55 protein-coding genes (1 of these 55 only partly in view) are annotated in these 56361 nt (G+C 71.8%); 30 read left to right on the top strand and 25 right to left on the bottom strand.

Annotated elements, in window-relative coordinates; genetic code table 11:
* The 8 genes from BMY19_RS11700 to BMY19_RS11735 all read left to right on the top strand — a co-directional run.
* Positions 1 to 853, top strand: an 853-nt coding sequence (locus BMY19_RS11700) for a transketolase C-terminal domain-containing protein (RefSeq protein WP_280141622.1), incomplete at its 5' end; no start/stop codon positions are given.
* Between the two features lie 158 nt (positions 854 to 1011).
* On the top strand, positions 1012 to 1761 hold the full coding sequence (locus tag BMY19_RS11705) for a pyridoxine 5'-phosphate synthase (RefSeq protein WP_100251936.1): 750 nt from the start codon (positions 1012 to 1014) through the stop codon (positions 1759 to 1761).
* Positions 1758 to 2168, top strand: a complete 411-nt coding sequence (acpS, locus tag BMY19_RS11710; RefSeq protein WP_020092967.1) for a holo-ACP synthase — start codon at positions 1758 to 1760, stop codon at positions 2166 to 2168. Before BMY19_RS11705 ends, acpS begins: the two co-directional genes overlap by 4 nt.
* 188 nt (positions 2169 to 2356) lie before the next feature.
* A complete protein-coding gene (gene lepB / locus BMY19_RS11715; RefSeq protein WP_020092968.1) occupies positions 2357 to 3142 on the top strand; it encodes a signal peptidase I in 786 nt (261 codons plus the stop codon).
* Positions 3143 to 3153: 11 nt separating this feature from the next.
* Positions 3154 to 3918 (top strand): ribonuclease III, encoded by a 765-nt coding sequence (rnc, locus tag BMY19_RS11720; protein ID WP_020092969.1) that lies wholly within the window; start codon positions 3154 to 3156, stop codon positions 3916 to 3918.
* The gene (gene era, locus BMY19_RS11725) at positions 3915 to 4913 is read left to right on the top strand and encodes a GTPase Era (protein WP_100251819.1); all 999 of its coding nucleotides are present in this window, start codon (positions 3915 to 3917) and stop codon (positions 4911 to 4913) included. Before rnc ends, era begins: the two co-directional genes overlap by 4 nt.
* A gap of 148 nt (positions 4914 to 5061) precedes the next feature.
* Positions 5062 to 5967: a class I SAM-dependent methyltransferase gene (locus BMY19_RS11730; RefSeq protein WP_100251820.1), complete on the top strand. Its 906-nt coding sequence runs from the start codon at positions 5062 to 5064 to the stop codon at positions 5965 to 5967.
* Between the two features lie 13 nt (positions 5968 to 5980).
* Positions 5981 to 6721, top strand: coding sequence for a pseudouridine synthase (locus BMY19_RS11735; RefSeq protein ID WP_100251821.1), 741 nt, complete (start codon positions 5981 to 5983; stop codon positions 6719 to 6721).
* Between the two features lie 17 nt (positions 6722 to 6738).
* On the opposite strand, the gene BMY19_RS11740 is transcribed toward BMY19_RS11735, so the two are convergent.
* Positions 6739 to 6996: a hypothetical protein gene (locus BMY19_RS11740; RefSeq protein WP_056533031.1), complete on the bottom strand. Its 258-nt coding sequence runs from the start codon at positions 6994 to 6996 to the stop codon at positions 6739 to 6741.
* A gap of 239 nt (positions 6997 to 7235) precedes the next feature.
* Between BMY19_RS11740 and BMY19_RS11745 the strand changes: the two genes are divergently transcribed.
* From BMY19_RS11745 to dxr, 6 genes are all read left to right on the top strand, one after another.
* Positions 7236 to 8303, top strand: a complete 1068-nt coding sequence (locus BMY19_RS11745; RefSeq protein WP_020092974.1) for a 30S ribosomal protein S2 — start codon at positions 7236 to 7238, stop codon at positions 8301 to 8303.
* 118 nt (positions 8304 to 8421) lie between these two features.
* Positions 8422 to 9348, top strand: coding sequence for a translation elongation factor Ts (gene tsf / locus BMY19_RS11750; RefSeq protein ID WP_042676079.1), 927 nt, complete (start codon positions 8422 to 8424; stop codon positions 9346 to 9348).
* Between the two features lie 467 nt (positions 9349 to 9815).
* Positions 9816 to 10538, top strand: coding sequence for a UMP kinase (pyrH, locus tag BMY19_RS11755; RefSeq protein WP_026604897.1), 723 nt, complete (start codon positions 9816 to 9818; stop codon positions 10536 to 10538).
* A gap of 113 nt (positions 10539 to 10651) precedes the next feature.
* Positions 10652 to 11215 (top strand): ribosome recycling factor, encoded by a 564-nt coding sequence (gene frr, locus BMY19_RS11760; protein ID WP_020092978.1) that lies wholly within the window; start codon positions 10652 to 10654, stop codon positions 11213 to 11215.
* 19 nt (positions 11216 to 11234) lie between these two features.
* Complete coding sequence (locus BMY19_RS11765) at positions 11235 to 12092, top strand: phosphatidate cytidylyltransferase (protein WP_020092979.1); 858 nt, start codon at positions 11235 to 11237, stop codon at positions 12090 to 12092.
* Between the two features lie 19 nt (positions 12093 to 12111).
* The gene (dxr, locus tag BMY19_RS11770) at positions 12112 to 13290 is read left to right on the top strand and encodes a 1-deoxy-D-xylulose-5-phosphate reductoisomerase (RefSeq protein WP_100251822.1); all 1179 of its coding nucleotides are present in this window, start codon (positions 12112 to 12114) and stop codon (positions 13288 to 13290) included.
* Positions 13291 to 13403: 113 nt separating this feature from the next.
* Here the strand turns inward: dxr and BMY19_RS11775 are convergent, their stop codons facing one another.
* Positions 13404 to 14042 (bottom strand): TetR/AcrR family transcriptional regulator, encoded by a 639-nt coding sequence (locus BMY19_RS11775; protein WP_026604898.1) that lies wholly within the window; start codon positions 14040 to 14042, stop codon positions 13404 to 13406.
* A 137-nt stretch (positions 14043 to 14179) separates the two neighbouring features.
* Between BMY19_RS11775 and BMY19_RS11780 the strand changes: the two genes are divergently transcribed.
* The 9 genes from BMY19_RS11780 to lpxB all read left to right on the top strand — a co-directional run bounded on the left by BMY19_RS11780 (position 14180) and on the right by lpxB (position 25956).
* Positions 14180 to 15442, top strand: a complete 1263-nt coding sequence (locus BMY19_RS11780; protein ID WP_091927207.1) for an HlyD family secretion protein — start codon at positions 14180 to 14182, stop codon at positions 15440 to 15442.
* 8 nt (positions 15443 to 15450) lie between these two features.
* Entirely contained in the window at positions 15451 to 17037 is a 1587-nt protein-coding gene (locus tag BMY19_RS11785) for a DHA2 family efflux MFS transporter permease subunit (RefSeq protein ID WP_100251823.1), read from the top strand.
* A 180-nt stretch (positions 17038 to 17217) separates the two neighbouring features.
* Positions 17218 to 18372, top strand: a complete 1155-nt coding sequence (locus tag BMY19_RS11790) for a M50 family metallopeptidase (protein ID WP_020092984.1) — start codon at positions 17218 to 17220, stop codon at positions 18370 to 18372.
* Positions 18373 to 18816: 444 nt separating this feature from the next.
* A complete protein-coding gene (gene bamA / locus BMY19_RS11795; protein WP_100251824.1) occupies positions 18817 to 21387 on the top strand; it encodes an outer membrane protein assembly factor BamA in 2571 nt (856 codons plus the stop codon).
* Between the two features lie 50 nt (positions 21388 to 21437).
* Entirely contained in the window at positions 21438 to 22496 is a 1059-nt protein-coding gene (gene lpxD / locus BMY19_RS11800; protein ID WP_100251825.1) for a UDP-3-O-(3-hydroxymyristoyl)glucosamine N-acyltransferase, read from the top strand.
* A 109-nt stretch (positions 22497 to 22605) separates the two neighbouring features.
* Positions 22606 to 23082 (top strand): 3-hydroxyacyl-ACP dehydratase FabZ, encoded by a 477-nt coding sequence (fabZ, locus tag BMY19_RS11805; RefSeq protein ID WP_020092987.1) that lies wholly within the window; start codon positions 22606 to 22608, stop codon positions 23080 to 23082.
* Positions 23079 to 23897, top strand: coding sequence for an acyl-ACP--UDP-N-acetylglucosamine O-acyltransferase (lpxA, locus tag BMY19_RS11810; protein ID WP_056533043.1), 819 nt, complete (start codon positions 23079 to 23081; stop codon positions 23895 to 23897). The genes fabZ and lpxA overlap by 4 nt, the downstream gene beginning before the upstream one ends.
* Positions 23898 to 23908: 11 nt before the next feature.
* On the top strand, positions 23909 to 24781 hold the full coding sequence (gene lpxI / locus BMY19_RS11815) for an LpxI family protein (protein ID WP_100251826.1): 873 nt from the start codon (positions 23909 to 23911) through the stop codon (positions 24779 to 24781).
* Positions 24778 to 25956, top strand: coding sequence for a lipid-A-disaccharide synthase (gene lpxB, locus BMY19_RS11820; protein ID WP_100251827.1), 1179 nt, complete (start codon positions 24778 to 24780; stop codon positions 25954 to 25956). The genes lpxI and lpxB overlap by 4 nt, the downstream gene beginning before the upstream one ends.
* A 9-nt stretch (positions 25957 to 25965) precedes the next feature.
* Here the strand turns inward: lpxB and BMY19_RS11825 are convergent, their stop codons facing one another.
* Complete coding sequence (locus tag BMY19_RS11825) at positions 25966 to 26643, bottom strand: peptidase inhibitor family I36 protein (RefSeq protein ID WP_100251828.1); 678 nt, start codon at positions 26641 to 26643, stop codon at positions 25966 to 25968.
* 22 nt (positions 26644 to 26665) lie between these two features.
* Positions 26666 to 27298 carry a 2OG-Fe(II) oxygenase gene (locus tag BMY19_RS11830; RefSeq protein WP_056533055.1) on the bottom strand — a complete coding sequence of 211 codons (633 nt, stop codon included), beginning with the start codon at positions 27296 to 27298 and terminating at the stop codon, positions 26666 to 26668.
* 291 nt (positions 27299 to 27589) lie between these two features.
* Here BMY19_RS11830 and BMY19_RS11835 point away from each other — a divergent pair, with 291 nt between their 5' ends.
* Both BMY19_RS11835 and BMY19_RS11840 read left to right on the top strand, forming a co-directional pair.
* Entirely contained in the window at positions 27590 to 27907 is a 318-nt protein-coding gene (locus BMY19_RS11835) for a hypothetical protein (protein WP_026604902.1), read from the top strand.
* Positions 27908 to 28055: 148 nt separating this feature from the next.
* Positions 28056 to 30167: an ABC transporter ATP-binding protein/permease gene (locus BMY19_RS11840; protein ID WP_100251829.1), complete on the top strand. Its 2112-nt coding sequence runs from the start codon at positions 28056 to 28058 to the stop codon at positions 30165 to 30167.
* Between the two features lie 155 nt (positions 30168 to 30322).
* On the opposite strand, the gene eda is transcribed toward BMY19_RS11840, so the two are convergent.
* The 3 genes from eda to BMY19_RS11855 all read right to left on the bottom strand — a co-directional run bounded on the left by eda (position 30323) and on the right by BMY19_RS11855 (position 34317).
* Positions 30323 to 30949 carry a bifunctional 4-hydroxy-2-oxoglutarate aldolase/2-dehydro-3-deoxy-phosphogluconate aldolase gene (gene eda / locus BMY19_RS11845; protein ID WP_170862955.1) on the bottom strand — a complete coding sequence of 209 codons (627 nt, stop codon included), beginning with the start codon at positions 30947 to 30949 and terminating at the stop codon, positions 30323 to 30325.
* A gap of 22 nt (positions 30950 to 30971) precedes the next feature.
* Positions 30972 to 32798, bottom strand: a complete 1827-nt coding sequence (edd, locus tag BMY19_RS11850; protein ID WP_100251830.1) for a phosphogluconate dehydratase — start codon at positions 32796 to 32798, stop codon at positions 30972 to 30974.
* 397 nt (positions 32799 to 33195) lie between these two features.
* A complete protein-coding gene (locus tag BMY19_RS11855; RefSeq protein ID WP_100251831.1) occupies positions 33196 to 34317 on the bottom strand; it encodes an asparaginase in 1122 nt (373 codons plus the stop codon).
* A gap of 170 nt (positions 34318 to 34487) precedes the next feature.
* Between BMY19_RS11855 and BMY19_RS11860 the strand changes: the two genes are divergently transcribed.
* A complete protein-coding gene (locus BMY19_RS11860; protein ID WP_100251832.1) occupies positions 34488 to 34730 on the top strand; it encodes a hypothetical protein in 243 nt (80 codons plus the stop codon).
* 28 nt (positions 34731 to 34758) lie between these two features.
* On the opposite strand, the gene BMY19_RS11865 is transcribed toward BMY19_RS11860, so the two are convergent.
* From BMY19_RS11865 to BMY19_RS11900, 8 genes are all read right to left on the bottom strand, one after another.
* Entirely contained in the window at positions 34759 to 36078 is a 1320-nt protein-coding gene (locus tag BMY19_RS11865; RefSeq protein WP_100251833.1) for an MFS transporter, read from the bottom strand.
* Positions 36079 to 36225: 147 nt separating this feature from the next.
* Positions 36226 to 37626, bottom strand: coding sequence for a sigma-54-dependent transcriptional regulator (locus BMY19_RS11870; RefSeq protein WP_100251834.1), 1401 nt, complete (start codon positions 37624 to 37626; stop codon positions 36226 to 36228).
* Positions 37611 to 39074 (bottom strand): sensor histidine kinase, encoded by a 1464-nt coding sequence (locus BMY19_RS11875; RefSeq protein ID WP_100251835.1) that lies wholly within the window; start codon positions 39072 to 39074, stop codon positions 37611 to 37613. The genes BMY19_RS11870 and BMY19_RS11875 overlap by 16 nt, the downstream gene beginning before the upstream one ends.
* Before the next feature lie 228 nt (positions 39075 to 39302).
* The gene (locus tag BMY19_RS11880; protein ID WP_020093001.1) at positions 39303 to 39506 is read right to left on the bottom strand and encodes a hypothetical protein; all 204 of its coding nucleotides are present in this window, start codon (positions 39504 to 39506) and stop codon (positions 39303 to 39305) included.
* A gap of 104 nt (positions 39507 to 39610) precedes the next feature.
* Positions 39611 to 39964: a hypothetical protein gene (locus BMY19_RS11885; protein ID WP_100251836.1), complete on the bottom strand. Its 354-nt coding sequence runs from the start codon at positions 39962 to 39964 to the stop codon at positions 39611 to 39613.
* Between the two features lie 72 nt (positions 39965 to 40036).
* Entirely contained in the window at positions 40037 to 40834 is a 798-nt protein-coding gene (locus BMY19_RS11890; RefSeq protein ID WP_100251837.1) for a YfdX family protein, read from the bottom strand.
* Between the two features lie 145 nt (positions 40835 to 40979).
* Positions 40980 to 41303 (bottom strand): low molecular weight protein tyrosine phosphatase family protein, encoded by a 324-nt coding sequence (locus BMY19_RS11895; protein ID WP_020093004.1) that lies wholly within the window; start codon positions 41301 to 41303, stop codon positions 40980 to 40982.
* Positions 41300 to 43087 (bottom strand): ABC transporter ATP-binding protein, encoded by a 1788-nt coding sequence (locus BMY19_RS11900; RefSeq protein WP_100251838.1) that lies wholly within the window; start codon positions 43085 to 43087, stop codon positions 41300 to 41302. Before BMY19_RS11900 ends, BMY19_RS11895 begins: the two co-directional genes overlap by 4 nt.
* A 467-nt stretch (positions 43088 to 43554) precedes the next feature.
* Between BMY19_RS11900 and BMY19_RS11905 the strand changes: the two genes are divergently transcribed.
* Positions 43555 to 43896 (top strand): Hpt domain-containing protein, encoded by a 342-nt coding sequence (locus tag BMY19_RS11905; RefSeq protein ID WP_100251839.1) that lies wholly within the window; start codon positions 43555 to 43557, stop codon positions 43894 to 43896.
* 21 nt (positions 43897 to 43917) lie between these two features.
* Here BMY19_RS11905 and BMY19_RS11910 read toward each other — a convergent pair whose 3' ends face one another.
* The 9 genes from BMY19_RS11910 to BMY19_RS11950 all read right to left on the bottom strand — a co-directional run bounded on the left by BMY19_RS11910 (position 43918) and on the right by BMY19_RS11950 (position 53477).
* Complete coding sequence (locus BMY19_RS11910; protein ID WP_091680470.1) at positions 43918 to 45159, bottom strand: sensor histidine kinase; 1242 nt, start codon at positions 45157 to 45159, stop codon at positions 43918 to 43920.
* Between the two features lie 260 nt (positions 45160 to 45419).
* Positions 45420 to 47051, bottom strand: a complete 1632-nt coding sequence (locus BMY19_RS11915; RefSeq protein ID WP_020093008.1) for an ABC1 kinase family protein — start codon at positions 47049 to 47051, stop codon at positions 45420 to 45422.
* Between the two features lie 151 nt (positions 47052 to 47202).
* Positions 47203 to 47493, bottom strand: a complete 291-nt coding sequence (locus tag BMY19_RS11920) for a type II toxin-antitoxin system RelE/ParE family toxin (RefSeq protein ID WP_100251840.1) — start codon at positions 47491 to 47493, stop codon at positions 47203 to 47205.
* Positions 47490 to 47741 (bottom strand): type II toxin-antitoxin system ParD family antitoxin, encoded by a 252-nt coding sequence (locus BMY19_RS11925; protein ID WP_210186920.1) that lies wholly within the window; start codon positions 47739 to 47741, stop codon positions 47490 to 47492. Before BMY19_RS11925 ends, BMY19_RS11920 begins: the two co-directional genes overlap by 4 nt.
* A gap of 98 nt (positions 47742 to 47839) precedes the next feature.
* Positions 47840 to 48541: a molybdate ABC transporter substrate-binding protein gene (locus BMY19_RS11930; protein ID WP_100251842.1), complete on the bottom strand. Its 702-nt coding sequence runs from the start codon at positions 48539 to 48541 to the stop codon at positions 47840 to 47842.
* 62 nt (positions 48542 to 48603) lie between these two features.
* Complete coding sequence (locus tag BMY19_RS11935; RefSeq protein WP_100251843.1) at positions 48604 to 49434, bottom strand: NAD-dependent epimerase/dehydratase family protein; 831 nt, start codon at positions 49432 to 49434, stop codon at positions 48604 to 48606.
* A gap of 45 nt (positions 49435 to 49479) precedes the next feature.
* A complete protein-coding gene (locus BMY19_RS11940; protein ID WP_091680479.1) occupies positions 49480 to 50775 on the bottom strand; it encodes an MFS transporter in 1296 nt (431 codons plus the stop codon).
* A gap of 161 nt (positions 50776 to 50936) precedes the next feature.
* A complete protein-coding gene (locus BMY19_RS11945) occupies positions 50937 to 51992 on the bottom strand; it encodes a lactonase family protein (protein ID WP_244534898.1) in 1056 nt (351 codons plus the stop codon).
* Positions 51993 to 52169: 177 nt separating this feature from the next.
* A complete protein-coding gene (locus BMY19_RS11950) occupies positions 52170 to 53477 on the bottom strand; it encodes an alpha-hydroxy acid oxidase (RefSeq protein WP_100251845.1) in 1308 nt (435 codons plus the stop codon).
* A 184-nt stretch (positions 53478 to 53661) separates the two neighbouring features.
* Here BMY19_RS11950 and BMY19_RS11955 point away from each other — a divergent pair, with 184 nt between their 5' ends.
* From BMY19_RS11955 to BMY19_RS11965, 3 genes are all read left to right on the top strand, one after another.
* Complete coding sequence (locus BMY19_RS11955) at positions 53662 to 54711, top strand: LacI family DNA-binding transcriptional regulator (protein WP_100251846.1); 1050 nt, start codon at positions 53662 to 53664, stop codon at positions 54709 to 54711.
* A gap of 85 nt (positions 54712 to 54796) precedes the next feature.
* Entirely contained in the window at positions 54797 to 55468 is a 672-nt protein-coding gene (locus BMY19_RS11960) for an aspartate/glutamate racemase family protein (RefSeq protein ID WP_100251847.1), read from the top strand.
* Positions 55469 to 55471: 3 nt separating this feature from the next.
* Positions 55472 to 56269 carry a hydroxypyruvate isomerase family protein gene (locus tag BMY19_RS11965; RefSeq protein WP_100251848.1) on the top strand — a complete coding sequence of 266 codons (798 nt, stop codon included), beginning with the start codon at positions 55472 to 55474 and terminating at the stop codon, positions 56267 to 56269.
* A 10-nt stretch (positions 56270 to 56279) separates the two neighbouring features.
* Here the strand turns inward: BMY19_RS11965 and BMY19_RS11970 are convergent, their stop codons facing one another.
* Positions 56280 to 56361: the final stretch of a TonB-dependent siderophore receptor gene (locus tag BMY19_RS11970; RefSeq protein ID WP_100251849.1), read on the bottom strand. 1922 nt of this gene lie beyond the right edge of the window; only the last 82 of its 2004 coding nucleotides appear in the window; its start codon lies beyond the right edge, outside the window; the stop codon is at positions 56280 to 56282.

Here is a 56361-nt window from a genome sequence, read left to right on the forward strand (position 1 = left end):
GGACAAGACCTTCGACGTCGGCATCGCCGAGCAGCACGCGGTGACGTTCGCGGGCGGTCTGGCGACCGAGGGCTACCGGCCGTTCGTGGCGATCTACTCGACGTTCCTGCAGCGGGCCTACGACCAGGTGGTGCACGACGTGGCGCTGCAGAACCTGCCCGTGCGGTTCTGCCTGGACCGGGCGGGGCTGGTCGGCGCCGACGGGGCGACGCACGCGGGCGCGTTCGACCTCGCCTACCTGTGCTGCCTGCCGAACATGACCGTGATGGCGGCCGCCGACGAGGCCGAGCTGGTGCACATGGTGGCGACCGCCCACGCGCACGACACGGGCCCGATCGCGCTGCGCTACCCGCGCGGCGAGGGTGTGGGCGTCGAGCTTCCGGAGCGGGGCGAGGCGCTGGCGATCGGCAAGGGCCGGGTGGTGCGGCGCGACGCGGAGGCGCGTGTGGCGCTGCTGTCGCTCGGCACGCGCCTGTCGGAGGCGCTGAAGGCGGCCGACACGCTGGCCGAGCAGGGCGTGGCGGTGACGGTGGCGGACGCGCGGTTCGCCAAGCCGCTGGACGAGGCGCTGATCCTGGATCTGGCGCGCGACCACGAGGTGCTGATCACGATCGAGGAGGGCTCGCGGGGCGGGTTCGGCGCGATGGTGCTGCACCTTCTGGCGGAGCGGGGCGCGCTGGACGCGGGCGGGGTGCGGGTGCGGACGATGACGCTGCCGGACGCCTACCAGGACCACGACAGCCCGGAGAAGATGTACGCCGAGGCGGGCCTGGACGCCACGACCATCGTCAAGACCGCCCTCGACACACTGCCCGAGCGGAAGGACAGCCGGTCGCGCCTGCGGCTCGCCTGACCGGGCGGGCGGGCCGCCGGAGCCCGCCCCCGAACCCCGACCGTCTTGCCGGCGCGCGCGATCCTCCGCATATCGCCGGCACGGGGTGAGGGCGCGCGGCGCCTTCCGACCCCCCGGTGAGCCTGTCGCACCGCGCCGACACGGGGACGAACGAGCGGATGACCTCCGAGAAACTGCGCCTGGGCGTCAACATCGATCACGTCGCGACCGTCCGCAACGCCCGCGGCGGCGACTATCCGGACCCGGTGCGGGCGGCCCTGCTCGCCGTCGAGGCGGGCGCCGACGGCATCACCGCGCATCTCCGCGAGGACCGGCGCCACATCCGCGACACCGACATCGCGGCGCTCAAGCGCGGCCTGTCCGTGCCGCTCAACTTCGAGATGGCCGCCACCGACGAGATGGTGGCGATCGCGCTCGACACCCGCCCGCACGCCGCCTGCCTCGTCCCGGAGAAGCGCGAGGAGCGCACCACCGAGGGCGGCCTCGACATCGTCGGCGGCCGCGCGAACCTCGCGCCGCGCATCCGCGCCCTCGCGGAGGCCGGCATCCGCGTCTCGCTGTTCGTCGAGCCCGAGCCCGCCGTCATGGACGCCGCCCGCGCCCTCGGGGCGCCCGTCGTCGAGCTGCACACCGGCAGCTACTGCGAGGCGGCGCTGGAGGACGACGACGCCCGGACCGCGCGCGAGCTCGCCCGCATCCGGCGCGCGGCGGAGCACGGGGCCGGCCTCGGCCTCGAGATCCACGCCGGCCACGGGCTGACCCTCGGCAGCGTCGGCCCGGTGGCGGCCCTGCCGCAGATCCGGGAGCTGAATATCGGCCATTCCCTGATCGCCGACGCGATCTTCGTGGGGCTCGACCGGGCGGTCCGCGACATGCGGGCCGCCATGGACCGGGCGCGGCGCCCATGATCGTCGGGATCGGCTCGGATCTCTGCGACATCCGCCGGATCGCCCGGACGCTGGAGCGGCACGGCGAGCGCTTCACCCACCGCGTCTTCACCGACGGGGAGCGGGCCCGCTGCGACCGGCGGGCCGCCCGCGCCGAGGGCTACGCGCGCCGCTTCGCCGCCAAGGAGGCCTGCGCCAAGGCGCTCGGCACCGGCCTCAGCGCCGGCGTGTTCTGGCGCGACATGGAGGTGGTGAACCTGCCCTCCGGGCAGCCGACCCTGCGGCTCGCGGGCGGCGCGGCCGAGCGGCTCGCGGAACTCCTGCCGGCGGGGCACGCGGCGCGGCTCCACGTGAGCCTCACGGACGATCCGCCGATGGCGCAAGCCTTCGTGATCATCGAGGCCTTGCCGGTCCCTGTCGCCGGTTGAGGCCGCCGTCGCGGATTAGCCTGCGGCGGTCGCGCGTTGCGGGGGGCTCGCGCATGGTCTAGACCGCCGGACACGGCGGACACGATTGCGGCGCATTCCTCGGGACAACCGCACATCAGGCCGCGCGCGGCGGGGCCGCGCCCCGCGGATCGCGGGCGTCGCACCTCAATCGAAGACGGAACGCGCGCGTGGATTACGACGGCAAGCCGCTCAGGAAACCTGCCGACACCGGCACCTGGGCCAGCATCCGCGAGACGCTGAAGGTCGGCATCCAGGCGCTGCTGATCGCCCTCGTGGTGCGGACCCTGCTGTTCCAGCCGTTCAACATCCCGTCCGGCTCGCTGGTGCCGACCCTGCTGATCGGCGACTACCTGTTCGTGTCAAAATATTCTTACGGCTATTCCAAGTACTCGCTGCCGCTTTCGGAGTACATCCCGATCCAGGCCGACGGCCGGATCTGGGGCGCGGACCCGAAGCGCGGCGATATCGCGGTGTTCAAGCTGCCCAAGGACAATTCGACCGACTACATCAAGCGCGTGATCGGCCTGCCGGGCGACAAGATCCAGATGATCGACGGCGTGCTCAACATCAACGGCAAGGCGGTCAAGCGCGAGCGGATCGCCGACTACGAGACCACCGATCCCTACGGCCAGCCGACCAAGGTGCCCCAGTACCTGGAGACCCTGCCCAACGGCGTGGTCCACCGGGTGATCGAGCGCGACGGCGACAACGGCTTCTGGGACAAGACCGAGCTGTACACGGTCCCGCCCGGTCACTTTTTCATGATGGGCGACAACCGCGACAACTCCACCGATTCGCGCGATCTCGCCAATGTCGGCTACGTGCCGTTCGCCAACCTGGTCGGGCGCGCCGAGATGATCTTCTTCTCGATCGACGAGGGTACGCCGGCCTGGCAGGTCTGGAACTGGCCGGCCCACGTGCGCTGGTCGCGCCTGTTCACGACGATCCATTGACCGGCCCGGACTTGGACGACGCCGCGCAGCCCCGGGCCAACGCCCGATCCCGGCGGGCCCACAAGCCGCGCCCGCCCCTGACCGCGCTCGAGGAGCGGATCGGGCACAGCTTCGGCGATCAGGACCTGCTCACCCGCGCGCTGACCCACACCAGCAAGGCGAGCGGCCGGGGCGGCAGCTACCAGCGCCTGGAATTCCTCGGCGACCGCGTGCTCGGGCTCGCGGTCGCCGACCGTCTCTACGGCGCCTTCCCGGAGGCCGACGAGGGCGACCTCTCCCGGCGCCTGGCCGCCCTGGTCCGGCGCGAGACCTGCGCGGCCGTGGCCGCCTCGTGGGAGGTCGGCCCGCACCTGATCCTCGGCCAGGGCGAGGTCATGGGCGGCGGCCGGCGCAACCAGACGATCCTGGCCGACGTCTGCGAGGCGATCCTGGGTGCGATCTACCTCGATGCCGGGTTCGACGCCGCCCGGGCGGTGGTCGAGGCGCATTTCCATCCCGGCGAGCCGACCGCGGCGGCGCGGGGCCGCGACGCCAAATCCGCCCTGCAGGAATGGGCCATGGGCCGCAGCCTGCCGATCCCCACCTATGAGGTGGTGGAGCGCACCGGTCCCGACCACGCGCCCCGGTTCCGCATCGCCGTGCAGGTCGAGGGCCTGGAGCCCGGTCTCGGCGACGGCACGTCGAAGCGGATCGCCGAGCAGGCCGCCGCGCGGGCGCTGATGGAGCGGGAGGGAATCGGGGCCTCCGCGGACGCGGAACCGACGGAGACAGCATGAGCGCGCACGAGCAGGACGATCACGACGCGCAGGACGGGCCCGGCATCGCGCCGGCCCGGGACCCCGCGCGCGACCCGTCCACCCTTCCCGGCACGCCCGCCGACGCCCGGGCCGGCTTCGTCGCGCTGATCGGCGTGCCGAATGCCGGCAAGTCGACCCTGCTCAACAACCTCGTCGGCACCAAGGTCTCGATCGTCTCCCGCAAGGTGCAGACGACCCGGGCCCTGGTGCGGGGCATCCTCATCGAGGGCTCGGCCCAGGTCGTGCTGGTCGACACCCCCGGCATCTTCGCGCCCAAGCGCCGCCTCGACCGCGCGATGGTCCACTCGGCCTGGAGCGGCGCGGCCGACGCCGACGCCGTCTGCCTGCTGGTCGACGCGCGCAAGGGTGTCGACGCGGAAGTCGAGGCGGTGCTCGGCCGGCTCGGCGAGGTGAGGCGCGAGAAGCTGCTGATCCTCAACAAGATCGACCTGATCCCGCGCGAGCGGCTGCTCGATCTCGCCGCCAAGCTCAACGCCGCCGCGCCCTTCGCCGAGACCTTCATGATCTCGGCGCTCAACGGCGACGGCGTCGCCGACCTGCGCCGGGCACTGGCCGCCCGCATGCCGGCGGGCCCGTGGCTGTATCCGGAGGATCAGGTCTCGGACGCGCCCCTGCGCATGCTCGCCGCCGAGATCACCCGGGAGAAGATCTACGACCGGCTGCACGAGGAGCTGCCCTACCGCTCCACGGTGGAGACCGACCAGTGGCAGATCCGGCCCGACGGCTCGGTGCGGATCGAGCAGACGATCTTCGTCGAGCGGGAGAGCCAGCGCTCGATCGTGCTCGGCAAGGGCGGCCAGACCATCCGGTCGATCGGGCAGGCGGCCCGCGTCGAGATCGCCGAGGCGGCCGACGCCAAGGTCCACCTGTTCCTGCACGTGAAGGTGCGGGAGAACTGGGCCGACGACCCGGCCCGCTACCGCGAGATGGGCCTGGAATTTCCGCGGGGCTGACGCGCCGGGCCGCGCGGGAGGCTGGGCTTCGCGGCCGGTTCCGGTATAAACGCGGTGTTCCCCCGGATGAATCGAGTCGGGCGCGGGTTTACCCCGCTCCGCCGCGGATTCGCGTTCCGGTTTCGGCACTCCAAATCCCGAATCGTCTATGCGCCACGCCGTCTACGGCCTGCCGCCGGTGGACCTCGCCGAGGTCCCGGGCGACGCCGTCCAGCTCTCCCCGTTGATCCCCGGCGCCGCGCGGCTCGAGGATCTGTCCGAGAACAGCCTCGACTCGGCCACCGTGCTGGCGCCGCCCGGAACGGTCGAGCGGCGCTACGTGCTGGCCCAGGTGCTGCGCGCCCTCGGGCCGGGCGGCCGCATGGTCGCCCTGGCGCCCAAGGATCGCGGCGGCACACGCCTCGCCAAGGAGCTGACGACCTTCGGCTGCGCGGCCGCGGACCAGCCGCGCCGGCACCATCGGATCTGCACGGCGGAGCGGCCGACGGCGCCGGCCGGCCTCGCCGAGGCGATCGACGAGGGCGGCCCGCGCCACGTCGACAACCTCGCCCTGTGCACGCAGCCCGGCATCTTCTCGTGGGACCGGCTCGATCCGGGCACGGCGCTGCTGCTCGCGAACCTTCCGCCCCTCAAGGGCCGCGGCGCCGATTTCGGCTGCGGGCTCGGGGTCCTCTCGCGGGCCGTCCTGGGCTCCGAGGCCGTGACCGCCCTGACCCTGCTGGAGATCGACCGGCGCGCCGTCGAGATGGCCCGCCGCAACGTCGCCGACCCGCGGGCGACGATTCTCTGGGCGGATATTCGGGCGTCCGGCGCCGTGCCGGATCACCTCGATTTCGTCGTCACGAACCCGCCGTTCCACGAGGGCGGGAGCGAGGATCAGGCGCTCGGCCGGGCGTTCATCGCGCGGGCCGCCGAGGCCCTGCGCCCCGGGGGGGCGCTGTGGCTCGTGGCCAACGCGCACCTGCCCTACGAGGCGAGCCTGCTCGAGGCGTTCCGGCACGTCGCGGTGGCCGTCCAGGCGAACGGCTACCGGGTCTACGAGGCCCGCCGGTGAGCGCGCCGCTTCCATGAGCGCGGCGAGATCCGTCCGCCTGGACAAGCTCCTCGCCAATCTCGGCTACGGCTCGCGCCGCGAGATCCAGGCGCTCGCCCGCGCCGGCGCGATCCGCCTCGACGGCGCGGAGCTCGCGGAGGCCGGCGACCGGATCGCCCTCGCGCCGGACCTGCCGGAGCGCCTCACGATCGACGGCGAGGCCCTGGACCCGCTCCCCGGCCTGTGCCTGATGCTGCACAAGCCGCTGGGCGTCACCTGCTCGCACAAGGAGGCGGGCCCGCTGGTCTACGGGCTACTCCCCGAGCGCTGGCGCCGCCGCGACCCGCCGCTCTCCACGGTCGGGCGCCTCGACAAGGAGACCTCGGGCCTGCTGCTGCTGACCGACGACGGGGCGCTCCTGCACCGGATCATCAGCCCGAAGGCTCAGGTGGCGAAGCGCTACCGCGTGACCCTCGACCGGCCGCTGACCGGCCGCGAGGCGGAGGTGTTCGCCGCGGGGACGCTCGTGCTGGAGGGCGAGGAGCGCCCGCTCCTGCCGGTGCGGCTCGACGTCGAGGATGCCACGCGCTGCGCGGTGACGCTGACGGAGGGCCGCTACCACCAGGTCCGCCGGATGTTCGCCGCCGTCGGCAACCACGTCGCGGCGCTGCACCGGGACCGGGTCGGCGGTCTCGCTCTGCCGGCGGACCTGCCGGCGGGGGCGTACCGGGTGATGACGGCCGACGACGTGGCGGCGGTGTTCGCGGCCGGGTGATCCGGGCTGCGCGCCTGTCAGTGCGGCGCCCGGGCGAGGGCGACGACCGCGCCGATCACAGCGAGTGTCTGGAAGCCGATCAGGCCCGCCACCCAGCGCACGATTTCGGACCGCGTATCCGCCAGCTCGGCGCGCAGATCCGCCTTCGTGACGAGATCGCCCTGCAACGCTTCCGCCATGGCATCGGCCAAGCCCTCCGCCTGTTCCGGGGAGAGCTTGGCCTTCTCCCGGAGGGTCCGGGCGAATTTCAGGGTGTCGAAGGCGACCGCCGCCATGGTTCGAACTCTCGCGAGGCGAGCCCGCGTGTTGCAAGCGGTCTGAACAAAGGCTGTGATTGAGGGCTGGCCCGCGCCGCCCCGCCGCTTCTTGCCTTCGGACCCGCCCTCTGCTAAGCGCCCGCCCATCCCACACGCGGAGCCGGCCTCATGCCTGAATGAGGCGTTTCCGGTGGTCGTCCGAACTCTCGGCCGACCGCATCCCTCCGCGGCGGATATAACCGGAGAGCACAAGAGCCATGGCCGTCGATTTCTCTATGCGTCAGCTCCTCGAGGCGGGCGCCCATTTCGGTCACCAGTCCCACCGCTGGAACCCGAAGATGCAGCCGTACATCTTCGGCACCCGCAACAACATCCACATCATCGACCTCGCCCAGACCGTGCCGGCGCTGCACCAGGCGCTGCAGGCGGTGAGCGACACCGTCGCCAAGGGCGGCCGCGTGCTGTTCGTCGGCACCAAGCGCCAGGCGGCCGACACGATCGCCGAGGCGGCCAAGCGCTCGGCCCAGTACTACGTCAACTCCCGCTGGCTGGGCGGCATGCTCACCAACTGGAAGACCATCTCGGGCTCGATCTCGCGCCTGCGCAAGGTCACCGAGACGCTGGAGACCGGCGGCCCGGGCCTGACCAAGAAGGAGCGCCTGATGCTCTCCCGTGAGAAGGAGAAGCTCGAGAAGGCGCTCGGCGGCATCAAGGACATGGGCGGCGTGCCGGACCTGCTGTTCGTGATCGACACCAACAAGGAGCAGCTGGCGATCAAGGAGGCGAACCGCCTCGGCATCCCGGTGGCCGCCATCGTCGACACCAACTGCAACCCGGACGGCATCAGCTACATCGTCCCGGCCAACGACGACGCCGGCCGCGCGATCGCGCTGTACTGTGACCTGATCGCCAAGGCCGCCATCGACGGCATCTCGCGGGCCCAGGGCTCGTCGGGCATGGATATCGGCGCCTCCGAGGAGCCGATGGCCGAGGAGCTGCCGGCGAACGACGACGCGGCCGTCACGGTCGAGTCCGACGCCCTCGACCCGGCCGACGTGGCGATGCTCGCCGAGTCGACCGAGCACTTCGAGCTGCTCGCCGCCCCGCGCGGCGCGCCGGACGACCTGACCAAGCTCAACGGCGCCGGCCCGCAGATCGTGCAGAAGCTCAACGACGCCGGCATCTACCACTACTGGCAGCTCGCCGCGATGACCCCCGAGGACGTCGCCAAGGTCGATGCCGACCTGAAGCTCAACGGCCGCATCGACCGCGACTCGTGGGTCTCGCAGGCCCGCGGCTTCGTCGAGGCCGCCGCCGCGGCCTGATCCATCGGGGCTTCGCGGCGGCACCGTCATCGGGCCGTCGCGGATCCAGGCATACCGGGCCCGGCCGCTCACCCGCGCGCCGGGCCTCTCGCATCCAGACCACACGAAAGGGACCGCCATGGCCAACATCACCGCCGCGATGGTGAAGGAGCTCCGGGAGAAGACCGGCGCCGGCATGATGGACTGCAAGGGCGCGCTCAACGAGACGCAGGGCGACATCGAGGCCGCCGTCGACTGGCTGCGCAAGAAGGGTCTCGCCAAGGCCGCCAAGAAGGCCGGCCGCGTCGCCGCCGAGGGCCTCGTCGCCGTCGAGTCCGCCGGCCGCCACGCCGCCGTGGTCGAGGTGAACTCCGAGACCGACTTCGTCGCCCGCAACGACGCCTTCCAGGCCTTCGCCCGCGAGGCCGCCAAGATCGCGCTCAACACCGACGGCACGCTCGAGGGCCTCCAGGCCGCCCATTTCCCGGGCGCCACCGAGACCGTCTCGGAGAAGCTGCAGGCCCTGATCGCCACCATCGGCGAGAACATGAACCTGCGCCGGGTCACCAAGCTCGAGGTCAAGAAGGGCGTCATCGCCTCCTACGTGCACAACCAGATCTCCGAGGGCCTCGGCAAGATCGGCGTGCTCGTGGCGCTCGAGTCCGAGGGCGACGTCGACGCGCTCTCGGCACTGGGTCGCCAGATCGCCATGCACATCGCGGCGACCAACCCGGTGGCGCTGGACGCCTCGGGCGTCGACGCCGCCACGGTGGAGCGCGAGTCGAACATCCTGCGCGAGAAGAACGCCGGCAAGCCGGACCACGTGATGGCCAAGATCGTCGAGAGCGGCCTGAAGAGCTACTACAAGGAGGTCACCCTCTTGGAGCAGCCCTTCGTGCACGACGGTTCCAAGACCGTGAGCCAGGTCCTCAAGGAGGCCGGCTCCAAGGTCGGCGGCCCCGTGACCCTGACGGGCTTCGTCCGCTACGCGCTGGGCGACGGCATCGAGAAGGAAGAGGGTCCGGACTTCGCCACCGAGGTCGCCCAGCAGGCCGGCCGCGCCTGAGACAGACCGCGAGCGCCCGGTTTGCCGGGCCTCCATCGTGAGATCAGCCCCGTCCGGCACGCGCCGGGCGGGGCTTCGCGTTTCCGGAGCCGCCCGATCGACCCGCGCCGGGTCGTGTTGCGCCGCACACCCCGCCGTGCGGCGCCGCGCTAGGGTCCGGTCATGCCTCTGAAGCCCTTCTCCTACCTCATGATCGGCGTGTTCGCCTCCGGCCTCGCCATGACCGTCTTCGGCGCCGTCGGCGTCCTCGCCGGCAGCTGAGAACGGGCGCCGGCGCTCCGGACCCGGACCGCGGCGGCGGCGCGGACGTCCTCCCCGGGCGCACGTCTCTCGCACGTCGCTCGCGCGCCGGTAGCATTTCGGCCCACGATCCCCGCCGGATCCGGGCCGGGCCCCTCGACGGCGCTCGGGCGGTTGACGTAGAAGCCTCCCCGCTCACGCGATGCGGGATGGAGCCGGGGGCCCAGATGCCGGAGACGACGCCGTTTCGCCGTATCCTCGTGAAGCTGTCGGGGGAGGCGCTCGCCGCTCCCGACGGCTACTGGTTGCATCCGCCGACGCTGGCGGCGCTCGCCGAGGACATCGCCCGCACGATCGAGTCGGGCGCGGAGATCGCCATCGTGGTGGGCGGCGGCAACATGATCCGCGGGGCGCGGATCTCCGCGGCCGGCTGGATCGACCGGGCGACCGGGGATTCGCTCGGCATGATGGCCACGGTGATGAACTCGCTGGCCATCGAGACGGCGCTCAACGCCGCGGGCGTCCAGGCGCGGACCATGTCGGCGGTGTCGATGCCGACCATCTGCGAGACCTATGCCCGCCAGCCGGCCCTGCACCACCTGGACAAGGGCCAGGTCGTCGTCCTCGCCGGCGGCACCGGCAACCCGTTCTTCACCACCGACACCGCCGCGGTGCTGCGGGCCGCCGAGCTGCGCTGCGACGCGGTCCTCAAGGCGACGCAGGTGGACGGCGTCTACTCGGCGGATCCGAAGAAGGATCCGAGCGCCACGCGCTACGACCGCATCACCCACGACGAGGCGATCGCCCGCGACCTGAAGGTGATGGACACCGCCGCCTTCGCGCTGGCCCGGGAGAGCCGCCTGTCGATCGTGGTCGGCTCGCTCCACCCGCCGAGCTCGATCGCCGCGATCCTGTCGGGCGACGCGCCCTCGACCCTCGTGGCGCCCTGACGCGCGGCACGACCGGGCCGCGACCGTTTGCGGCCCTGAAAAAATTCGTCCATTGAGGCCGCGACTGCCCGCGCCGGGCTCAAGACCACGTCAGACGTCTCGGGACGACCCTCATGGCCACACCGGAATTCGATCTCAACGACATCAAGCGCCGCATGCAGGGCGCTGTGTCCTCGCTCTCGAAGGATCTCGGCTCGCTGCGCACCGGGCGCGCCACGCCGTCGCTCCTCGACCCGATCCAGGTCGACGCCTACGGCTCGATGATGCCGATGGCCCAGGTCGCCACCGTCAGCGTGCCGGAGCCGCGGCTCCTGTCGATCTCGGTCTGGGACCGCAGCATGGTCACGGCCGTCGAGAAGGCGATCCGCGAATCCGACCTCGGCCTCAACCCGCAGACCGAGGGGCAGACCATCCGGCTCCGTATCCCCGAGATGAACGAGCAGCGCCGCAAGGAGATGGTCAAGGTCGCCCACAAGTACACCGAGGAGGCCCGCGTCGCCGTGCGCCACGTGCGCCGGGACGGCCTCGACCATCTCAAGAAGCTCCTGAAGGACAGCGCCATCTCGGAGGATGACGAGAAGCGTCAGGCCACCGACGTGCAGAAGGCGACCGACCAGTACATCGCCGAGATCGACGGCGTGCTGGCGTCCAAGGAGAAGGAGATCATGCAGGTCTGAGGCGAAGGGCAGGACGCGCGTGACTTCCGCCGCCGCACCGGCCGCGCGTCCCTCGGGACGGCGCGAGCTGTGGCTGCGCGTTGCCTCGGGCCTCGTGCTCGGCGCCGGCGTGCTGGCCGCTCTGGTCTATGGCGGCTGGCCCTTCGCGGGGATCTGGCTCGCCGCCGGCATCGTCGGCTTCGCCGAGTGGATGGTGATGAGCCGCACCGAGCCCCGCGAGGTGCTGATCGCGCTGGGCGCGGCGACGCTCGGCGCCCTGCTGCTCTGCCAGCGCGGCGGCGCCCCGACGCCGGCCTGCCTCGCGGTCCTGCTGCTCGGCGCCGCGGCCTGCGCCACGGTGGCGCGGACCGGACGGGGCCGGCTCCGCGCCTTCCTCGGCGTGCTCGGCGCGGCGGCGATCGCGGCGGTGCCGGTGGCCCTGCGCGACGACCCCGCCATCGGCCTCGTCGGGCCGGCCTGGATGTTCGCGGTGGTCTGGTCCACCGACATCGCGGCCTACTTCGCCGGCCGGAAGATCGGCGGCCCCAAGTTGATGCCCCGGGTCTCGCCCAACAAGACGTGGTCGGGCGCCCTCGGCGGCCTCGTCGGCGCGGTCGCCGCCGGGACGCTGGTCCCGGTGGTCGCCGACCTCGCCGGGATGACCCTGCCCAGCGCCGCCTCTCTCCCGGTCGTGGCGGGCGTGAGCGCGCTCGCCTCGGTGCTGAGTCAGGCCGGCGACCTGATCGAATCCGGCCTGAAGCGCCATTACGGCGTCAAGGATTCGGGCAAGATCATCCCCGGCCATGGCGGCGTCATGGACCGGCTCGACGGATTCTTCGCGGTCGCCGTGCTGGCGGCCGTCTATCTCGCCCTGCGCGGCGGCGGTCTGATCACGTGACGATGAGGGAGTTGAACCCGTGACCCAGGTCGTCACCGTCTTCGGCGCCACCGGCTCGATCGGCCGCTCCACCGCCGACCTCCTGGCGCAGCACGCCGACCGGTTCCGCGTCGGCGCCCTGGTCGGCGGCAAGGATCCCGTCGCCCTGGCCAAGGTCGCCCGCGAGCTCAACGCCTCCTTCGCGGCGCTCGCCGACGAGGCCGCCGGCCCGGCGCTGGCCGAGGCCCTGTCGGGCTCCGGCATCCCGAGCGGGGCGGGGGAGGCGGCCGTCATGGAGGCCGCCGCCCGCGACGCCGACATCGTCGTCGCCGCCGTGAGCGGGGCGGCCGGGCTGAAATCGACCCACGCCGCCCTCCGGCTCGGCCGCAAGGTCGCGCTCGCCAACAAGGAGAGCCTGGTCTGCGCCGGCGACGCCTTCATGCACGACGCCGCCCGCTACGGCGCCACGATCCTGCCGATGGATTCCGAGCACGACGCGCTGAGCCAGGCGCTGGCCGGCCGGCCGCTCGCCGACGTCCGCACCATGATGATCACGGCCTCGGGCGGCCCGTTCCGGACCTGGACCCGCGAGCGGATCGCCGCCGCCTCCGCGGCCGAGGCCGCCGCCCATCCGACCTGGTCGATGGGCATGAAGATCAACATCGATTCGGCGAGCCTGATGAACAAGGGGCTCGAGCTGATCGAGGCGCACCACCTGTTCGGCATCGAGCCCGAGCGCCTCGACGTGGTCGTGCACCCGCAATCGGTGATCCACGGCCTGGTCTACTGGCTCGACGGGGCGGTGACCGCCGAGCTGGCGCTGCCCGACATGCGCGTGCCGATCTCGCACTGCCTCGGCCTCGGCGACCGGCTGACGATCGAGCGGGGCCGGCCCCTCGACCTCGTGAAGCTCGGCTCGCTGACCTTCGAGGCCGCGGACGAGGCGCGTTTCCCGTGCCTGCGGATCGCCCGCGCGGCCCTGGCCGCCGGCGGCGCGGCGCCCACCGTGATGAACGCCGCCAACGAGATCGCGGTGGCGGCGTTCATCGCCGGCCGGATCGGCTTCTACGGGATCAGCGATCTGGTCGAGCGCGCCTGCACCCACTTCGCCGGCCAGTACCGGGCCGCGCCCGCCGACGTCGACGAGGCGCTCGCCATCGACGCCCACGTGCGGATCTGGAGCGCCGAGGCCCTGCCGGAGCTGCGCGCCGCCGGCTGAGCCGTCATTGCGAGCGCAGCGAAGCAACCCAGGGCGGCGCAACATTCTGCGAGCGTGGCGTCGCTGGACTGCTTCGCTGCGCTCGCAGAGACGTTTCCCGCCTGAGCCGCGCCTCAGCGCGCGGGGCCGTACCCGGCCAGGAACACCCGCACCGCCTCGTCGACCTGATGGCGCATCTCGGCCTCGCCGGCGATGCCGCCCGCCGCGAACAGCAGGCGGGTCAGCAGACCCGCCTGGCAGAGATGCAGGAAGTGCCGGGCCGCGAGCTCGGTGTCGGCGATCGTCAGGCGTCCCGCCTGGACCTGCGCGTCGAGGTAGCGCGAGAGGCGCTCGACGCCGCAGGCCGGACCGGCCTGGTAGTAGACCTGCCCGAAGCGCGGAAACTTCTCGCTCGCGCCGATGACCATGCGGACCAGCGAGACGTGCGCCGGCCGGCACATCTCGGTCAGGAAGCTGCTTCCGAGCCGGGTCAGGACGCCCGGCACGTCGGGATCGTCCGCGTCCAGGGTGAACAGTGCCTCGGCGAGGCTGGCCTTCTCCTGAATGGTCAGCGCCTCGAACAGGTCCTCCTTGTTCTCGAAGTAGACGTAGAGCGTGCCCTTCGAGACCCCGGCCGCCCGCGCGATCTCGCCCATGCTGGCGCCGTCGAACCCCGCCGCCAGGAACACCGTCCGCGCGCCCTCGAGGATCTGCTGCCGCTTGTCGCCCTCGTGCTGGGCCTGACCCCGCTCCAACGCCGCACCCTGAGCCATGATCCCGCTCCGCACCGTGACACCGTCACGCTTGACCGAACCGTTCGGTCAAAATAACCTGCGGCTTCGTCGGGGGCGCGTCAAGCCGTCCCTCGTTATTGACCGAACGGTTCGGTCATTGATGTCGAGGCGCTGATATGTCCCTTCGCGAGGACGCCGATCGGCCTAATTCCGGTCTCGATGCCGCTATTGAGTCCCGAATCGAGGCCGGGGACGAGGCGCGCGCCGAGCGCACGGCGCCGGCCGCGCCGGCCCCCGCCGCGGCGTCCCTGCCGACGCCCGTGCCGGTCGAGGCGCCGCCCGCCCGCAAGCGCTCCGTGAAGCGGCTCGTCCTGCTCGGACTGCTGGCGGCCGCCCTGGGCGGCGGCGCGTATCAGGGATGGCAGTGGTGGACCGTCGGGCGGTTCTTCGTCTCGACCGACGACGCCTACGTCCAGGCCGACATCTCGGTCCTGGCGGCCAAGATCCCGGGCTATCTCCAGTCGGTCCCGGTCGTGAACGGCCTCGCGGTGAAGAAGGGCGACGTCATCGCCAAGCTCGACGACGGCGACTACCGCCTCGCGCTGCAGGCGGCGCAGGACAAGCTCGCCACCCAGGAGAGCACGATCGCGCGGATCGGCCGGCAGGCCGAGGCGGCGCAAGCCCAGGTCGCCCAGGCCGCCGCGCAGCTCGACGCGACCCGCGCCGACGCCGTCCGCGCCCAGGCCGACTTCGCCCGGTCGACGCAGATGCAGGCGGATTACGTCGCCAAGTCGCGCATCGACCAGACCCGCGCCGACCGCGACCGCACCGAGGCCTCCGTGAAGGCCATGGAGGCCGGCCTCCTCGCGGCCCGCGCCAACGTGGACGTGCTCCAGGCGCAGAAGCGCGAGGCGGAGAGCCTCGCGGCGGAGCTCCGCACCGCCGTCGACCGGGCCCGGCGCGACCTCGACTTCACGGCGATCCGCGCGCCCTTCGACGGGGTGGTCGGCAATAAGGCCGTCGAGGCCGGCGCCTATGTCGGGCCCGGCACGCGGATCGCCGCGCTGGTCCCGCTCCAGAGCGTCCGGATCGACGCGAACTTCAAGGAGACCCAGGTCGAGCGCATGCGTCCCGGCCAGCCGGTGACCGTGACGGTCGACGCCTATCCGGACCGCGAGATCCACGCCGTGGTGGAATCGTTCTCGCCGGCCTCCGGCTCGGTGTTCAGCCTGCTGCCGCCCGACAACGCCACCGGCAACTTCACCAAGATCGTCCAGCGCCTGCCCGTGCGGGTGCGCGTGCCCGAGGAGGTCGCCCGCGAGGGCCTGCTGCGGCCGGGCCTGTCGGCGGTGGTCCGGGTCGATACCCGCACCGGCGCGGACCGCTCCGTCCTCGACCGCGCCTCCGCGCCGCGGCCGGTCAGCACCGCCAGCCGCTGAGACCGGCGATGGCCGCCAGTGCCGCCCTCGCGCCCGGCGCGCCGATCCGCGCCGCCGAGCCGCCCCTCGACCGCCGCCGCATGGTGGCGTTCGTCTGCATGGTCTTCGGCATGTTCATGGCGATCCTGGACATCCAGATCGTCTCGGCCTCCCTGAACGAGATCCAGGCCGGCCTCTCGGCCTCCGGCGACGAGATCCCCTGGGTCCAGACCAGCTACCTGATCGCCGAGGTCATCTCGATCCCGCTCTCCGGCACCCTGTCGCGGGTGCTCTCGACGCGCTGGATGTTCGCCATCTCGGCGGGCGGCTTCACCCTGATGAGCCTGATGTGCGCCACCTCCTCGTCGATCGGCGAGATGATCGTCTGGCGGGCGCTCCAGGGCTTCATCGGCGGCGGCATGATCCCGACCGTCTTCGCCGCGGCCTTCACGATCTTCCCGCCCTCGAAGCGGACCATCGTCTCGCCGATGATCGGCCTCGTGGCGACGCTGGCGCCGACGATCGGGCCGACGGTGGGCGGCTACCTGACCGACCTGATGTCCTGGCACTGGCTGTTCCTGATCAACGTCGTGCCGGGCATCTTCGTGACGGTCTCGACCTGGATCCTGGTCGATTTCGACGAGCCCAATTACGGCCTGATCCGGTCGTTCGACTGGGCCGGCCTCGCCTTCATGGCCGGCTTCCTCGGCTGCCTCGAATACGTGCTGGAGGAGGGGCCCAACCACGACTGGCTGCAGGACGAGGCGGTCTTCGCCTGCGCGGTCGTCTGCGGGACGTCGGCGCTGCTGTTCTTCTGGCGGGTCTTCACGGCGAAGCAGCCGATCGTCGATCTCAGGGCCTTCTCGGACCGGAACTTCGCCAGCGGCTGCGTGGCGAGCTTCGTGCTGGGCATCGGCCTCTACGGGCTGACCTACATCTATCCGGTCTACCTCGCCCGGGTGCGCGGCTACTCGGCGCTGATGATCGGCGAGACGATGTTCGTCTCCGGCCTGTGCATGTTCGCCACCGCGCCGATCGCCGGCCGGCTCTCGGGCAAGGTCGATCCCCGGATCATGATGGGGATCGGCTTCGTCGGCTTCGCATGCGGCACGTGGATCGTCACGGGCCTCACCAAGGACTGGGACTTCTACGAGCTGCTCGTGCCGCAGATCCTGCGCGGCTGCTCGCTGATGCTGTGCATGATCCCGATCAACAACATCGCGCTGGGCACGCTGCCGCCGGCGCGGATGAAGAACGCCTCAGGGCTGTTCAACCTGACCCGCAACCTCGGCGGCGCGGTCGGGCTCGCGCTGATCAACACGATCCTCAACGACCGCTGGGACCTGCACCTCGCCCGGCTCCACGAGCGCTTCACCTGGGCGAACACGGCCGCGCTGGAGCGGCTCGACGCGATGCAGCGCGGCTTCGACGCCTACGGCAGCGCCGCCTCCGACATGGCGCTGAAGGCGATGACCAACACGGTGCGGATCCAGGGCCTCGTCATGGCCTTCGAGGACGTGTTCCTGTCCCTCACCGTCCTGTTCCTCGCGATGGCCTGCGCGGTCCCCATGATCCGGCGGCCGAAGGCCGGCGCGGGCGGGGGCGGCGGCCACTGACGGGCGGTCCCCGACGGGCGGGACCGCCCCCGCGCGATCGGCCGGTGCGGAATCGGACGGCGCGTGCGACCTTCCGCGGCCGGGCCGCAGGATTGCGTTGGCGGTCGGCACCGCCGATCTGCTAGACAGGGCGGATGGCCGGCCCGAGAAGCCGGCGCCGAGACGGCCAGGATACGGCTTATGGACTTCCTCAACGCGATGGGCGGAACCGCCGGCGGTTTCTTCGGCGCCGTGATCCCGTTCCTGTTCGTGCTCACGGTCGTGGTGTTCGTGCACGAGATGGGCCACTTCCTGGTCGGGCGCTGGTGCGGGGTCGGCGTGCACGCCTTCTCGCTCGGCTTCGGTCCAGAGCTGTTCGGGTTCAACGACCGGCGCGGCACCCGCTGGAAGGTCTGCGCGATCCCGCTCGGCGGCTACGTGAAGTTCCACGGCGACGTGAACGGCGCCAGCATGCCCGATCCCGAGGCGGTCGCCCGGATGAGCCCGCACGAGCGGGCGATCAGCTTCCCGACCCAGCCCGTGTCCAAGCGCGCCGCGATCGTCGCCGCGGGCCCGGTGGCCAACTTCATCCTGGCGATCTTGCTCTTCGCGGGCGCCATCTGGCTCGGCGGCCGCTACGAGCTGCCCGCTCGGGTCTCGTCGGTGGAGCCGAACAGCGTCGCCGCCCAGGCCGGTTTCCAACCCGGCGACGTGATCACCGCGATCGACGGCGAGAAGATCGGCGACTTCAACGCCATGTACCGCACGGTGACCGGCAGCGCCGGGACGCCGCTGACCTTCACGGTCGAGCGCAACGACCAGCCCATCACCATCCAGGCGACGCCGGCCACCTTCGAGGAGAAGACGCCGTTCGGCCGCCACCGGATCGGCCGGCTCGGCATCCGCTCGCCCGCGGGCTCGGAGGCGCGGCTCGTGCAGTACGGGGCGCTCGACTCGCTCAATCTCGGCGTGAAGGAGACCTACTTCGTCGTCGAGCGCACCTTCTCGTATCTCGGCAAGCTCGTGACCGGGCGGGAATCCGCCGACCAGCTCTCGGGTCCGATCGGCATCGCCCGCGTCTCCGGCGAGGTCGCCAAGACCGGCGGCGTCGGCGGCCTGGTCGGGCTGATCGCCCTGCTCTCCGTCTCGATCGGCCTGCTCAACCTGTTCCCGGTGCCGCTGCTCGATGGCGGCCACCTGCTGTTCTACGCCTTCGAGGTGGTGCGCGGCCGCCCGCTGAGCGAGCGGGCCCAGGAGATCGGCTTCCGCATCGGCCTCGCCCTCGTGCTGATGCTGATGCTGTTCGCCGCCTGGAACGACATCCTCAACCTCGGCGCCTCCTGGCGGAACACCTGATCCGGGGCCGGCGGGGATCCCTGGATCCCCGCCGGATCGCCGCCGGATCGCCGCCGGATCTCCACCGGAAACGCTGCCCCAATCCCGCCGCGATCTCGCCCGGACACCGCCCGGATGGCGCCCCGCCGGCGCGTCGAAACGGGGTTAACGGAGCCTTCACGGGACCGTGAGCTTCGCGGAAAAGGGGCGGTCGCTCAGGCGTTTACGGCGCGTTCACCATGATCCGCGGTTTGCCCGTAAGCTGACCGCACCGTTAAGTGGCGCGAAGGCCACGACCCCCCAAAATCCCCTGACGATGGCCTCCCGCGCGTTTGCTTGGCAGGGGAATCCCGCTAAGAGCTACGCTTGGACCGAAGCCACGCTTGGACCAGGTGACGGGACGGCCGATCAACGGTCGCCCGTGACGGGCTAACCCCCGCGACCAGAACAGAAACGGGCGATTGCATGATGTCGTTGACGGGGAAGCCCCGACGTAAGTCGGTGCGGAAAACCATCGTCCTAGTCACTGCCGGTCTGGGTGTCGTCCTGAGCGGGGCTGCCCAAGCGCAGCAGATCGTCGTCCAGGGCAACCAGCGCGTCGATGCCGACACGATCCGGTCCTACGTGACCGGGACGGCGTCCGGCTCCGCCGAGGAGGCCCGCCGCAACCTGCTCGCTAGCGGGATGTTCTCCGACGTGAAGGTCGCCCAGTCGGGTGGCCGCACGGTGGTGACCGTCCGCGAGAACAACCTGATCAACCGCGTGGTCTTCGAGGGCAACAAGAAGATCGAGAAGGCCACCCTGGAAGGGGTGGTCGGGGCCAAGTCCCGCGGGCCCTACAGCGAGGCGATCATCAACGCCGACCTCGCGCGCATCCGCGACGTCTACAAGCGCTTCGGCCGCGGCACCGCCAAGGTGACCTACCGGACCGTCGACCTGCCCAACGGCCGCGTCGACGTGATCTACCAGATCGACGAGGGCGACAAGACCGGCATCCTCTCGATCAACTTCGTCGGCAACAACGCCTACTCGGAGCGGACGCTGAAGGGGCTGATGAGCTCCTCGGAGATGAACTTCCTGTCGTTCATCAAGACCTCCGACGTCTACGATCCCGACCGCATCACCAACGACCTCGACCAGGTCCGCCGCTACTACCTGAAGAACGGCTACGCCGACTTCCAGGTGGTCAGCGCCGACGCGCGCTACGTCGAGGGCGACAAGTCCGGCTACGTCATCACCATCACGGTGAGCGAGGGCGAGCAGTACCGGGTCGGCGCCGTCCAGGTGGATTCGCGCCTGCCGGGCCTCGACACCGCGAAGCTCGACAGCGACATCGCCACCTCCGTGGGCGACGTCTACAACGCCGACGACGTCGAGAAGACGCTCAACAACGTCACCCGCCAGGTCAACCGCGCCGGCTACCCGTTCGCGCAGGTCCGCCCGACCGGCCAGCGCGACCCGGCGAGCCACCAGGTCTCCCTCGGCTTCGTGGTCGAGGATGGCCCGCACGTCTACGTCGAGCGCATCAACATCCGCGGCAACACCCGCACCCGCGACTACGTCATCCGCCGCGAGCTCGATATCGCGGAGGGCGATGCCTACAACCGCGTGCTGACCGACCGCGCCGAGCGGCGCCTGAACGGCCTGGGCTTCTTCAAGAAGGTCCGCTTCTCGAACGAGCCGGGCTCGGCCCCGGACCGCGTGGTCATCAACATCGACGTCGAGGATCAGCCCACGGGTTCGTTCTCGGTGGCGGGCGGCTACTCCACCCAGGACGGCATCATCGGCGAGGTCTCGGTCTCCGAGTCGAACTTCCTCGGTCGCGGCCAGTACGTCCGCCTCGCCGGTACGGGCGGCCAGTACTCGCGCGGCGTCGACTTCTCGTTCACCGAGCCGTACTTCCTCGGCTACCGCCTCGCGGCGGGCTTCGATGCCTTCTACAAGTACTCCGACCTGACCCGGTACTCGCGCTACGAGACCACGGTGTACGGCGGTCAGCTGCGCCTCGGCCTGCCGATCACCGAGGAGTTCGGCATCACGCTGCGCTACTCGCTGTACAACACCGAGCTGAAGGTGCCGAACACCCTCAAGCGGCCGTACAACGACTGCTCGATCCCGATCCCCGGCTACACCGCCACCTACGCGGCGGGCACGATCGACCCGAACACCGGCCGCAACATCGGCGGCCAGTCGATCTACCCGAACTGCGCGTATGACGGCGAGGCCTCGATCGCCATCAAGGGCTCGCAAGGCAACACGCTGACCTCGCTGGCCGGCCTGACGCTCGCCTACTCGACCCTCGACGTGATCGGCGCGCCCCGCAACGGTCTCTACGCCGAGCTGAAGCCCGACGTCGCGGGCCTGGGCGGCGACTCCAAGTTCTTCCGCGTGACCGCCGACGCGCGGTACTACAAGGAGATCTTCGAGGACGTGGTCGGCTTCATCCGCTTCCAGGGCGGCCACATCTCGTCGCTCAACAACGACCCGCTGCGGGTGACCGACCAGTTCTTCCTCGGCCCGTCGCTGGTCCGCGGCTTCGCGCCGAACGGCATCGGTCCGCGCGACGTCGGCATCGCCGACGCCCGCTCGAACGCCATCGGCGGCTCGACCTACGTCGGCGGCACCCTCGAAGTGCAGTTCCCGCTGCCCCTCGTTCCGCGGGATCTGGGCCTGAAGGGCGCGCTCTTCGCCGATGCCGGCACGCTGTTCGGCTATCACGGCCAGCGGAACTTCAACGTGAACGGCGACGCCTTCATCAACGGCATCTCGCCGACGACCGGGAAGTGCAACTTCAACGCCTTCACGATCGGCGTGGAGCCGGAATGCGTGAACGTCCGCGACACGGCGGCGATCCGCTCCTCGATCGGCGCGTCCATCCTGTGGAACTCGCCGCTCGGCCCGATCCGGTTCGACTACGCCTACGCTCTGTCCAAGGACGAGGGTCAGAAGGTGTTCGTCCCGATCCTCGGCAAGTTCGGCCATATCGGCGCGGATCAGGTCCAGGCCTTCCGCTTCTCCGGCGGCTCGCGCTTCTGATAAAAAACACGCGCGCCGGCCGGATTCTCCCGGCCGGCGCGTTGTCGGACATGACAGATCCCGTCTTCTTCACCGCCGCCACCGGCCTCACCCTGGCCGAGATCGCGGCCGCCGCCGGCCTCGGCCTCCCCGAGGGAGCGGATCCGGATCGCCGGTTCAGCGGCGCGGCCTCCCTGGAGAGTGCCGGTCCGGACCACCTCGCCTACATGGACAATGCCCGCTACGGCGACGCCCTCGCGGCGACGCGTGCGGGCGTGTGCCTCATCTCGCCCCGCTTCGCGGCGCGCTGCCCCGCCGGAACCGTCGCCCTCGTCAGCCGCGATCCCTACCGCGCCTACGCGGCCCTGCTCGGCCGCCTGCACCCGGACGCGCTGCGTCCCGGTTCCCAGTTCGCGGTCCGCGGCGTCGCCTCCGGCGCCCACGTCCATCCCGAGGCCCGGCTCGAGGACGGGGTCACGGTCGATCCCGGCGCGGTGATCGGGCCGGGAGCCGAGATCGGCGCCGGCACGGTGATCGGGCCGAACGCCGTCATCGGGCCGGGCGTCCGGATCGGGCGCGACTGCGCGATCGGCGCGGGCACGACCCTCAGCCACGCCCTCCTCGGCAACCGGGTGATCCTGCATCCGGGGACCCGGCTCGGACAGGACGGGTTCGGCTTCGCCATGGGCGCCACCCACCTCAAGGTGCCGCAAGTCGGGCGGGTCATCGTGCAGGACGACGTCGAGATCGGTGCCAACACCACGGTCGACCGGGGCGCCTCGCGCGACACGGTGATCGGGGAGGGCACCAAGATCGACAACCTCGTGCAGATCGCCCACAACGTCGTGATCGGGCGCCACTGCGTCATCGTGTCGGGGGTCGGCATCTCGGGCTCGACCACGCTGGAGGATTACGTCGTCCTCGGCGGGCAGGTCGGCGTCGTCGGCCACCTGCGCATCGGTCGCGGCGCGCAGATCGCCGGCTCGTCCAACGTCAACCGCGACGTGCCGCCGGGCAGCCGCTGGGGCGGGACGCCCGCCAAGCCGGTGCGGGCTTGGTTCCGCGAGCTGACGACGCTCGCGCGGCTCGCGGAACGCTCGGGCAAGGAGCCCGCCGGAGACGACGCCTGACCGGGAAGGCCTTGCGCTTCCGGCGATTTCTTCCGAATAGGGCGGTCGGCGCCCCGGTGGCGGCCGGATTGCGGGCCGCCGATGGCGGCAAGTCGAGGTGCGGATTTCGATGAGTGAGGCGGCGCGCGAGACCGGCAGCGAGCTGGGCATAGCCGATATCCAGACGCTGCTGGAGCTGCTGCCGCACCGCTACCCGTTCCTGATGGTCGACCGCATCGTCGAGATCGACCGGGACGAATCCTGCGTCGGCATCAAGAACGTCACGGCCAACGAGCCGCAGTTCATGGGCCACTTCCCCGACATGCCGGTCTTCCCGGGCGTGCTCCTGATCGAGGGTATGGCGCAGACGGCGGGGGCGATCTGCTGCCGCCACATCCGGGCGGACGGGCGGAACACCAAGCAGGTGTTCTTCATGACCATCGACAAGTGCAAGTTCCGCAAGCCCGTCACCCCCGGCGACCAGGTGCGCTTCCACATGACGAAGCTGAACCAGCGCCGGACCATGTGGTGGTTCCGCGGCGAGGCCCGGGTCGACGGCACGCTGGTCGCGGAGGCCGAGATCAGCGCCATGCTGGTGACGGAGTGACCGCCCCCGTCATCCACCCGAGCGCGGTGATCGAGTCCGGCGCCCGCATCGGCGACGGGGCGCGGATCGGCCCCTTCTGCCATGTCGGGCCCGAGGTCGTGCTCGGCGCGGACTGCGAACTCATCAGCCACGTGGTCCTGGCGGGCCGCACCGCGATCGGCCCCCGCACCCGGATCTTCCCCTTCGCGTCCATCGGCCACCAGCCGCAGGACCTGAAATACCGGGGCGAGGCCTCGACCCTGACGATCGGCGCCGACTGCCTGATCCGCGAGGGCGTCACCATGAACCCGGGCACCAGCGGCGGCGGCCTGGAGACCGTGGTCGGCGACCACTGCACCTTCCTGGCCAACTCGCATGTCGGCCACGATTGCCGGGTCGGCGCCCACGTGATCTTCTCCAACAACGTCATGCTGGCGGGCCATTGCAGCGTCGGCGACTACGCGATCCTGGGCGGCGGCGCCGCCGTGATCCAGTTCGCGCGGGTCGGCGCGCACGCCTTCGTGGGCGGCCTGTCGGGCCTGGAGAACGACTGCATCCCCTACGGCATGGTGCTCGGCAACCGGGCCTACCTGTCGGGGCTCAACATCATCGGGCTGCAGCGCCGCGGCTTCGCCCGCGAGGACATCCACGCGCTGCGGCGCGCCTACCGCCTGCTCTTCGCCCCCGAGGGCACGCTGATGGAGCGGGTGGAGGACGTGGCCGCGACCTTCGAGTCCCACGCGGCGGTCGCCGAGATCCTCGACTTCATCCGCCTCGGCGGCAAGCGCTCGATCTGCACGCCGCGCGAGGTTCCGACCCCGATCAGCGCCGCCTGAGCGGCCGGGCCGTGACCGAGGCCGATCCCGCCGCCCCCGCCCCAGAGGGGGCCCTGGTCCTGATCGCGGGGGCGGGGCGCCTGCCGGAGCTCGTCGCCGAGTCGCTCCGCCGGGCGCGCCGGCCCTTCCGGGTGATCGCGCTGCGCGGCTTCACCGGACCGGCCCTGCGCGCGGGCGCCGACGCCACGGTCGACCTCCTCGATCTCGCGGCCACCCTGAAGCTGCTGCGGCTCTGGGGGCCGGCGACCGTGGTGCCGGCGGGCGGCGTCTCCCGCCCGAGCCCGGCCGCGATCCTCAACGCGGGCGCCGCCCTGCGCAACCGCGAGGCCCTGCGGGCGATCGCCGGCGGCGGGGACGACCGCCTGCTGCGGGCGGCGGTCACGCTGGTCGAGGAGGCGGGCCACCGGGTCGTCGGCGTCCACGAGGCCGCGCCGGACCTGCTCTGCCCGGACGGCCCCCTCGGGCGCCGGGCCCCGGACGCGGAGGCGGCCGCCTCGATCCGCACCGGGCGCGGCGTCCTCGACGCCCTCTCGCCCTACGACCTGGGGCAGGCGGTCGTCCTGGCCGGCGACCGGATCCTCGCCGTGGAGGGGCCGGAGGGCACGGACCGCATGCTGGCCCGGGCCCGGGCCCTGGGGCGGCGCCCCTTCGGGTTCGGCCGGGCGATGCCCGCGACCGTGCTGGTGAAGGCCCCGAAGGTCGGCCAGGACCGCCGCATCGATCTCCCGGCCGTCGGCGCCCGCACCGTGCGCAACGCGGCCCGGGCGGGCTGCGCCGGGCTCGCCCTGGAGGCCGGCGGGACCCTGGTCATCGACCGGGCGGCGACGGCCGCGGAGGCCGACCGCCTCGGCCTGTTCGTGGTCGGGTACGGGCTCGCGCCGTGACCGGCCGGCCCCGCACGATCTGGCTCGTGGCCGGCGAGGATTCCGGCGACCAGCTCGGCGCCAAGCTGATGCGCGCCCTGCGCGAGGCCGCGCCCGACACCGTCTTCGGCGGCGTCGGCGGCGAGGCCATGGCGGAGGCGGGGTTCGCGTCCCTGTTCCCCCTCGATGACGTGGCGGTGATGGGCTACCTGCCGGTCCTCGCCCGGGCCCGGACCCTGCTCCGCCGCATCCGCGAGACCGTCGAGGCGACGATCCGCGCGCGGCCCGACGTGCTGGTGATCATCGACAGCCCGGGCTTCACCCACGCGGTGGCGCGACGCGTGCGCAGGGCGGCCCCCGGCATCCCGATCATCGACTACGTGTCCCCGAGCGTCTGGGCGTGGCGGCCGTGGCGGGCGAAGGGCATGCGGCCGTTCATCGACCACGTGCTGGCCCTGCTCCCGTTCGAGCCCGACGCGCATCTGCGGCTCGGCGGCCCGCCCTGCACCTATGTCGGGCACCCGCTGATCGAGCGCCTCCCGGAACTGCGGCCCGGTGCGGCCGAGCGGGGGCGGCGCGAGGCCGTGCCCTACAGCCTCGCGGTCCTGCCGGGCTCCCGGCGGTCCGAGATCGAGCGGCTGATGCCGGTCTTCGGCGCGGCGCTGGCCCGCGTCGCCGAGGGCCTGGCGGTCGAGGCGGTCCTGCCCGCCGTGACCCGGCACAGGGCCCTGATCGAGCGGCTGTCGGCCGGGTGGCCGGTGCCGGTCCGCATCGTCACCGGCGAGGCGCCGAAATACGCGGCCTTCCGGGAGGCCCGGGCGGCGCTCGCCGCCTCCGGCACGGTCACGCTGGAGCTGGCGCTCGCGGGCGTCCCGATGGTCGTGGCCTACAAGGTCTCGCGGGCGGAGGAGTTCATCGCCCGCCGGCTGATCCAGGTCCCGAGCATCGTGCTGCCGAACCTGATCCTCGCCGAGAACGCGATGCCGGAATTCGTCCAGGCCGACTGCACCCCGGAGCGCCTCGCGGGCGCCCTGCGGCCGCTCCTGGCCGGCGGTCACGACCGCGACGTCCAGCTCGCCGCCCTCGGCCGCATCGACGGGCGGATGCGGCTCGCCGCGGCGGACACGCCGAGCCGGGCCGCGGCGCGGATCGTCCTGCGCGCGGCCGGGGGGCAGGGAGCGGATCCGGCGGCGTGACGGCGCCGCTCAGCCGGCGCGGCGGCCGCAGCGGATATAGGTCGAGGTCCCGCGGCTGCTCGACCAGGTCAGGTGCTCGCCGTCCACCTGCAGGCGGACCTGCGACGACCAGTGGCGGCCGCGATCGCTGCACTCGGCGGCCGTGACCCAGGCGCCGCCGCTCCGCCGCACGTCGTGGAACAGGCACAGCGTGCGGCCCGCGCGGGCGCGGTCCTGCGTGATCGTGGCCGGGATGTAGCCGCGGCGGCGCGAGCGCGCTCCGCAGGCCTCGGGCGTCGGGCCCCAGACACCGACATACTCGGCGGCGGGCACGGCGGCGGCCGGAGCGGTGCCCGGGGCCGGGCGGGCATTCGCCGTGGTCGCGGGCGGCGCGGCGGCACTCTGCGGGGCCGCCGGCGCCGGCGAGGCCGCCATGGCGGTCTGGCCGGGCGGCTCGGCCGGGGCGGTGAGCGGGTCGGGCTCGTCGAGCATCACGACGCGGCGCGCGGGGCGCGGCGCGGCGGACCCCGCCGCGGACGGGCTCGCTTCCGGCGGGGACGGGCGGAACGGCAGGTCCTCGGTGAGGTAGGCGGCGCTGTAGGCGAACAGGCCCACCCAGCCGAGGATGAGGAGGGTCGGCAAGGCGAAGCGACGCCAGGAGCCGGAACGCGCCCCGTCGCCCGGATCCGCCAGAACGACCGCCCCCATGGTCCGCCCCCCTCTCGTCCGCTCAGCGGCCGAAGATGCCCTTCAGGAACTGCGCCGTGCGGTTGCGCTTGCGCTTGCGCTCCAGCTCCGACGCGTCCCTGAGCCACGCCACCTGGACCACGCGCCGCTCGCCCTCGAAGGGCTCGTGGCCGTGCCAGGAATTGTCCGCCCGCAGGAACGCGAACATCGTGCCCATGGTCGGCGGGACCTCCACCGCGAAGGGCTCGTAGTTGCGGCCGTCGTAGAGCACCCGCAGGCGGCCGGCCGCCGGGGCGTCCCAGGCGTCGTTCATGTAGACGAGCAGGGTGAGCACCTTCGACGGGCCGTCGGTGTGGATCGAGCCGTATTTCAGCTGGCTGCGGCGCATGATGGTCGTCAGGCGCGGGCAGGAGACGAGGTCGATGCCGAACTTCTCGCCGAGGATCTTCGAGAAGGCGTCGCTCTCCAGCTCGTCGATCAGCGCCTTGAACCGGCCCTTCAGGGTGACCTCGTCGACCGTGAGGTAGCCGGGCTTGGCGATGTCCGGGAAGTCGCGCCGGATGTCGTCGATCGCGTCGGGATTCAGGACGTTGCTGCCGAGCGTGTAGGCGTAGGGCTCGCGGGAGACGGGCGCGGCGCGCACGGCGGAGATGTCGAGGATCGAGAGAGCGGACATCGCTGGGTCCCTTGGCTCCGGCGCCGGTCGGCCGGCACGCGGGGCGCCGGAGACGCGTGCCGGGGGGCCGGTCCAGCCGTCGTGCCGGGGTCGCCCGCGCAGGCGTCCACGACCACAAATCTACAGCTGCTTCCGGCGATCCCGGAATCTCCTAATCCGCCGATTGCGGCGGTCCGACGGCGAAAGCGGCCCGGTGGCGCATTCCGGTGACAGTCTCGGGCGGCCCGCTTGTGCAGGATGGCGCCAGACCCGCGGGCTTTCTTCCCGGGTGCGTACCGGAACCCGTGCCCGATGAGGCCGTTGGCCCTCGCTCTGCTGTTCGCCCACCTCGCCGCCGTCGCGGCCGGGGTCGAGGCCCGTGCGCAGTCGCGGCCGCCGCGCGGCTCGATGACGGCCCGCATGACCTGCTCCGAGGCGATGGCCCTGGTGAAGAACGAGGGCGACGTGATCATCGCCGCCGGAGCGGCGCCGGAGCGGTTCGTCAGCAATCCCGGCCAGTGCAGCGGCGCGGAGATCGCCGAGCTGCGCTTCGCCCCGACGCGCGACAACCCGCAATGCCCGATCGGCTACCATTGCCGCGAGCCCGGCTTCGAGGAGTGGAACTGGTAGCCGCGGTGCCCGCGTAAATCGCCGCACCGCCGGAACGTGACCAAAGTTTCACGCGACAGCGCGGGCCGAGTGCCACTATCTGGCCATCTGCCGGGGCCAAGGCCGCCGGCGGCGCCCCGGGCGGGCGCGCACGGATGGGGGATCGACGGTGGCAGCACTCAGGACCGGACTGGGCATCCAGGCCGTGCTCACGGCCCTGGCCGCGCTGATCCTGCTGGCGTTTCCCGGAATCCCGAGCCCGCCGCTCTACGTCTCCCTCGCCGGCTTCGCCATGGCGGGCATCCTGATCGCCGCGAACGGCATCTCGGCCTACCTGAAGGTCTTCGTCTCGGTCTACGGCGTCGGCTACCTGCTGCTCGCCGGATCGAAGACGATCGCCGCCATGGGGCTGCTGCCGCCGGTGATCGCCGCGCTGCTCCCGCCGGCCTTCGCCGCGACCGGCGCGGTGGTCTTCGCCGCCATCGTGCTCGGCATCTCGCATCTCGAGCCGATCCGCGCGATCACCAACATCGCCGACCCGTACTTCGCCAATCGCGACAAGCCGACCAAGGAGATCGGCCTGTTCCGCTGGTTCGGCACCACCGAGGGCCGGATCGGCCGCAACCTCGTGGCGCTGTCGATCTTCGTGAACTTCGCCGACGTGGCGCTGACGCTGCGGTTCAACTTCTTCTACCGCGACATCTACAACTCGCTCCAGGAGTACGACGCGAACGCGTTCTGGTACCAGCTGCTCTGGGTGTTCGTGCCGCTGGCCACGCTGAACATCGCCATCGGCATGTTCGACCTGTTCGTCGATTCCTCGCTGCTCATCCGCTGGCGCACGTGGCTGACCCACAGCCTGTACGAGCGCTGGCTCGGCAACGGCACGCATTACCGGATCCCGTTCACCGACGAGGAAGCGGACAACCCGGACCAGCGCATCCAGGCCGACGTCAACAGCTTCATCGTGCAGACCACGACGCTGTCGATCCGGCTCCTCAGCCAGGCCGCGCAGCTCGTCTCGTTCATCGTGATCCTCTGGACCCTGTCGCGCGACTTCGTCGTGCCGTTCACCGACACGGTGATCCCGGGCTTCCTGGTCTGGCTGGTGATCGCCTACGCGGTGGTCGGCACGTGGCTCACCCACCTGATCGGCCGGCCGCTCATCGGCCTGGACTTCCGGCAGGAGCAGGTCGAGGCGAATTTCCGCTTCGCGCTGGCCCGGAACCGTATCTACTCCGAGCAGATCGCCCTGCTGCGCGGCGAGCGGGCGGAGGCCTCGCGGCTCTCGAGCCTGTTCCACAGCGTGATCGACAACTACGTCGGGATCATCTTCCGCCGCATCAAGCTGATCGCCTTCACGTTCAGCTACCGGCAGGCGAGCGTGATCTTCCCGATGGTGCTGGCGGCCCCGTCCTTCTTCGCCAAGAAGATCACGCTGGGCGCGCTCCAGCAGACCTCCCAGGCCTTCAGCCAGGTGCAGAGCTCGCTGTCGTTCTTCGTGGACTCGTACACGACGCTGGCCGCCTACAAGGCCAATACCATCCGTCTCGGCTCGTTCCGAAGGGCCATGACGAAGGCCGAGGCGCTGGAGGCGGCGGGCTACGGCCTCGTCCAGGGGAACGAGACCACCGGCGACGTCACCGCGCGCGGCCTCGTCCTCGCCCTGCCGAACGGGAAGCCGATCGTCACCGCCGACGCGCTGACCCTGCCGCGCGGCGGCGCGACCCTGGTCACGGGTCCCTCCGGCTCCGGCAAGTCGACCCTGTTCCGGGCAATCGCGGGGATCTGGCCGTTCGGCAAGGGCCGGGTCGACGTGCCTGCCGGGCAGTCGGCCCTGCTGCTGCCGCAGCGGCCCTACATCCCGCAGGGGACCCTGCGCGGCGCCGTGGTCTACCCGAACACCACCGACCAGTTCTCGGACGCGGCGATCCGGGACGCCCTGACGGCCGCCCAGCTCCCCCACCTCGTCGACCATCTCGACGAGAGCGACACCTGGGAGCGGCGCCTGTCGGGCGGCGAGCAGCAGCGGCTGGCCATCGCCCGCGCGCTGCTGGCCAAGCCCGAATGGCTGTTCCTCGACGAGGCGACGGCCTCCCTCGACGAGCCCTCCGAGGCCGCCCTCTACCGGATGCTGCGCGAGCAGCTCCCCGCCACGACGATCGTGTCGATCGGCCATCGCTCGACGCTGGACGCCTTCCACGACCGGCGCATCGCGCTCGAGCCGGAGAGCGGTGTCTTCGTCCCGCGGGTGCAGAGGCAGCCGCTGCCGGCGGAGTGAGGGGCTGCAACAGCTCCCACCGCTCTGCGGGGCGGGACAGCGCCCTCTCCGTCATCACGAGCGCAGCGAAGTGACCCAGGGCAGCGCGACATCCTGGAGATGTGGCGCGACCCTGGATTGCTTCGCTCCGCTCGCAAGGACGTCGGTTGCGGGGCTTACGCCTTGCGCAACTCCGCGGCGGCCCGGGCCGCCCGCTCGATCGCCGCCGGATCCGGCGTGCCGGGCTTCACCACCCAGCTGCCGCCGACGCAGAGCACGGACGGGATCGACAGCCAGTCCGGGGCGCTCAGCTCGGTGATCCCGCCCGTCGGGCAGAACCGCACCGCGCCGAACACCGCCGCGTGCGCCTTCAGCGCCTTGATCCCGCCCGCGGCCTCCGCCGGGAAGAACTTGAACCGGTCGAGCCCGTGGTCGAGGCCGCGCATGATGTCGGCCGCCGTCGCGACGCCGGGCAGGTAGGGCACGCCGTTGGCCTTGGCGGCGTCGGTCAGCGGCTCGGTGAGGCCCGGCGAGACGATGAACTCGGCCCCCGCCGCCAGGGCCTTCTCGAGATCGCGCGGGTTGAGCACCGTCCCGGCGCCCACCACCGCGCCCTCGACCCGGGTCATCTCCCGGATGACGTCGAGGGCGGCCGGGGTCCGCAGGGTGACCTCCAGGGCGGTCAGGCCGCCCTTCACCAGGGCCTCGGCGATGGGCCGCGCCTGCGCCGCGTCGTCGATCACCAGGACCGGAATGACGGGCACGGAGCGCATCAGCGCGTCGATGCTGGTCAGATCGTTCATGGTCGGCAACTCCCTCTCGGTTTCAGAGGCCGGCGGCGGCGAGCATCGCCGAGGCGCCCCGCTCCGCCGTGTCGGCCCCCTGGCGCATGAACGCGAACAGCTCCCGCCCGGTGCCCTGCGCCGGCTCCGGCGCCTCGGCCTCGGAGCGGCCCGCGAGTTCCGCCTCGTCGACCAGCACCTCCAGCAGCCCGTCGGCCGCGCTGAGGCGGACGACGTCGCCGTCGCGGATCCGCCCGATCGGGCCGCCGCCGAGCGCCTCGGGACTCAGGTGGATGGCGGCCGGCACCTTGCCGGACGCGCCCGACATCCGCCCGTCCGTCACCAGGGCGACCTTGTGGCCGCGGTCCTGCAGCACGCCCAGCGGCGGCGTGAGCTTGTGGAGCTCCGGCATGCCGTTGGCCCTCGGGCCCTGGAACCGGACCACGACCACGACGTCGCGCTCCAGCTCACCGGCCTTGAACGCCTTCAGCACCTCGTCCTGGTCGGAGAAGACCCGGGCCGGGGCCTCGATGGTGCGGCGATGCTCCTCGACGGCGCTGGTCTTGAACGTCGCCCGGCCGAGATTGCCCTTCACGAGCCGCATGCCGCCGTCGGGCTGGAACGGGTTGCCGGGCCGGCGCAGCATCGTGTCGTCGAGGCTCTCCGGCACGGCGTCCTCGAAGACCAGCTCCTCGCCGTCGAGCTTCGGGTCGCGGGCGTGGTCGCGCAGCGTCTGGCCCGACACGGTCAGGATGTCGTCGTGCAGGAGGCCCGCGTCGAGCAGGGCCGCCATCACGAAGCTCATGCCGCCCGCGGCGTGGAAGTGGTTCACGTCGCCGGCGCCGTTCGGGTAGACGCGGGCGATCAGCGGCACGGCGCTGGACAGGCGGTCGATATCCTCCCAGTCGATGACGATGCCGGCCGCGCGCGCGATGGCCGGCAGGTGGATCGCGTGGTTGGTGGATCCGCCCGTTGCGAGCAGGCCGACCGCGGCGTTGACGATCGCCTTCTCGTCGACGCAGAGGCCCAGCGGCCGGTAGTCGTTGCCGGCGCCGCCGATCTCGGTGAGCCGGTGGATCGCCGCTCGGGTCACGGCCTGGCGCAGCTTGGTGCCGGGATTGATGAAGGACGCGCCCGGCATGTGCAGGCCCATCATGTCCATCATCATCTGGTTGGAGTTGGCCGTGCCGTAGAACGTGCAGGTCCCGGCCGCGTGGTAGGAGGCGGACTCGGATTCGAGCAGCTCCGCCCGGCCGACCTTGCCCTCTGCGTAGAGCTGGCGGATCCGCTGCTTCTCCTTGTTGGCGAGACCCGACGGCATAGGCCCGGCCGGGATCAGGATCGTCGGCAGGTGGCCGAAGCGGAGCGCCCCGATCAGCAGGCCCGGCACGATCTTGTCGCAGATGCCGAGCAGCGCCGCGCCGTCGAACATGCCGTGGCTCAGCGCGACCGCGGTCGAGAGCGCGATCGTGTCCCGGGAGAACAGCGACAGCTCCATGCCGCTCTGCCCCTGCGTGACGCCGTCGCACATAGCCGGCGTGCCGCCCGCGACCTGCGCGGTGGCGCCGCGCTCCCGGGCGAACAGCTTGATCTGCTCCGGGTAGCGCCCGTACGGCTGATGGGCCGAGAGCATGTCGTTGTAGGCGGTGACGATGCCGATGTTCATCACCGTCCGCTCGTCGCGGATCGCCGCCTTGTCCTCGCCGGAGGCCGCGAAGCCGTGGGCGAGGTTGCCGCAGGCGAGCTTCCCGCGCCGGACCCCCGCCTCGCGCTCGCGGGCGATCAGGTCGAGATAGGCGCGCCGGGTCTCGCGGGAGCGCGCCACGACGCGCTCGGTGACCGCCGCGACCTCGGGATGAAGCTCGGTCATGCTCGTTCCTCCAGGCTCGGTGCCGACGGGCGCGCGGCCGGTGCCGCGAGTCGGGATCGGCCGCGCGCCCGCGTCGGTGGCCGGTATCTAAGGGGTGCGCCGCGGGATGTAACCCGGGGCGGGCGCCGGCGCTGACATGAGGTCTGCCCGCCGGCTCAGGAAACCCCAAGTCCGAGGCCGCGGTCGCTGTCGCGTTCGACCGATGCCGCCCGCATCGTCATCACGAGCGGAGCGAAGTGACCCAGGGCAGCGCGACCCTGGAGTGCTTCGCCGCGCCCGCAAAGACGGTGACCGCCCGCCTTTGCCCGGACGCCCGACGTCGCCACGCCTCGAAGCGCTCGTTCGAGGCATGCTGCAGGACGGGGGCGAACCTCGGAGACCCGGCGCGCTCCCGGACTCAGTACTCCCAGAAGATGCGCTGCAGCTCCTTGGTGTCGCTGGTCTTGGTGAGCGCCACGGCGGCGAGGATCTTGGCCTTGGCGGGATTGAGGTCGTGGGCGACCACCCAGTCGTACTTGTCGTCGGGCTGCTCGGCGTTGCGCAGGACGAAGCCGTCCGGCACCCGCGACGAGCGGATCACGATGGCGCCCTTGGAGCGGATGTCCTTGAGCTTGTCGACGAGGTAGCCGGGGACCGAGCCGTTGCCGGTGCCGGCGTTGACGATCGCCTTGGCGCCGGCCTGGAGCTCGGCGTCGTAGACGCCCGGGATCATGTTGCCCGAGCCGTAGACGATGCCGACCAGCGGCAGGCTGTCGATCTGGTCGATGTCGAACTCGGAGCTCATGTTGTGCCGCTTCGTCAGCGAGCGGAAGAAGTAGGTCTTGCCCTCGACCACCATGCCGAGCGGTCCCCACTGGCTGTAGAAGGCGCTGGGCACGATGTTGGTCCGCTTGTTCACGTCGCGGCCGCACTGGATGTAGTCGTTCATCGTCACGGTGACGCCCTGGCCGATCGCCTCCTTGCTGGCGGCGACCGTGACGGCGTCGAGCAGGTTGAGGGCGCCGTCGGCCGAGATCGCCGTGCCCGGCCGCATCGAGCCGACCACCACGATCGGCTTGTCGCTCTTCACCACGAGGTCGAGGAAGAACGCGGTCTCCTCCAGCGTGTCGGTCCCGTGCGTGACCACGACGCCGTCGACGTCGTCCTGCTTCAGGAGCTGGGACACGCGCTTGCCGAGCTGGACCAGCTGGGCGTCGGTGAAGCTCTCGGAGGCGATCTGGAAGACCTGCTCGCCGCGGACATTGGCGATGGTGTTCACCTGCGGCACGGCGGCGATCAGCTTGTCGACCGGCACCTTGGCGGCCGTGTAGGTGGCGCTGTTGGCGGCGTCGGCGCCGGCGCCCGCGATCGTCCCGCCGGTGGCGAGGATCACGACGTTCGGCTTCTTCGCCGCGGCGGCCGTGCCGGCCTCGGGCATCTCGCGCGCGACGAGGGGCGCCGCCCCGAATCCGCTGGCCAGGGCCAGGGCGAAGACCGCTCCGCGCAGGGGAAGAGCCGCGCCGCTTCGGCAGGAGAACATCGGAGATCCTCGATGGTTGACGGGAGAGCGAGTCGGACTCGACGCGGGGATGGTAGCCGCGCCCCGGCCCGAGGCAAGGATCATGCAGGGCGCCGACGTGCAGGGCGCGACGGATCGTTACGCAAGCTCGGGCGTTGATGGGGGTTGCTGTCCGCTCGGAGATAGATCCCATGCTGCATCTCGCCGGCCTGCTCGAGGAACTCGAGCGGAGCGAGCCCGCGCGGGCCGCGATGTCGATCCTCGAGACCTCCCTCGCGCGCCGCTCGACGGAGGAGCAGGGCGCGTTCTGGCGCGCCGTCGACATCTACTACGTCTCGCGGAAGGCCCCGCCGGAGGCGACCCTGCCGGGCCAACTCGGGCCGGGCGAATCCGTGGCGAGCCAGGCCGCGCCGGAGCTGGCCGCGGCGTCCTGAGCCCGGCCTCCGGATCCGATCGCGGCGCTCAGGCGCTCGCCGGCACGGCCGGCGGCATGCCGGCGCCGCTCTCGGGCTCGCTGCCCGCGCGCACCGCCTCGCGGGTCTCGGGCATCAGCGCGAAGTAGAGGACGAAGCCGAGCGCCGCGATGGCCGCCAGCGCCAGGAAGGCGGTGGAGTAACCCGCCGACACGATGATCACGCCCGCCAGCGTCGCGCTCAGGGAGGCGCCGATGCCCTGGGCCGTCGCAACGGCGCCCTGGGCCGCGTTGAACCGGCCGCCGCCGCGGGTCAGGTCGGCGACCACGATCGGGAACAGCGCGCCGTAGACGCCGGCCCCGATGCCGTCGAGGAGCTGGACGCCCACCAGCCAGAACGGGTTGTCCGACAGCGTGTACAGGACGCCGCGCAGCGCCAGGATGCCGAAGGCGGTGAGGAAGATCGGCTTGCGGCCGATCACGTCGGCCTTCGCGCCCACGAAGATCGCCACCGGCACCATCACGCACTGCGCCGCCACGATGCAGACCGCGATCAGCGAGGTCGCGTGGTCCTTGCCCGAGATGTGCGTCAGGAGCTGGCCCACCGAGGTCAGCATCGCCGCGTTGGCGAGGTGGAAGATCGCGCAGAGCACCGCGAAGATCAGCAGCGCCCGGGTCTGCAGCAGGGTGGCGAGGCCGGAGGGCTTCTCCTGAGCCTGCTCCTCCGCCTCGGTCATGCCGCGGGCGAGGTCGTTGTCGATGGCGTCGGCCGGCACCATCAGCATGGCGCCGATCGACAGCGCCGCCAGGATGCCCATCAGCCAGAACACGACCACCGGCCCGAAGAAGTAGGCGAGCCCGCCCGCCAGGGCGGCCGAGACCGCGTTGCCGGCGTGGTTGAAGCCCTCGTTCCGGCCGATCCGCTTGGCGAACATCTTCGGCCCGACGAGGCCGAGCGTGATCGCGGCCAGCGCCGGCGGGAAGATCGTCCCGGCGACGTGAGCGATCGATTGGGTGGCGGTGACGAGGTAGAAGTTCGTGATGAACGGCAGGACGAGGCAACTGGCCGTCACCGCGATGGCGCCGCCGATCACCACCGCGCGCTTGTGGTTGGTGGCGTCGATCAGCGCGCCGGCGGGCGTCTGCGCCACGAGGCCGAGGATGCCCGCGATGGTCATCACGAGACCGGTCGTGGCCTCGTTCCAGCCCTGGTCGGGGCCGCGCACGGCGATCAGGTAGATGGCGAGGTAGGGGCCGAGGCCGTCGCGCACGTCGGCGAGGAAGAAGTTGAGCGCGTCGAGGCCGCGCAGGGCCTTGGCCGAGGGTGTCCGGCCGCCGGCGCCGCGGGCGCCCGTCTCGATGCTGTTCATCCTGCCCGATCCCCCGACCGACGGACGGCGCGGCCCCGATCCGGGCCGTGCCGTCGCACGCGGGGCTCGACGCCCGCGCGCGCCATCGGTTCCCGCGCGGCGCGGGCCTCACGCGGGATGTGAACGGTTCTCCGGCCCGCACGGGCCTCAGGCCGTGTCGGTGCCGGCCGAAGCGTCGGGATTCCCGACAGCGTCTGTCGTCTCTTCCGACAGATCGGTGCCCGGCGCGCCGAGGCCGTAGCGCTCGATCTTGGCGTAGAGGAGCTGCCGCTGGATGCCGAGCCGGCGGGCGGCCCGGGCACGGTTGCCGTCGGCCTCGCGGAGCGCGGCCGCGATCATGGTCCGCTCCAGGCGAGCCACGGCCCCGGGCAGGTCGCCGGCGAGCCAGTCGGCCGCGCCGTCCTCGCCGCGGCGGTCGAGTCGCGCGGCCGGCAGATCGATGGCCTCGGCCGCGATCACGCCGCCGCGCACCAGCATGGCGGCGCGCTCCACGACGTTGCGCAGCTCGCGGACATTGCCGGGCCACTCGTAGGCGAGCAGGCGCGAGGCGGCCCCGCCGCTCAGGCGCTTGCCCGAAGGGACCAGGAAGTGCTCGGCGAGCGGCACGATGTCGGCCAGGCGCTCGCGCAGGGGCGGCAGGGTGATCGGAACGACGTTCAGCCGGTAGTACAGGTCGGCGCGGAACCCGCCCGCGGCGACGAGCGCCGGCAGGTCGCGATGCGTCGCCGCCACGAGGCGGACATCGACCCGGGCAGGGCGGCCCCCCAGCGGGGTCACGACGCCGTCCTGGATCACCCGCAGGATCTTCGCCTGCATCGCCGCCGGCATGTCGCCGATCTCGTCCAGGAACAGGGTGCCGCCCTGGGCCTCGTGGAAGGCGCCCGCGCGGTCGGCGGTCGCGGCCGCGAAGGCGCCCCGGACATGGCCGAACAGCTCGCTCTCCAGAGCCTCGGCCGGGATCGCCGCGCAGTTGACCGGGACGAACGGCCGCGCGCGCCGCCGCGAGAAGGCGTGCAGGGCCCGGGCGACCTCTTCCTTGCCGGTGCCGGTCTCGCCGTGGACCAGGATCGTGGACGCGTTGTCGGCGACGAGACCGATGGTCTTCTGGACCTTCCGCATGCCCGCGCTCGACCCGATCAGGACCGGGTGGTCCGGCGGCGGGGCGGCGCCGACGGGATCGGAGCGGGCGTCGCGCAGCATCGCGTCGAGGACGGCGGCGAGGTCGGCCCGGCCGATCGGCTTGGTCAGGTGGTCGTGCGCCCCGAGGCGCATCGCCTCGATCGTGTTGGCCGGGCTCGCGAAGGCCGTCAGGACCGTCACGGGCGGCGGCTCCGGCAGGGCCCGGATCCGTTCCAGCGTGGCCATGCCGTCGAGGTCTCCGGGCATGCGCAGGTCGAGGAGCACCGCCGCCACCGGACCCTCGCCCAGCCGCGCCAGCGCCTCCGACCCGGAGGCGACCGGGAGCGCGGTGTGCCCGAGATCGGTCACCGTCTCGGCGAGCCCGTCGCGCAGGGCTCTGTCGTCGTCGACGATCAGGATGGTTGCCATGGCAGATCCAGGACAAAGGTGGTCTCCGGCGCGCCCTCGACCAGCCTCGCCTCGCCGCGATGCGCCAGGGCGATCTCGCGCACGATCGCGAGCCCCAGACCGGTCCCGTCGGGCCGGCCGGTGACGAAGGGATCGAACAGGCTGGCGCGGATCGCCGGGTCGACCCCGGCGCCGGTGTCGGCGACGCAGAGGCGCAGCCGCAGCGCGCCGTCGACCGTCACCCGCTCGGCGCCGAGGCGGACCCGCCCGCCCGGCGGCGCGTGCTGCAGGGCGTTCAGCAGCAGGTTGTCGACGGCGCGGGCGACCTGTGCCCGGTCGAGATGCGGGTGGTCCGCGGCGGGCAGCCCGTCGGCCTCGACCGCGATCCGGACAGAGCGCGCGCGCGCCAGATCCTCGTGCAGGCCCGCGCACTCGGCCAGGAGCGGTGCCACGGGTGTGGGCATCCGGTTGAGCGGCCGCGCCTGCGTCAGGTTGAGGAGGTCGCGCAGCAGCGTGTCGACCCGGGCGATCTGGCCGAGAACGGTCTCGAGGGCGACGGCGGCGCGGTGCGGATCGCCGCTGACCAGGGCGTTCTCGGCCTTCAGCCGCATCGCCGCGATGGGGTTGCGGATCTCGTGGGCGATGCTCGCCGCCAGACGGCCGACGGCGGCGAGGCGCTCGGTCGCCACGATCCGGGCCTGGGCCTCCCGCAGCCGCCCGCCGGCGGCGTTGAGGGCGTCGACCAGCCGGTCGAGCTCGCGCTCGCCGGTGCGGTCGAGATGGGGCAGGTCCTGGCCGTCCGGACGCGGCGCGGCAAGCGCGGCCTCGAGCCGGGCGATCCGCCCCGAGAACCCGTACAGGAACCAGCTCAGGAACGCGGCCGATCCGAGTACCGTGGCGGCGAGGAAGCCCAGGCCCGCGAGGAAGCGCGTGTAGGTGGGGCCGTCATTCACGTGCGCGCGCGTCATCGACCACGCGGTCAGGCCGGCCTCCGGCCCGTGCAGCGGGCAGGCCTGGAGCATGAGAACCTGGGTCCGGCTCGGCCGCCGCTCCGAGGCCGCGTGGTCGACCCGCAGGGCCTGCGCGTTCAGCGCCGCGATGGCGTCGCGCTCGGCTGCCGGAAAGTCGGTCTTCGGCCCGGATCCCTCGTAGGTCGGATAGGCGTAAGCCACCGACCCGCGCGCGGCGCTCCAGATTCCGCCCTCGAGGCCCGGGAAGCGCGCCAGAGCGGCCGAGACGGTGCCGACGAGGTCGGCCTCCCCGACGCCCCTCCCGCGCGCACGCACGAGGGCGGCGTACCGGTCGATGATGTCGCGGCAGGCCCGCCCGACCGCGAGATCGGCTTGCGCCACCTGGACGCCCGTCGACTGGTCGTAGACGCCGAGCATCAGGTAGGCGGTGGCGGCCGCGGAGGCGACCAGCAGGACCCAGAGCGCGAGCAGCCGGGCGCGCAGGCTGTAGGCCGTCACGGCGGTGTTCGACCCGGCATGGCGGTGGCTCCTGCGGCGGCGTCGCGCGCCCGGACCCCGTTCCTAAGCCATTGTCCGGTCCCCGACCACGCGGAGACTGCGCGGGTCCCACGGTGACGGGGCGACGCGCGCGAACGGTCCCGGGTCGGGCCCGGGACCGCCGGGAGCGGGGCGCCGCGTCCGGCACCCCGCTCGGACGTACGATCGATCAGTCGTCGGCGCGCGCGCTCACTTGCGGTTCGTGATGAGGCTGTCGACGTTCTTGTTGGCTTCCTTATTCTCCTTCCGCTGCATCACCACTTCGTGCTTGGTGTCCTTCATCGACATCTCGTCACGCTTGCCCTGGGGCATCTCCTTCGGGGCCGCCAGGGCCGGCGTGACCGACCAGAGACAGGCCAGGCAAAGAGCAGCGCGCGCCGTAGTCTTGAACATGATGCCTCCTCCACTCAATCGACATTGCAGGACGTCTTGGCGATGCCGCCGGTTCCTCATGCGCGGATCACGGGCGTGCGATCCGTCGCGCGGAGGGTCTCGTCTCAGGGCTGGCCCGACGGGTTGATCGGCAGGGCGTCGCTTCCGAGCTGCACGCAGGTCAGCATCGCCACGTAGGACGGGGTGCCGCCGATCTGGCTCTCCGTCGCGCAGGTCCGGCGCTCGGCCACGTCGAACGTCGCCCAGCGCTTGATCAGGGTGCGCCGGGCGGCGGCCTCGTCGGACAGGCAGCCGCGGTAGCTCGCCCGGTCGACGGCGGTCGATCCCGCCCGGTGCTCCGGCGCGCAGATCGCCCGGATGTGGAAGTCCGGAACCCCCGCCGTCCGGGCGGAGGCCGCCAGGGTCCCGCCGAGGAGCAGTTCGAGTCCCAGGATGGTCGAGATCCAGAATCGCCGCACGCGACCCTCCCTCCTGTGCGCCGACCGGGCCGCGCCCGAGATCCGTCAGGCGCGGCCGTCGTCGGCGTTCGGTCACTTGCTGGTCTTGGCACCCGCCGTCGTGCCGGTGGCCTGCGGCGCGCCCTTGTCGGCCGTGGCGGCGGCCGCCTTCTGGGGCACCGCGATCGCGTCGATCACGTCGAAGCGCATGTTGTCCTGGGCCGTCTTCAGGGCGGCGTTGGCCTCGTAATACTTGCCCTGGTTGATCAGCGTCGCGGCCTGATCGACGTCGGCGATGGTCTTGTTCAGGGGCAGGACCGCCATGGTGAAGTTGACGTCGACATGGGCGAGCTTGAGCTTCTCCAGGGCCCCCTTCTGGTCGCCCTGAGCGAGGTTCTTGTTCGCCTCGGTCACCGCGGAGGCCTTGGCGGGCGTGGCCACGAAGTCGTCGCCGAGAGTCAGCTGCGCGTCGACCGGGACCCAGGCCACCTGCTCCTTGGAGGCCGTCTTGGTATCGGCCTTGGTGTCGGCCTTGGCGCTCGGCGCAGTCGCCTTGTGGGCGGCCATGTCGGCCGGGGACTTGAGGTCGGCCTCGGCCTTGGTGAAGATCGCGTCGTCGGTCTTGGCCTTGGCGAAAGCGGCCTGCGCCTTGGCGATCATGTCCTTGGCCTGGCCGGGATTGGCCTCGAAGATCGCGAGGCGGGTGAGCTGGAGATCCCTGAAGCCCTGTGCGCCGTCCTTCGAGAGCTTGCCGACATCCTTGTCGACCGCCGCCTGGCTCGCGCTGATCTGCGTGCCGTTGGTCTGGACGGCCTGCTCCGCCGCGTAGGCAGTTCCACCGAGGATTGTGGTGAGCACGAGAGCCGCAGCCATAGATTTGCGATAGGACATAGTAATATCTCCCTCTAGTGCCGGAGATAAGGCCTTCATCTGCATTGGCCTCATTCATTCCGTGTTCAGATAATAGATCAGCCGCCATTTGGTCGCATGACCGGAAGATTAAAGAACGGCAATGCGCCGCCGGGCGTGGCGGGTCTCAGCGCGGCAGGAAGCGGCCGGCGCGCGCGTCGAGCAGCGCCACCAGCGCCGGCGCCATGAAGTCGTGCACGTCGGGGATGTCGAGGCAGACGAGGCGGGTCCCGCGCAGGGCGGCCCCGAAGCGGCGCATCAGCTTGCGCCGGTGCGCGCGCTCCATGACGACGACGATCTCCGCCCAGGCGAGATGATCGGCGTCCACCGGCTCGTCGGCGTCGGGCGACACCCCCGCGCTGGCGGTCTCGATGCCGGGCAGCCGCGCGAAGATCTGTTCCGCGGTCGGGCTGCGGGCGCGCGCCCGGCCGCAGACGAACAGGATCCTCACGCGCTCTCCGCGAGGTCGGCTTGCCGCTCGAACAGGGCGCGGTACGCCCCGTTCGGGCGGCGCAGCAGGGCGGCGTGGGGCCCGTCCTCGACGATGCGACCGCGGTCGAAGACGAGGATCCGGTCGAGGGCCCGCACCGTGGACAGGCGGTGGGCGATGACGATGGCGGTTCGCCCGCGCATCAGCCGCGCCATGGCCTCCTGCACCAGCGCTTCCGACTCGGAATCCAGGCTCGAGGTCGCCTCGTCGAGGATCAGGATCGGCGCGTCCGCCAGGAAGGCGCGGGCGAGCGCCACCCGCTGGCGCTCGCCGCCCGACAGCTTGACCCCGCGCTCGCCCACCAGCGTCGCGTAGCCCTTCGGCAGCCGCGCGATGAAGTCGTGCGCGTTGGCGAGTCGCGCCGCCCGCTCGATCTCCTGCGCCGAGGCGCCGGGCCGGGCGTAGGCGATGTTCTCGGCCAGGGAGCGGTGGAACAGCACCGGCTCCTGGGGCACGATGGCGACCTGCGCGCGCAGGCTCGCCTGGCTCGCCGACGCCACGTCCTGCCCGTCGATCGTCACGCGCCCGCCCGACACGTCGTAGAGCCGCTGGATCAGCTTGACGAAGGTCGTCTTGCCGGAGCCCGAGCGCCCGACCAGCCCGACGCGCTGGCCGGCCGGAATCGTCACGGTCAGCCCGTCGTAGAGGGGCCGCGTGTGGTCGCCGTAGTGGAAGCGCACGGTCTCGAACCGGATCGCCCCGCCCGCGACCGCGAGCGGGACCGCGCCGGGCCGGTCGGCGACGCCGACGGGTTCGGCCTCCAGGGCGACCAGCTCCTCCATCTCGTTGATGGCCCGCTGCAGGTGGTTGATGTGGCCGCCGATGTCGCGGAGGTAGCCGTGCACCACGAAGGTCGCGGTCAGGACGTAGGCGACGTCACCCGGGCTCGCCCGCTCCCGCCACCACAGCCACAGGGCGATGGCGACGATGGCGGTGCGCAGGACGAGCAGCAGCCCGAGCTGGCCGGTGCCGCCCCAGGTGACGATCATCCACGTGCGCCGGGTCCGCCGCTGCCACTTCGCCAGCAGGCGGCCGAGCCGCGCCTCCTCCCGCGCCTCGGCGCCGAAGGCCTTGACGACGGCGTTGTTGCCGATCGCGTCGCTCAGCGCGCCGCCGAGGCGGGTGTCGAGGGCGTTCGAGAGCGCGGCCGCGGGCGCGATGACGCGGGTCGCGAGCAGCGCGGTCGCGCCGACATAGGCGCCCGCGCCGATCGCGACCGTCGCGCCGAGGGCCGGCCAGTGCAGGCCGAGGACCAGGGCCGTGCCCACGAGGACGACGAGCGCGGGCAGGAGCGACAGCAGCAGCGTGTCGTTGAGCCCGTCGATCGCCCACATGCCGCGGGAGATCTTCCGGACGGTGGAGCCCGAGAAGGTGTTGGCGTGCCACTCGGTCGAGAAGCGCTGGACCCGGGCGAAGCCGTTGCCGACGATGTCGCTCATGGTGCGCAGGGAGAGCGGCACCACGAGGCTCCAGGCGACGTGCCGCAGCAGCGCCGTGGCGAGGCCGAGCCCGGTCATCGCCAGGAAGGCCGGCCAGGCCGCGTCCAGCGCCGCGCGTCGGTCGCTCCCGGAGAGCGCGTCGACCAAGCGGCCCGCGAAGAGCGGCAGCAGCACCTCCGCCAGGGTGGCGAGCGTGATCGCGCCGGTGAGACCAGCGACGAGGGGCCAGCGCCTGCGCCAGCTGCGGACGACGAAGGCCAGGACGCGACGGACCGCGTCCGCCTTCCGGGGAGACGACAGAGACATGCGAGTGCCCGACGCGGGCGAGCGTCGGCTCCGGGTGACGCCGCGTCCCATCGCGAACGATGCGCGCCGGCGAGATCAGGCAGGATCGGGTTCAGAGACGCCGGGCGGCAGGGCCGGGCGAGAGTGGGAAGCGGCTAGCCGACCCGCGCGGGGGCGCCGACGAGTCCTGCTCGGAGGGTGGCAAACACAGCGATCATGCAGCTCCCTCCCTGGTGCGAGCGCGACAGGAGCACGAGGCTAGGAGAGCCCGAACTGATTCGCAACGACCATCGCGAAGCTTCGGCCAGTCGCGACGGCCGATCCATGCACCCGGGTCAACCCTGCGGAGCCTGGGGAACGGTCACGCTTCGTTGAAAAGCTGACGCAACGCGGTGTAAACACTTCGCTGCAAACTGGGCCGTTGTGCGGCGCCTCGGTTGCGCGCCTCTCTCGGATCGCTGTCGCGGATCCGTACTTGGAGACCGACGGTGTCGCACTCCCTGGTGAACCGGGACGCGCTCGAGGAACTCACGGCCGTGATCGGCACGGAAAAGCTCGTCCGCATCCTCGATCGGTTCGTCGTCAGCCTGACCACCGCCTTCGAGGGACCGGATCGCGCGAACGATGATTACGGCCGCGAGGCGCACACGCTGGTCTCGATGTCCGGCATGCTCGGCTGCGCCGAACTGTCCCGGGCCTGCCGCGGCCTCGAGGAATCGGCCCTGGCGGGCGACGATCTGACCCGTTCGCTGGTCGACCTGAGGACCCTGCGCGACCGGACCGTCGCGGCCCTGCGGGACCTGCAGGCGGAGACTCGGCTGAGCGCCTAGGGCCGCGCGGCCGCATCGCGATCAGGCGACCATCACCGCGTCGAGGGGCGCCTCGAAGGTCAGCACCGCGCCCTCGCGCGGGTAGCTCATGTGGGCGGTCCCGCCGAAGCTGTGGGCGAGGCTGCGGGCGATGAGCCGCGTGCCGAACCCCGTGCGGGTCGGCGGCGTGACCGGCGGTCCGCCGCTCTCCTCCCAGCGGAACCGGAGGGTCTGGCCGCCCTCTGCCTCGGCCACGTTCCACGTGATGCAGACCCAGCCGGCGGCCACCGACAGCGCGCCGTACTTGGCCGCGTTGGTTCCGAGCTCGTGCAGCATCAGCGCCAGGGTCATGCCGTGGCGCGGTCCGAGCGTCAGCTCGGGACCGGCGATGCGGAACCGGCCCGCGACGCCGTCCCCGTGGAGCGACACGGCGCCCTCGACCAGACCACTCAGGGAGGCCCGGGTGAACGAGCCCTGGAGCAGCACGTCGTGCGCCTTCGCGAGCGCCAGGAGCCGCGCGGCCAGCGCCTCGCCGGCTGCCTCCAGCGACGGCGCGTTGCGCATGGTCTGCGTCGCGACGGCCTGAACCATGGCCATGGTGTTCTTCATCCGATGGGCGAGTTCCTGCATCAGCAGCGTCTGGCGCGCCTCGGACAGCTTCTGGTCGGTGATGTCGCGCGACACCGCCAGGATCCGCTCGGGCCGGTCCGGCGCCGCGCCGATCGGCGTGACGGCCACGTCCCACCAGCGGAGCGCGCCGCCGGATTCCGACTGGGCCTGGAACCGGCTCGGGCGGCCGATCCGGGCCCGATCGAGCGCCTCGGCCACCGCCTCCCGGTCCTCGGGGCGCGTCCAGGCGTCGATCCAGGGCCGGCCGATGGCGTCCGCCTCGTCCCCGGCGGCGGACAGGGCCGGACCGTCCTCGCTGGCGGTGATCAGGCGCCCGTCGCGGTCCAGCAGTTCCAGGTAATCGTTCGGGGCCTGCGGCAGGCCGATCGCGCGCGCGCGGCCGGAGGGGCGCGGCCTCGCCTCGAGCCCGAGTCCGGCCGGTTCGCGGGGCGACGGTCCGCGGGGCGCCTCGACCCGCTCGGCCGCCATGCGACCGGCTTCGACGCGGCTCGCCGTCTCGATGATTCGGCCGAGCCGCCGGCTCCGCTGCCGCTCCCAGTCGGCCTGGGCGGTCGCCTGGCTGAGCAGGCTGCGCAGGCGGATGTTCTCCGCCTCGAGCGTCTCGACGCGGCGCTCCGCCCCGTCGATCCGCGGCCGTACGATGTCCACTTCCATCGCCCGCCCCCCTCGTCATCCCGACGGGGCGCCCGTGCGCGGCGCGCCGCCGGAGCTCCCCGACCGCGCGGCGCGGCAACGGATGTCGATGGCAGGGCCGCACCGGCGGTTCAGACCGCTTCTGGTGCCGGTTCCCCGCCCGCAGCCGAGCGAATCGTTGGATGTCTCACGCTAGCATGGCGCGCAGGATAATCAAATCAGCTCGGTATTCGCCTGCGGATGAAAACTTATGTTGGAGCCCTGTGCGGGCGCGAAGACGGTTACTTGTTTCGCATCAGCAGCACGAGCCAGCCGATCCCGAGGATAAAAATTATCAATCCGATCGAGACGAAGACGGGCGTGCCGAGATCGATGAGGCGGGGCGCGAGCTGCGTGGCGAAGGCCGCCACCACCAGGGCCACGGCGACCCGCGCGGCCGCACGCTCGATGCCGCGGGTGACCTTGTCGAGGCCCTTCACCTCGATCTCGACGGTGACGCGGCCCTGCTTCAGCCGCACCAGCATCAGGTGGATCAGGGTCGGCAGCTCCGAGGCGGCGCCGTAGAGGCCGACGCCCAGGGCCTCGGCCTTCTGCTTGAGGGCGGAGAGCGAGAACTGCGTCTGCATGCTCGCCCGGACCGTGGGACCGGCGGCGGCGAACAGGTCGAAATTCGGGTCGAGGTGGCGCATCACGCCGTCGGCGGTGACCAGTCCCTTGAACAGGATGGCGAGGTCGGTCGGCATCGCGAGGTCGTTCTCGCGGGCCATGTTCATGAAGTCGGTCAGCACCAGCCCGAGATTCAGCGGGATCGACGAGTGGCTCTCCACGAAGGACTGGGCCGAGACCTGGAGGCGGGTGAGGTCCGGGTTGCTGGTGCCGGTCCAGTCGAGGAGCACGGCCATGAGGCCGTCGGCGTCCTGCTTGAGCATGGCGCCGATCAGCACGAGCAGCTGCGAGCGCCGCCGCTGCGACAGCCGCCCGATGATGCCGAAATCGATGAAGCCGATCTTGTTGCCGGGCAGGGCCAGCATGTTGCCGGGATGCGGGTCGGCGTGGAACACGCCCTCGATCAGCGCCATCTGCAGGAACGCGTCGGTTCCCTTCTGGGCGAGCAGCTTCTTGTCGATGCCCGCCGCGCGGAGGGCCGCCTCGTCGTTGGGCGGGATGCCGTGGATGAAGTCCTGCACCAGCACCCGCTCGGAGCAGTACTCCCAGTGGATCTTCGGGAAGACGATGTCGTCGCGGTCCTCGAAGATCTGGGCCAGCAGCTCGCAGTTGCGCGCCTCGTTGAGCAGGTCGAGCTCGCCGTTGAGGCCCTCCGCGAGGTGGCGCATCTGCTCCCGCGGCTGGTAGCGGGCCATGTCGGGCCACTCGTTCTCGACGATGCGGGCACCGTGGGCCATGAGGCGCAGATCCGCCTCGATGATCTTGCGCAGGTTCGGCCGCAGCACCTTGACGATGACGTCCTCGCCCGAGTGCAGCCGCGCCCGGTAGACCTGGGCGATCGACGCCGAGGCGATCGGGTTGGTGTCGAACTCGGCGAACACCTCCATGGGCGAGGCGCCGAGATCGAGCTCGAGCTGCGGGCCGATCTGCTCCCACGTCACCGGCACGACCTGGCTGTGGAGCTTCTGCAACTCCTCGGTCCAGGCCGGCGACAGGAGGTCCGGCCGGCTCGCCAGCACCTGCCCGAACTTGATGAAGGTCGGCCCGAGCGCCTCGATCGCCCGGCGCAGCCGCTCCGGCTCGGACAGGCGCGTGACGTCGACCCGGGGCTGGCGGCGCGGCAGGAGCGGCAGGTAGCGCAGGCCGAGCCGGTCCACGACGCGGGTGACGCCGAAGCCGATGAGGATCGTCGCGATCTCCGACAGCCGCTGGCGGTCGCGGGCGGCAACGAAGGCTGTCTTCAGCATGAATGGAGCGATCCGGTCGGACGGGATTGGGCGTCCGGACAGCACGAGCATAAGGACTTTTTTGCGGTCGCGAACCCCGGTTTCGCGGAGGCGGTGGCAACAAGACCGCCGCAGACCCGTTCGGCCACCAGTATCGAGGCGGGCTCGACTCCTACGTCAGTGCCCGTTCCCAGTCCTGTCGCCCGTGCAGCACGCGCAGGATGAGGACGGCGGACCCGTCCACGACGTAGACGATCACGTGGGCTCGATAGGGATGTAGCCGCACGGGCGGCGTAAATTCGCGCCGCTCGCGCGCCATCTGCGGCGTTGCGGCCAGCATGCGGAAGGCGTCGAACAGGCCGTCCTGGTAACGCTCGGCCTGGGTCACACCGAAGCGTAGCGCCCCCGTCACATAGGCCTCGGCGATGTCCTCATCGGCCCGAGGCGTCGTCCGGAAGGTCATGGTTCCGGACGGGCCGCCAATCGCGTCCGCCCGAGCTGGCGGATATCCTGCTCCGACCGGTCGCTGACGCCGCTCGCCAGCCCCTCGTCGATCAGCCGCTGCAGATCGCCGAGCTTAGCCAAGCGCTCCTGGTCGCGCCGGATCAGGTCGCGCACGTAGTCGCTGGCATTGGCGTAGCGGCCGGTATCGGCCTGCGCCTCGACCCAGGCCTTCATGGCTTCGGGCAGCGAGACGTTCATGCTGGCCACGGGGCACCTCCGCCCGCTGGATGACGATCTTTGGCAGAGATTGTCAAAGATCGGCGGGCTCCGTGCAAGCGCGACGGTACGGCCAGACGACTGGGCCGTCAGTAGGCCGGCTCCAGCCCGCTGGTCCGGTAGGCCTGGGCCGCCTGCGGCGTCGTCAGCCCGGCGAGGAACCGGGCCGCGCCGTCCCGGTCCGCCGCGCCGCGCAGGATCGCCGCCGCGAAGGTCGTCATCTCCTGCACCGGGTCGGGGAGGGGGCCGACCACCTCGATGCCGGGCACGACCATCAGCTCGCTGATCTGCTGGACGGCGATGTCGGCCTCCCCGGAGACCAGCTTCTCGGCCGTGAAGCCCTGCGGGATGATCGTCGCCCGGGCGTTCACCGCGTCGGCGAGGCCGAGCCGCGGCAGCAGGCCGGCGAAGTAGATCCCGCTGGCGCCGGTCCGCGAGTAGGCCACCGACCGCGCCTCCACCAGGGTGCGCTTCAGCGCCTCGACGGTCGCGATGTCCGGATGCGGCGCGCCGGCCTTGACGGCGATGCCGTAGCGCGAGCGCACCACGTCGACCCGGCTCTCGGGCTCGACGCGGTCCTCGGCGACGAGCCGATCCATGGCGTCCGACAGGACGAGCACCGCGTCGGCGGTCTCGCCCTCGGCGAGGGTCTTCATGATGACGGTGGTCGGCGCCCAGTGGATCGCCGGCCGGCCCCCAGCGGCCTCGAAGGCCGGGACGACGTGGGCGTCGAAGGCGCCGCGCACCACCAGGGCGCATTTGAGGCGTGTCTCGGGTCGCTCGTTCGGCATCGTGTGTCCAGTCTCTCGTCTCGGGAGGAGCGGTCGGGCGGCCGCGCCGAAGAAGCGGTCCGTCACCGCGGCGGTGCGGCGCGGGAATAGTCGATCGCCGTGAACCCGCCGCCCTGGTAGCGCTCCACCACCTGGTTGCCGCTGGTCTTCCCCTCCAGCGCTGCCGCGTGGGCATCGGCGCTGTCCTGCGGCGTCCAGCCGATGAAGGTGCGACCGTCCTTCCGCCACCAGGTCATGCGGCTGTTGTTCGAGGCGCCCCAGATCACCACCGAGCCCGTCGGGCCGAGGTCCGGGGCCAGGGTGGCGCGGGTGATCAGCCGGGTCAGGTCGGCGTAGGACAGCCACGTGGCCAGCATCCGCGCGTCGGTCGGCTCCGGGAAGCACGAGCCGATCCGCAGGAAGACGCTCTCGACCCCGTGCTTGTCGCGGTAGAGGCCGCCCATCAGCTCACCGTAGGCCTTGGACAGGCCGTAATAGCCGTCGGGCGCGAGGCCGCAATCGTCGTCCAGCACCTCGGACCGCGGGTGGAAGCCGATCGCGTGGTTCGACGAGGCGAAGATCATCCGGGCGCCCTCGCGCCGGGCCGCCTCGTAGGCGTGGTAGAGGCCGCGGATGTTCGGGCCGATCACGGTCTCGAACGGGTGCTCCACCGAGATCCCCCCGAAATGGAGGATCGTGCCGCAGCCCTCCGCCAGCCGGAGGATCGCCGGCCCGTCCTCCAGGTCGGCGACCTGGAACCGCGCCCCCTCGGGCAGCGGGTCGGGGAAGGGGACGCGGTCCGTGAGCCGGAGCGTCCAGCCCTGCGCGCCGAGCGCGCGGGTCAGGACGCGCCCGAGGGCGCCGGAGGCTCCGGTCAGGAGGACGGGTTTGGGCGGGACGGTCTCGGCGCTCATGGGACGCTGCTCCAGATTCCGGCGAACTTGATCGGACAGCCTCGGTCAGACGGGCTTGGCCGCGGCGAGGGGGCCGGCTTCCGCCGGGTTGCGCGGCCGCCGCACGAAGATCGCCATCGCGACGACGCCGGCCGCCGCGATCAGGGCGGCGATCACGAAGGCGCTGGCGTAGCCCCCGAGATACTGCACGGCCAGTCCCGTGGCAGTCGGCCCGATGATGCCCGAGATGTTGCTCAGGAGGTGGATGAAGCCGCTGACGCCGCCGACCCGGGCCTCGGGCACCAGCTCGTGGATCGTCGCCCAGCAGGATTGCACCGAGCTGGTCAGCATCAGCACGGCGAGCGCGATCAGCGCGACCGCCATGGCGGTGCTGGTCGCGGCGTTGACCATGATCAGGGCCACCCCCGCGATGGCGAGCGGCACGATCGTGGTGATCTTCCGCGCGGCGAGCTTGTCGCCCATGCGCGTGTAGACGAAGTCCGCCACCACGCCCCCGCCGACATAGCCGACGAAGCCGCAGGCCCACGGGATCGACGCGACCAGCGCCATCTCCTTCACCGGCATGTGCAGCGCGTCGGTGAGGTAGCTCGGGAGCCACGAGAGGAAGATGTAGAGGGTGTAGTTCACCGCGAACATGCCGAGCCCGAGCGACAGGGTGCTCGGCAGGAACAGGTACTCCTTCAGCGAGCGGGCATGGTCTGAGGGCGCGAGGTGCGTGACCGCCCGGCTGCGCTCCACGAGGGCGATCTCCTCCGGATGGACCCGCGGATTGTCCTGCGGCCGGTCGGTCATGAGCATCCGCCACGCCACGACCCACAGCAGGCCGACGGCGCCGATGGCCACGAACGCCACGCGCCAGCCGTACTGGATCGCCAGCAGGCCGACGACCGGCGCCGCGATGGCGCTGCCCACCGTCTGGCCCGAGAAGGTGAAGCCGATGGTCCGGGCGGTCTCCTCGCGGGGGAACCACGTGGTGATGGTGCGGTTCGTGGTGGAGTTCATCGGCCCCTCGGCGAAGCCGAACAGGGCGCGGACGATGAACATCTGGGCGAAGCCGGTCACCGCCCCTGTGAGCATGCACAGGACCGACCAGGAGGCCGCCGCCCAGCTGTAGACGCTGCGCGGCCCGTAACGGTCGGCGAGCTGCCCGCCCACGAAGGCGAACAGCGCGTAACCGAAGAAGAACGTGCTGAAGATCACCCCCAGCTCAGAGGGCGACAGGTTCAGGTCCTGCTTGACGAAGGGCGCGGCGACGCCGAGCGCCGCTCGGTCCATGTAGTTGATGATACCGGCGATGAACAGCAGGAACGCGATCAGGAACCTGTAACGCTTGGCGAACATGGGCATCCTCCAGAATATTTATGATTTTCTTTTCTTGTTTGCTTGGTGCGGCCCGGCGGCCAGAGGTCACGGCTCGACCGCCGCCGGTTCCGCCTCTCTTGCCCCTTCGAGGGGCATGGTCGGGCCCGCGCGCGGCGCGGGCCTGAACGCGTCGGCGCCTCCTACAGGAACGCGATCGTGCAGGGACTGAGGCTCGGGCGCGAACCCGTCCGGGTCAGGTCTCCGGTCTCGGGATCGATGGCGAAGGCGACGAGGCAGTCGCCCTGCTCGTTGGCGACGAGCAGGCGGTCCCCGTCCGGTGCCAGGACCATGAAGCGCGGGTCGCGGCCGCCGGAGGACGTCCAGCCCGCGGGCTCGAGGCGCCCGGCCGGGTCCGCCCGGAACCGCGCGATCCCGTCCTGTCCGCGGTTCGACGTGTAGACGAATCGTCCGTCGGGCGTGACCGCGATGGCCGCGGCGGTGCTCGCGCCGAAGAAGTCCGGCGGCAGGGTCGAGACGAGGTGCAGGGGCGTCAGCGCTCCGGCGTCCGCGTCCCACCGGCAGGTGGCGACGCTCGAGTCGAGCTCGTTGACCAGGAAGGCGAGGGGCTCGTGCGGGTGGAACGCGATGTGGCGCGGGCCGGCGCCGGGACGCATCGCGGTTTCCGAGACGATGGCGAGCCGCTCACCCGCGAGCTTCAGGACGAAGACGCGGTCGAGGCCCTTGTCGGGGACGATGACGTGGCGACCGTCGGGCGACAGGACCACGTGGTGCGGGTGGGCGCAGGCCTGCTCGGTTCGGTGCGGGCCCGGCTCGCCCGGGAGCGGCAGCACTTGGCACGCGGGCTCCAAGCCGCCATCGGCGCGCACCGGCATGAGGGCGACCGATCCGCTGGCGTAGTTGGCCACGATCAGGAACCGACCCCCGGGGTCGAGGGCCTGGTGCACGCTGTTGGTGCCGCCGGTGGCGGCGCTGCCGAGGCCACGCAGGGTGCCGTCGGGCTCCAGCGCGAAGGCGCTCGCCGCCTCGCCGTCGCCCTGGACCGTGTAGAGGATCGCGCGCGCCGGGTCGGTCACCAGGAAGGACGGGTTCGTCAGGTTCTCGACCCGGCCGAGGTGCGTCCAGTCGCCGAGGTCGCGACCGGTCCGATAGATGTCGATGCCCCGGCCGCGCGCCCGGCGCCGCTCGGTGGTGAAGCAGCCCACGAAGGCGAGGCCGCGGGGGGCGGGGTCGGTCATGCGGAGCATCCGGATCGGGGACGGGGCTGCGGGGGCAGCCGGCGGGATCGACGGTGCGGGGATGCCGGTCGCCCGGGCGCGGCGGCCCCGGCGCCCCGGGCGGCTGTCCCGCTGCCGCTCGCCGGCGCGCCGCGCGTGTCCGGGAAGCCGATCATGGTCGATCCTCCCGCCATCGGCTCAGGCCCGCCGCGGGGTGCGGCGCAGGAAGTCGGGATTGAGTTCGGACAGGCGGTTCACCCCGATCAGCGCCATGTCGCGGTTGAGTTCCTCCTTGAGGATCCGCATCGCGTGCTCGACCCCCGCGGCGCCGCCGAGCGCCGCGGCGAACATGAAGGGCCGTCCGAGCAGGACGAAGTCGGCGCCCAGCGCCAGCGCCTTCATCACGTCGGTGCCCCGGCGGATGCCGCTGTCGACGATGATCTTCAGCCCGCCCTTCCGGGCGGCGATCTCCGGCAGCACGTCGAGGGGGGCGACGGCGTAGTCGAGCTGGCGGCCGCCGTGAGTCGAGAGGATCACGCCGTCGGCGCCGCAATCCCGCGCGATGTCGACGTCCTCCGGCGCCAGCAAGCCCTTCACCAGCAGGTTGCCGGACCAGCGCTTGCGGATCGCCTCCAGGTTCTTCCACGAGAGCTGGTCGCGGGCGATGGTGTTGCGCACCGCGCCCTGGGACATCATCGGCGGCCCGCGCTCGGCCTCGGTGTTCTCGAAGTGCGGGGCCCCGTGCTTGAGGAAGGTCCGGGCGACGGTTCCGAGCAGCCAGCGCGGGTGGGTGGCGCTCTGCCACGCCACCTTCGGCGTGACCTTGATCGGCATGGAGAAGCCGCTGCGGATGTTGTGCTCGCGGTTGCCGAGGGTCGGCGTGTCGGCGGTGACCACGAAGGTCCGGTAGCCGGTGGCCTCGACCCGGTCGAGGAGGCGGTCGATCCGGGTCTGGTCGCCCGGCAGGTAGCCCTGGAACCAGGCCTGCGGATTCCGGGCGTGGACGTCCTCCAGCCTGATCAGCGAGGAGGCGCTCAGGCACATCGGCAGGTTCATCCGCCGGGCCGCCTCGGCGAGCACGAGGTCGCCCCGGTAGGCGATGAAGGCGGCCCCGCCCAGCGGCCCGATCCCGAACGGCGCCGCGTAGCTCTGGCCGAACAGCGTGGTGGCGGTGTCCCGCGCCGAGGTGTCCCGCATCAGGCGAGGGACGAGGGCGTAGTCGGCGTAGGCGCCACGGCTCTGCGCCAGGGCCGAGCCGGTCTCGACCCCGCCGGAGACGTACTGGAAGATCATCGGCGGCAGGAGCTTGCGGGCGTGCCGCTCGAAATCGTCGAGGGCCAGCAGGTCGCGGAACCGGTAGGGCGTGACCGCGTCGCTGCGCTTCAGGCTGGTGACGATGGCCTGCGGGGCCGCGATGCCCGGCGCCGCGGCGTCCGCGCCGCCGACGGTCGGCGCGGCGCGCTCTGGGGCTCCCAGTCCGGAGGCCGGCCGGTCGAGCGTCGCCATCGGATCCTCCTGTGGGCCGCCCGATCGAGCGGCTTCTTGAAAGCGCTTTCAGATAGCCAGCGCCCGGGTAGGGTGTCAATATACTGCCGGTTCGGCCCGCTTCTGCTGGTCGGGCATCGCCGCGTCGCGTATCCGGGGCCGACGCGCTGCCGCGCGGGGCCGTTCGGGAGAGGGATCGATCTCAGTGCTGGACCTGCCGGAGGAGATCCTCGAGCCGTCGACGCGCAGCCCGGTGGCCCGGGACGTCGCCCGCCGCGCCGGCGTCTCGACCGCGACGGTGTCCCGGGTGCTGAACGGCTCCGCCGGCGTCCGGGCCGACAAGCGCGCGGCGGTGATGCGGGCCGCGCAGGATCTCGGTTTCGTCGCCAACGGGGCGGCCCGGGCGCTCTCGACGCGCCGCTTCATGGCCGTCGGCGCCGTCGTGCCGAACATCGAGAATGAGGCCTTCGTGCGCGTCCTGTCGAGCTTCCAGGACCGGCTGCGGCAGGCGGGCTACACCCTGGTGGCGGCCAATGCCGGCTACGACCTGGAGGACGAGCTCCGCGAGGCGACCTTCCTGCTGGAGCGCGGCGTCGACGGACTGATGCTGGTCGGCGACATCCACCACCCGGACCTCCACGCCCGGATCGCCCGCGCCGGCATCCCGATGGTGCAGACCTTCAGTCTGTCCCGCGAGCGCCCCTGCGTGGGCTTCGACAACGCTGCCTCGGCGGCCCGGGCGGCCAACTACCTGATGGATCTCGGCCATCGCCGGATCGGGGTGATCTCGGGCCTGCGCAAGGACAACGACCGCGGCGGCGCCCGGGTGACGGGCATCGCGGCGGCGCTCGCGGCCCGCGGCCTGCGGCTCGCCCCGGAGCACGACATTGAGATCTCCTACGGGATCGGCGGCGGCCGCGACGGGTTCCGCCAGATGCTGGCCGGCGGCCCGCCGCCGACCGCGATCATCTGCGGCACCGACCAGATCGCCTTCGGGGCGATGATCGAGGCGCGGGCAAGGGGGCTCTCCATTCCCGGCGACCTGTCGGTGATCGGCCACAACGATTCCGACTTCGCGCCCTTCCTCGACCCGGCGCTGACGACGATCCGCATCCACTCCGCCGAGATCGGCCACGCCGCCGGTGACCACCTGATCGCCCGGATCCAGGGGCGGCCGATGGTCCGCCTCACCGAGATCGACGCCGAGCTGATCCTGCGCGCCAGCACGGCTCCGCCGCGGTGTGCCGACGTCTGACCTGCGCTATCTTGCCACCCATTTGAAATCGCTTACAACATGCGGACCGGCCCCGTCCGGCGCCGTAGCCTCTCCGGAACACAGCATGGCTCCCCGCATCGTCCTCCTGCACGCGACGCCGGTCGCCATGGCGCCGATCCAGGCCGCCTTCGCCGAGCGCTGGCCGGAGGCCGAGACCGTCAACCTGCTCGACGACGGCCTGTCCCTCGATCGGGCGAAGGAGCCGGGCGCGATCTCGGAGGCGATGATCGAGCGCTTCGTGCGGTTCGGCCGCTACGGCCACGACATGGGCGCCGACGGCATCCTGATCACCTGCTCGGCCTTCGGTCCGGCCATCGACCGGCTGATCGAGACCGTGCCGGTGCCGGTGCTCAAGCCCAACGAGGCGATGTTCCGCGCGGCGATCGCGCAGGGCGCGCGCATCGGCATGCTGGCGACCTTCGGCCCCTCGGTCGGCACGATGACGGACGAGTTCGAGGAGTTCGTCGCCGAGTCCGGGCGCCCGGCGAGTCTGCGGACGGTCCTGGTGGACGACGCGATGGCGCGGCTGCGCGCCGGCGACGCCGAGACCCACAACCGGCTGATCGCCGAGCGGGCGCCGGACCTGCGCGACTGCGACGCGATCATGCTCGCGCATTTCTCCACCTCGCGCGCGGCCGAGGCCGTGCGGAAGGCCGTCGACGTCCCGGTGCTGACCGCGCCCCACGCGGCGGTGAATCGGATGCGGGCGATGATCGAGACCGGCGGGAGCGCCTGACCCATGAAGCTCGGTGCCTACAAGGATCGTCTCAGCGGCCATTGCGGCTTCCTGTTCACGGAGCTGCCGCTGGCCGAGCGCTTCGCGGCCGCGGCCCGTGCCGGGTTCCGCGCGGTCGAGCATCCCAACCTGTTCGCGACGCCGGCCCGGGAGGTCGCGGGCTGGCTGGAGCGGGCGGGCGTGCCGCTGGTCCAGACCGGCTTCCCGGCAGGAGACGCCGCCAAGGGCGAGAAGGGCTTCGCGGCGCTGCCCGACCGGATCGATTACTTCCGCTCCACGATCGAGCCGACCCTGGACTACGTCGCGCAGCTCGGCTGCCGGATGGTCCACCCGATGGCGGGCGTCCGGCCCGCGGGAGCCGAGCGGGCGCGGCTCTGGGACACCTATCTCGACAACCTCGCCTTCGCGGCCGACGCCGCCGGCGCGCGCGGCATGACGGTGATCGTCGAGCCGATCGGTCCCGGCTCGATCGCCGACTACGCGATCGACGACCCGCTGCTGGCGGTCGAGGCGATCCGGGCGATCGGCCGCGACAACGTCAAGCTGCTGTTCGACGCCTATCACTGCGTGTGCCTCGGCCATGACCCGGCGGCGCTGATCCGCGCGCACGCGCCGCTCATCGCCCATGTCCAGATCGCCGACGATCCCGGGCGGCACGAGCCGGGGACCGGCACGATCGCCTTCGACCCGATCTTCGCCGCCTTGGAGGAGGTCGGCTATCCCGGCTTCGTCGGCTGCGAGTACCATCCCGCGGCCGGCACCGAGGCGGGGCTCGGCTGGATGCGGGCGGCAGCGGCGTAGCGCCGGGGCCTCAGAACCGGGCGGCGACGCCGCCGATGATCGTGCGGGGCTGTCCCGGCGTCGCGTAGCGGTTCTGGAACGCGCGGTCGTAG

This window comes from Methylobacterium sp. UNC300MFChir4.1, from assembly GCF_900110155.1.
Classification (GTDB): Bacteria; Pseudomonadota; Alphaproteobacteria; order Rhizobiales; family Beijerinckiaceae; genus Methylobacterium.

What these genes read in the sequence shown, in the direction of transcription:
- BMY19_RS11705 (WP_100251936.1), top strand. Translation starts at nt 1,012, where the DNA reads ATGACCTCCGAGAAACTGCGCCTGGGCGTCAACATCGATCACGTCGCG.
- acpS (WP_020092967.1), top strand. Translation starts at nt 1,758, where the DNA reads ATGATCGTCGGGATCGGCTCGGATCTCTGCGACATCCGCCGGATCGCC.
- era (WP_100251819.1), top strand. Translation starts at nt 3,915, where the DNA reads ATGAGCGCGCACGAGCAGGACGATCACGACGCGCAGGACGGGCCCGGC.
- BMY19_RS11730 (WP_100251820.1), top strand. Translation starts at nt 5,062, where the DNA reads ATGCGCCACGCCGTCTACGGCCTGCCGCCGGTGGACCTCGCCGAGGTC.
- BMY19_RS11735 (WP_100251821.1), top strand. Translation starts at nt 5,981, where the DNA reads ATGAGCGCGGCGAGATCCGTCCGCCTGGACAAGCTCCTCGCCAATCTC.
- BMY19_RS11740 (WP_056533031.1), bottom strand. Translation starts at nt 6,996, where the DNA reads ATGGCGGCGGTCGCCTTCGACACCCTGAAATTCGCCCGGACCCTCCGG.
- BMY19_RS11745 (WP_020092974.1), top strand. Translation starts at nt 7,236, where the DNA reads ATGGCCGTCGATTTCTCTATGCGTCAGCTCCTCGAGGCGGGCGCCCAT.
- tsf (WP_042676079.1), top strand. Translation starts at nt 8,422, where the DNA reads ATGGCCAACATCACCGCCGCGATGGTGAAGGAGCTCCGGGAGAAGACC.
- pyrH (WP_026604897.1), top strand. Translation starts at nt 9,816, where the DNA reads ATGCCGGAGACGACGCCGTTTCGCCGTATCCTCGTGAAGCTGTCGGGG.
- frr (WP_020092978.1), top strand. Translation starts at nt 10,652, where the DNA reads ATGGCCACACCGGAATTCGATCTCAACGACATCAAGCGCCGCATGCAG.
- BMY19_RS11775 (WP_026604898.1), bottom strand. Translation starts at nt 14,042, where the DNA reads ATGGCTCAGGGTGCGGCGTTGGAGCGGGGTCAGGCCCAGCACGAGGGC.
- BMY19_RS11780 (WP_091927207.1), top strand. Translation starts at nt 14,180, where the DNA reads ATGTCCCTTCGCGAGGACGCCGATCGGCCTAATTCCGGTCTCGATGCC.
- BMY19_RS11785 (WP_100251823.1), top strand. Translation starts at nt 15,451, where the DNA reads ATGGCCGCCAGTGCCGCCCTCGCGCCCGGCGCGCCGATCCGCGCCGCC.
- BMY19_RS11790 (WP_020092984.1), top strand. Translation starts at nt 17,218, where the DNA reads ATGGACTTCCTCAACGCGATGGGCGGAACCGCCGGCGGTTTCTTCGGC.
- bamA (WP_100251824.1), top strand. Translation starts at nt 18,817, where the DNA reads ATGATGTCGTTGACGGGGAAGCCCCGACGTAAGTCGGTGCGGAAAACC.
- lpxD (WP_100251825.1), top strand. Translation starts at nt 21,438, where the DNA reads ATGACAGATCCCGTCTTCTTCACCGCCGCCACCGGCCTCACCCTGGCC.
- fabZ (WP_020092987.1), top strand. Translation starts at nt 22,606, where the DNA reads ATGAGTGAGGCGGCGCGCGAGACCGGCAGCGAGCTGGGCATAGCCGAT.
- BMY19_RS11825 (WP_100251828.1), bottom strand. Translation starts at nt 26,643, where the DNA reads ATGGGGGCGGTCGTTCTGGCGGATCCGGGCGACGGGGCGCGTTCCGGC.
- BMY19_RS11830 (WP_056533055.1), bottom strand. Translation starts at nt 27,298, where the DNA reads ATGTCCGCTCTCTCGATCCTCGACATCTCCGCCGTGCGCGCCGCGCCC.
- BMY19_RS11835 (WP_026604902.1), top strand. Translation starts at nt 27,590, where the DNA reads ATGAGGCCGTTGGCCCTCGCTCTGCTGTTCGCCCACCTCGCCGCCGTC.
- eda (WP_170862955.1), bottom strand. Translation starts at nt 30,949, where the DNA reads ATGAACGATCTGACCAGCATCGACGCGCTGATGCGCTCCGTGCCCGTC.
- edd (WP_100251830.1), bottom strand. Translation starts at nt 32,798, where the DNA reads ATGACCGAGCTTCATCCCGAGGTCGCGGCGGTCACCGAGCGCGTCGTG.
- BMY19_RS11855 (WP_100251831.1), bottom strand. Translation starts at nt 34,317, where the DNA reads ATGTTCTCCTGCCGAAGCGGCGCGGCTCTTCCCCTGCGCGGAGCGGTC.
- BMY19_RS11860 (WP_100251832.1), top strand. Translation starts at nt 34,488, where the DNA reads ATGCTGCATCTCGCCGGCCTGCTCGAGGAACTCGAGCGGAGCGAGCCC.
- BMY19_RS11865 (WP_100251833.1), bottom strand. Translation starts at nt 36,078, where the DNA reads ATGAACAGCATCGAGACGGGCGCCCGCGGCGCCGGCGGCCGGACACCC.
- BMY19_RS11870 (WP_100251834.1), bottom strand. Translation starts at nt 37,626, where the DNA reads ATGGCAACCATCCTGATCGTCGACGACGACAGAGCCCTGCGCGACGGG.
- BMY19_RS11880 (WP_020093001.1), bottom strand. Translation starts at nt 39,506, where the DNA reads ATGTTCAAGACTACGGCGCGCGCTGCTCTTTGCCTGGCCTGTCTCTGG.
- BMY19_RS11890 (WP_100251837.1), bottom strand. Translation starts at nt 40,834, where the DNA reads ATGTCCTATCGCAAATCTATGGCTGCGGCTCTCGTGCTCACCACAATC.
- BMY19_RS11900 (WP_100251838.1), bottom strand. Translation starts at nt 43,087, where the DNA reads ATGTCTCTGTCGTCTCCCCGGAAGGCGGACGCGGTCCGTCGCGTCCTG.
- BMY19_RS11910 (WP_091680470.1), bottom strand. Translation starts at nt 45,159, where the DNA reads ATGGAAGTGGACATCGTACGGCCGCGGATCGACGGGGCGGAGCGCCGC.
- BMY19_RS11915 (WP_020093008.1), bottom strand. Translation starts at nt 47,051, where the DNA reads ATGCTGAAGACAGCCTTCGTTGCCGCCCGCGACCGCCAGCGGCTGTCG.
- BMY19_RS11920 (WP_100251840.1), bottom strand. Translation starts at nt 47,493, where the DNA reads ATGACCTTCCGGACGACGCCTCGGGCCGATGAGGACATCGCCGAGGCC.
- BMY19_RS11930 (WP_100251842.1), bottom strand. Translation starts at nt 48,541, where the DNA reads ATGCCGAACGAGCGACCCGAGACACGCCTCAAATGCGCCCTGGTGGTG.
- BMY19_RS11935 (WP_100251843.1), bottom strand. Translation starts at nt 49,434, where the DNA reads ATGAGCGCCGAGACCGTCCCGCCCAAACCCGTCCTCCTGACCGGAGCC.
- BMY19_RS11940 (WP_091680479.1), bottom strand. Translation starts at nt 50,775, where the DNA reads ATGTTCGCCAAGCGTTACAGGTTCCTGATCGCGTTCCTGCTGTTCATC.
- BMY19_RS11945 (WP_244534898.1), bottom strand. Translation starts at nt 51,992, where the DNA reads ATGACCGACCCCGCCCCCCGCGGCCTCGCCTTCGTGGGCTGCTTCACC.
- BMY19_RS11950 (WP_100251845.1), bottom strand. Translation starts at nt 53,477, where the DNA reads ATGGCGACGCTCGACCGGCCGGCCTCCGGACTGGGAGCCCCAGAGCGC.
- BMY19_RS11960 (WP_100251847.1), top strand. Translation starts at nt 54,797, where the DNA reads ATGGCTCCCCGCATCGTCCTCCTGCACGCGACGCCGGTCGCCATGGCG.
- BMY19_RS11965 (WP_100251848.1), top strand. Translation starts at nt 55,472, where the DNA reads ATGAAGCTCGGTGCCTACAAGGATCGTCTCAGCGGCCATTGCGGCTTC.